Consider the following 57,671-nt stretch of genomic DNA (forward strand, 5'->3'; position numbering starts at 1 on the left):
TCGGTCATCCGCTCGACATCGGCCTGGGAGGCGAGGCCGCGCTGCACCGCCTTCTGCCGGATCGCCGCGAGGTTCAGGCCCTTGCCGTCGTCGGCGATCTCGATCGTGATCGTGCCGCCCTCGTGGTAGGCGGCGAGCCGGATCGTGCCGCGGGCGGGCTTGCCCGCCGCCACGCGCTCGGCGGTCGATTCGAGGCCGTGATCGGCCGAGTTGCGGACCATGTGGGTCAGCGGGTCCTTGATGACCTCAAGGACCTGCCGGTCGAGCTCGGTCTCGTTGCCGACCATCACGAGGTCGATCTGCTTGCCGAGTTCCGCCGAGAGGTCGCGCACCACGCGCGGCAGCTTCTGCCACGCGTTGCCGATCGGCTGCATGCGCGTCTTCATGACGCCTTCCTGCAGCTCGGCCGTGACGTGCGACAGGCGCTGCAGCGGGACCTTGTAGCTCGAATCCTCGTGGCGGCGGGCGATCTCCAGGAGCTGGTTGCGGGTCAGCACCAGCTCCGAGACCATGGTCATCAGGTGCTCGAGCGTGTCGACGTTCACCCGGATCGTCTGGTTCTTGGCGGCGGCGGTCGTCTCACCCTCGGCGCCCTCGGCCTTCTCGGCGCGGGCCGGCTCGGGCTTCTCGGCCTCGACCAGCTCGACCCTGGTCTCGGCCTTCGGCGGCGCGCTCGCCGCGGGGGCCGCGGGCGTCGGGGCCGGCGCGGCGGCAAGGGGGGCCGGCGGCGGGAGGAAATCCGATTCGTCGGGACCCGGGGCCGACAGGAAGGCGGCTTCCAGCTCGTCCAGGGTGACCTCGCCGGGCTTCAGCTCGCGGACCACCGGATCGGGCAGCACCGGCTCGGGCGGCGGCGGAGCGACGGCCTGCGGCTCGGGCGCGCCCTCGGCCATGCGCTCCAGGGCGGAGATGAGGTCGTCATCCGAGCCTGAGGGCTCGGTGCCGGTGGCTTCCAGATCGGCCAGGATCGCCTTGAGCCGGTCCAGCGTCAGCAGGATCAGGGTGACGGAATCCGACGTGGCGGGCAGCCCGTCGCGGAAGCGGCCCATCAGGGTTTCCGCAGCATGCGCCAGGGCTTCGAGCCGCGGAAGGCCGAGGAATCCGCAGGTTCCCTTAATCGTGTGCACGAGACGGAAGATGTTTCGCAGAATAGTCTCGTTGTTCGGATCCTGCTCGAATCGAACAAGTTCTGCATCAACCGTGTCGAGATGCTCCCCGCTCTCGGTCAAAAACTCGCGAAGCAGGTCGTCCATAGGCGCTACTCGTTACGCGGAGAAGGTCTCGCGCAACCTACTTACTCGCGCGGGGTTAGGGAAGCGTTTCCATCCCGGCCCCGCGTCTCGGTTTTTCAGAATTTCACGCCAGGGCCGTGTCCGAAGCCTCGCCGTCGGGGTCTTCGGGCGCTCCGATCACTGCGGGGCTCGCGGCGGGCGTGGCGGTGATAGTCACTTCATCACCCTCGATGGCGAATCGCACATCCATGGCGGCGGCCCGCGCCACGAGGCCCGCGTAGAACGGCAGGATGCCGTGCGCGTCGACGGTGCCGCTCTCGGGGCGGCCGGCCATCAGCTCCTCCACGTGGGGCGGGATGCGGGCATGCGAGCCCTTGGCCTTGAGCACCAGCGTGGGCGCCTCGGCATCGCCGGAGACGACGACGTCGATCACGCCGCCCCGGGGAATCGCCGAGGTGGCGACCATCACGAGGTTGAGGAGGAGCTTGACCTTGTTCTTCGGGAAGAGGGCCTGGGGGGCGCTCCAGGTCAGCTTGGTCTTCTCGTCGGAGAACATGCCCTTGGCCACGCCCTCGGCGTCGGCGAGGTCGATCGAGGCGCCGGCCGAGCCCGCGGCCCCGAAGGCGATGCGGGCGAATTTCAGCCGCGCCGAGGCCTGCCGGGCGCTCTTGCCGATCAGCTCCAGGGCGAAGGTCCGCATCGATTCGTCCTGGTCGTCCTCCAGGACCTCGAGCCCGTTCACGATCGCGCCGACGGGGCTGATCACGTCGTGGCAGACGCGGGAGCAGAGCAGGGCGGCGAGGTCGAGGCCGTCGAGATGCAGGGTGGGCGAGGTCGGGGAGGACATGGTGCGCTCCGGGCGGGCGGATCTGAGGTGCGGACGTCTGCGGGTCGGGGCCCCGATCGAGGCTGCCGGGTTCCGGCCGCCCGGCTCCCGGGCGCCCAGTCCTCGGCCGCCCCTGTGGCGATCGAGTCGCCCGAGGGGGTCCCGCACGGCCTGCAGGTCGGACCGGGGGCGACGACCGGTCCGCACGGATAGACGCCACGGTCAGCTTTGAAAAGCGTTACCGGATCGGACGGAGGGCGGGGCGGCCCCCGATTCCGGATCCGCATAGCCCAGGATCCGCCCAGCCCAGGATCCGCGCGTCCCTGCGCGCGGGGCCGGACACGGGCGGCCCGGTCGGTTACGATGCCCGCCCCGTCGCGCCAGGGAGGATGCGGCATGAGAGACGAGACCGGTCTCCGGAACGGATCGGCCACGACGCTGCGCGCGAGCCTGAGCCCCCGGCTCGGCCTCGCCGATCCGGACGCCGCGCAGGCCCGGCTCGCCGAGATCGCGCCGGCCCTTCCGGCCGGTTTCCTGACGCCGCCGTGCCGGGACCTGCTCCTCGGCCTCGCGGACCACTCGCCCTTCCTCTGGCGGGCGGCCACCCGGTCGCCGGACCGGCTCGTCGCCCTGCTGGAACAGGCGCCGGACGCGGCCAGCCGGGACATCATCGCCCGGCAGCGCGCGGTCGGCGCGTCCTGCGGGGCGAACCCCGACCTCGCCGAGGTCGGCCGGCGGCTGCGCGCCAACCGGGAGGAACATGCCCTCCTGGTCGCGCTGGCCGATCTCGGCGGCTGCTGGGATCTCGACGCGGTGACCCAGGCCCTGTCGGCCTTCGCGGACGCCTCGGTGAGCGGGGCGGTCGAGGCGCTGCTCCGGCAGGGGATGGCGGCCGGGCGGTTCCGGCCCGCGGATCCGGAGGCGCCGCAGGACGGGTCCGGCCTGATCGTCCTCGGCCTGGGCAAGCTCGGCGGCTGCGAGCTGAACTATTCGAGCGACATCGACCTCGTCGTCTTCTACGAGGCCGGCTCCGCCGCCGCGGCCACCGGCGGCGATCCGAAGCCCTTCTTCGTCAAGCTGGCGCAGGGGCTGGTGAAGCTCCTGGCCGACCGGACCGCGGACGGCTACGTCCACCGCATCGACTACCGGCTGCGGCCGGACCCGGGCTCCACCGCGGTGGCGCTCTCCACCGGCTTCGCCTTCGACTACTACCAGACGCTCGGCCAGAACTGGGAGCGCGCGGCCTTCATCAAGGCCCGACCGATCGCCGGCGACATCCCGGCCGGCGAAGCGTTCCTCGCGGAACTGGCGCCGTTCATCTGGCGCCGGCACTTCGACTTCCCGGCCATCGCCGAGATCCACGCCCTGAAGCGCCAGATCCACATGGTCCGCGGCCACGAGACCATCGCGGTCGGCGGCCACGACATCAAGATCGGCCGCGGCGGCATCCGGGAGATCGAGTTCTTCGTCCAGACCCAGCAGCTCGTCTTCGGCGGCCGCAAGCCCGCCCTGCGGGGGCGTCGTACGGTCGCGATGCTGGCCGAACTCGTCGCGCAGGGCTGGATCGACGGGCAGGCCCGGGACGAGCTGCGTGCGGCCTACACGTTCCTGCGCACCCTGGAGCACCGGATCCAGATGATCCGGGACGAGCAGACCCAGCGCCTGCCCACCGGGACCGAGGCGCTGACCGCGCTGGCGCTGTTCGCGGGCTTTTCCGACCTGGCGGCCTTCGAGGCGGCGCTGCTCCACCACGCCGGCCGGGTCCAGGCGCATTACGCCCTGCTGTTCGAGGCCGGGCCGGAGGCGGGCGGGGACGGGCCCCCCCTGGTCTTCGGCGCGAGCGAGCCGGAGCCCGCGACCCTGGCGCGGCTCGGCGCCTTCGGGTTCCGGGATCCGCCCCTGGCCTGGGAGACCGTGCAGGGCTGGCATCTCGGGCGCCGCCCGGCCCTGCGGACCGGCCGGGCCCGGGAGATCCTCGCCGAGGTGCTCCCGGCGCTGCTGCGGGCGCTCGGCGGAACCGCCGATCCGGACGCGGCGCTCCTCGCCCTCGACCGGGCCTTCGCGCGGATGCCCGCGGTGGCGGAACTCCTCGCCATCCTGCGCTCGCACGAGCGCCTGCGCCTCCTGTTCGCCGACATCCTGGGGACGGCACCCCGCCTCGCCGACACGGTGGGCCTGAGCCCGCACGTCCTCGACACCGTGCTCGACGCAGATTTCGTGACGCCGACCACCGATACCGATCAGGTCCGCGCGCAGTACCGGGCGCTCCTGGGACAGCCGGCGAGCCACGAGGAGAGCCTCGACCGCTGCCGGGACGCCACGCGGCAGATGACCTTCGTCACCGGCGCCCGCCTCCTGTCGGGCATCCTCACGCCGCGCCAGGCCGGGGAGGCCTACGCGGCGATCGCCGACGCGACGGTGGCGCTGAGCCTGGAGGCGGAGGAGCGCCGGTTCGCCCTGGACCACGGCACGCTGCCCAAGGGACGCTGCTGCATCCTGGCGCTGGGCCGCCTCGGATCCCGGCAGCTCAGCGCGGAATCCGACCTCGACCTCGTCTTCCTCTACGATTTCGACCCGGAGAATCGCACCAGCGACGGCCGGCGCCCCCTCGACGCCGTGGTGGCCTACAACCGGCTGGCGCAACGCGTGTTCGCGGCGCTCACCACGGCCACGCGGCGGGGGCGGCTCTACGCGGTCGACCTGCGGCTGCGGCCCTACGGCAGCCACAGCCCGCCCGCCGTGCAGCTCAGCGGCTTCGCGGCCTATCACGGCGGCGAGGCGGAACTCTGGGAGCACATGGCGCTCGCCCGCGCCCGGGTCGTGGCCGGCGACGCCACCCTGGCGGCCGACGTCACGGCCGCGATCGCCCGGGTGCTCCGGCAACCGCGCGAAACCGCCGCCGTCTGCGCCGAGGCGGGCGCGATGCGGGCCCTGGTCGCCCGGGAGCGGGGCCATGCCGGCCCCTTCGACCTGAAGCTCGCACCGGGCGCGCTGTTCGACCTCGACTTCCTGGCCCAGGCCCTCGTGCTGAGCCGGGCCCGCGACTGGCCCGGCTGCATCGGCCTCGGCGCGGAGGCGCTGTTCCGGGAGGCGGCGGCGCGCGGCCTCCTGCCCGCGGCAACGGGCGAGGCCCTCGCCGAGACCTACGGGTTCCTCGACGCCGTCTATCAGTGGCAGCGGCTCGTGATGACCGATCCCGCCGCGGAGCCCTCCGAGACCGCGGCCCGGCAGATCGCCAAAGCCGTGGGCCTTCCGGACGCCCGCAGCCTCGCGGCGGAGCTGCGCCGCCACCGGCGCCGGAGCCAGGCCCTGCTGGCGCGGATCCGGCGGACTTTGCGGATGCCGGGCGCCGCGGATGTCCCGCCGGAGCACGGCTGACGGGGCCGTCCCGGCCCGACAGGCCGGCCGCACACCCGGGAGACACGGTCGACATTGCCGGCGGGCTCGGGCATTCAGGGTCGCCTCCGGAGGGACCATGACGAGCGCGACGACGATCTCGGAACCGGAGCGTGAGCGGATCGCCGCGGCACTCGCCGAGATCGCCTGCGCGGCGGGCGAGATCCTGCGCCGCTACCATCGGGCCCCCTGCCCCCACGCCCTGAAGCCGGACGGCTCACCGTCGAGCGCCGCCGACACCGAGGCCGAGGACCTGATCGTCGAGGCCCTCGCCGGACGCTTCCCGGGGATCGCGGTCGTGGCCGAGGAGCGCGCCCAGACCGACGCGACGCGGCCGGCCGACCTCTTCTTCCTCGTCGATCCCCTGGACGGCACCCGCGACTTCCTCGCCGGGACGCCGGACTACTCGGTCAACATCGCGCTGGTGTCCGGCGCCCGCCCGGTGGCCGCCGCCCTGGCGGCCCCGGGGCTTGGCCGGGTCTGGTGGGCGGGCGCAGCAACCGTCGAGGGCGCGGTGGTCGCCGGCCGGCCAGGGGCCGGGCGGCCGGTCCACACGCGACCGGCGCCGGAGGCCGGCCTCGTCGCCCTGGGCAGCCGGCGGCACGGCGATCCCGAAACCGCCGCCTGCCTCGCGGCGCTGCCCGTCCTGGAGACGCGCCAGGTCGGATCCGCCTTGAAGTTCGGGCTGATCGCCGCCGGCGAGGCGGACATCTACGTGCGCTGCGGCCCGACCATGGAATGGGATACGGCCGCGGGCGATCACATCGTCGCGGCGGCGGGGGGCTGCGTGGTGGTGCCCGGCGGTGGCCCGATCCGCTACGGGCAGCACGGGCCCGATCATCGCAACGGGCCCTTCGCGGCCCTGGGCGATCCCGCCCTGGCCCCGCGCCTCGCCCTGCCGACCAGCAGGCCGACGGGGCCGCTCAGCGCGGCGCATCCATAGGCGGGACGTCCTGCAGGGCACGCAGGGCCGGCCACGCCGCCTCCGCCTGCCGGACCAGGTCGGGCTCGGCCAGGAACCGGGCGCGGCGCTCGGCATTCCGGAACAGGTAGAGGCGCTCGCCGATCACCGCGAAGACCAGGGGATCGGCATCCACCAGCCGGCCCTCGAGGATTCCGGCAGCGTCGTAGCCCCCGAGGCGCGGGGCGTAGACCGGCGGATCGTCCCGGAAGGCCTCGCGGTTGGCGCCGCTGGCGAAGCGCCAGACCCGGCCGTCCCAGGACAGTTCGAACCGGGCCGCCCCGGCCTGCGGCCCGCCCTTTAGGAAGTAGCTGACGGGGTCGAAGCCGTTGAGCGTCAGCAGCGCGATCCGCGTCTGGGACGGCAGGCCCTCTTCGGCCGCGGCGCGGCGGGGGCCGACCCCCGGCAGAGGGGCCAGCGTGGCCGTCAGCGCGAGGGCCAGCGTGATTGTCAGCGCCGCCCCCGGGATGATCGCCGCGGCCGCGGGGTCAGGACGCGTTAACCACATCTTGCGAATTCCCTCAGAAGCTGGTCCGACTCATCCGCCCGGGTTCGCGGGACGCACGGCCCGGATGGATGGCGGCGCCCCGGCCGATCCGGGGCGCAGGCGCGGCCGCTGCCGGCCCGGCGGGACGAGAGCGGCCCAGGTCCATCGCACGAACCGTTAATCGAACCGGGCGAGGAGACAACGATGATGGCACGAGACGATCGCGGCACCGACCGCCGCACCCTGCTGCGGGCGGGCCTCGGCCTGGCTCTCGGCGCGCCCTTCGGCGCCTCTCTCGCCGGCCTCGCCGCCGCGGAGCCGGCCCGGGCGGCCGGCGAGGACCTCGACACGCCCGAGACCTTCCGCCCCGGCGAGATCGTGGAATCCGGCCACCGGTTCTTCGGCACCGTGTCGCGCGGGCTCGCGCTCACCGTCGAGGAGGCGGGCCGGCGCTGGGGCGAGCCCAACGGCTATATCCTCGGACAGGAGGGCGGCGGCGCCCTGGTGGCGGGCGTCCGCTACGGCGAGGGCACCCTCTACACCCGCAATGCCGGGCAGCGGCGCATCTACTGGCAGGGCCCGTCCCTCGGCTTCGACGTCGGCGGCGACGGCGCGCGCACCATGATGCTGGTCTACAACCTGCCGAACGTGCGCAACCTGTATCGCCGCTTCGCCGGCGTCGACGGCTCGGCCTACCTCGTGGGCGGCTTCGGGATGACCGCGGTGGTCAACGACCGGACCATCGTCGTGCCGATCCGCAGCGGCGTGGGCGCGCGCCTCGGGATCAATGTCGGTTATTTGAAGTTCACCCGTGAGCCGACCTGGAACCCGTTCTGATCAGGAATCCGTTCTGATTGACCGGTGCCGCAGGATTTCACCCCCGCGGCCAACCTGGGCTAGAGTGGACTTGGGTCGGGTCTTCCGGCCGGATGCGCGGACTGCACCCTCGTGATCGAAACGGTGATGATCTTCGCGCTGGGCTTCCTGGCGGCGAGCCTGTGCGGCCTGCTGCTGCTGCCGGCCCTCAATGCGCGTGCCGCACGCCTGGAGCGACGCCGGGCCGAGGCGCGCCTGCCCCTGTCGCCGGCCGAGATCGCGGCGGAGCGCGACTTCCTGCGCGCGCAGTTCGCCGTCCAGCAGCGCCGCCTGGAGCGCCGGGTCGAGACGGTCGAGGCGCGGCGGCAGGCCGACATGGCGGCGATCGGAGCCGGGACGATGCGGGTCGCCGCCCTGGCACGCGATGTCGCGGCCCGCGATGCCGAAATCGCCCAGGTCCAGGCCAAGACCCGGGAGCTCGAGGCCGAACTGGCGATCGCCCGCGAGGACGGCACCGCGAGCCTCGCGACGCTCCAGGCCCTCGAGGACGCCCATGCCGACCTGCTCGACAGCCTCCTGACGCTCCGGCAGGGCACGGCCCCGGCACCGGACGCCGCCGCGCTGGCGGCCGAGCGCGACGATCTGCGCGCCAGCCTGAAGGCGGCCGAGGAGGCTCTGGCCCTGACCCTGGCCGACCGGCAGAACGACCGCTCCGGCGACCGGCAACCGGACCGGCAAGCCGGGATCGAGCGGGAGAACGCCGATCTGCGCCGGCGAATCGTCGAGGTCGCCGACGCCCTCACGGGCCCGGGCCGGATGCCCCGCGCCGCCGCGCCGATGCCGCAGCACGAACGGGTTTGAGCGGATCCGCCTCCGAAACGGGGCCTCTACCACCAGAACCGGACCGAAAACCTGCGACGACTGCCTTGTTTCGACCACGCAAAGGCATCATCGCAACGTCGACGCGTCACGCATTCACAACTTCGACAGATGGTACGGATACCCATGCGCCTGAAGCCGATCGCCCTCGCCGTCGCGGCGTCCGTTGTCCTGACGCTGCCGGCGGCGGCGCAGCAGACGAAGCGCGGCAACGAGACCCTGAAGAAGTACTGCACCGGCGATTACCTGACCTACTGCGGCAATCTGGCCCCCGACGATCCGGCCACCGACGCCTGCTTCCAGAAGAACTGGAAGAAGCTGAGCGAGAACTGCCGCCGGGCGATCGACGCCTACGAGGCCGAGCAGCAGCAGAACGCCCCCGCCAAGAACCGGCAGGGCTCGCAGGGCGGCAAGGAGCGGCGGGGCTGACGCCTCTCCGCTGACAATCCTCGGCCGAAAGTCCCCCGAGCGGGCCATCGGCCGAGGACCGAGCCCGGCCTGTGGCGGGGGCGCGCTCGCGCCGGGGCTCGGCAACGGCTAAGGTAGCGCTCCCGCCGGCCCTCGCGTGCCGGTGCCGAGCCCGCCGGACCCTCGCGCGATGTTGTCGAAACCCGCCCTGAAACTCCTCGCCGTGTCCGGCCTCGTGGCCCTGGCGGTCTCCGCCTGCGGGCGGCGTGGTGCCCTGGAACCGCCGCAGACGGCGGCCCCGGCCGCCGCGCCGGCGAGCGGGGGCGCGGCGACCGGGCGGCGGACGCTGCCGGTCTCCGTCGGCCTCGGCGGGGGCGCCCCGGAGCCGGATGCGGCCTCGGTGCGCGCCGGCGACGAACTCTCCGTGGCGGCAGTGCCGCCGGGCGGCACCGATGCGCCGGTGGAGACCAGCCGCGGCGCGCGGCGGGGCTACCGCGTGCCGAAGGAGCCTTTCATTCTGGATCCGCTGCTGTAGAGGGCTGAGGCCGGCACGGCGCCACGCCGCCGGCAGGCCGTCGTGGTGCTCCGCGCCCGGTGACCCGGTCGGATCCGGTCGTCGGCGTGCGCCCGCGTCGGCCTGCGGCGGGGTGTTTCACGGGAAACAGGCCGCGCTCCGGCGCGCAGACGAGACACGGCCGAGATGCACCATTTCCACTATCGCGACGGCCGCCTGCACGCCGAGGCGGTCGACCTGACCGGCCTCGCCGCGGAGGTCGGGACGCCGTTCTACTGCTACAGCACCGCCACCCTCGAGCGGCATTACCGCGTCTTCGCGGAGGCCTTCGCGGCCGACGACGCGCTGGTCTGCTTCGCCATGAAGGCGAATTCGAACCAGGCCGTCCTGCGCACCCTCGCTTCCCAGGGCGCCGGGATGGACATCGTCTCGGGGGGCGAGCTGCAGCGGGCGCTGGCGGCCGGGGTGGATCCCGGCAAGATCGTGTTCTCCGGCGTCGGCAAGACCCGCGCCGAGATGGAGGCCGCGCTCAAGGCCGGCATCTTCTGCTTCAATGTCGAGAGCGAGCCGGAACTCGCGGTCCTGTCCGACGTGGCCGTGGGCCTCGGCCTCAAGGCCCCGGTCTCGATCCGGGTGAACCCCGACGTGGATGCCGGCACGCACGCCAAGATCTCCACCGGCAAGTACGAGAACAAGTTCGGCATCCCGATCACCCGGGCGCCGGCGGTCTACGCCACTGCCGCCGCCCTCCCGGGGATCGCGGTGCACGGCGTCGACATGCATATCGGCAGCCAGATCACCGATCTGGCGCCCTTCGCCGACGCGGCCCGGCTGCTGGCGGACCTCGCCCGGACGCTCATGGCGGCCGGCCATCCCCTGCGCCACATCGATTTCGGCGGCGGTCTCGGGATCCCCTATCGCGACGACAACGCGCCGCCGCCGGATCCGGCCGCCCTGGCGGCGACCCTGCGGCCGCATTTCGCCCCGCTCGGCCTGCGGCCGGTCTTCGAGATCGGCCGGATGATCGTCGGCAATGCCGGGATCCTGGTGACGCGGGTGCTCTACGTGAAGCACAGCGAGGGGCGCACCTTCGTGATCGTCGACGCGGCGATGAACGACCTGATCCGCCCGACCCTGTACGAGGCCTATCACGCCCTGCGGCCGGTCCTCGAGCCAAGTTCCGGGACGCCGCGCCTCGTCGCCGACGTGGTGGGTCCGGTCTGCGAGAGCGGCGACTATCTCGCTCTCAACCGCGACATGCCGGCGGTGGCGGCGGGCGACCTGATCGCCGTGATGAGCGCCGGCGCCTACGGGGCGGTGCAGTCCTGCACCTACAACACGCGGCCCCTGGTGCCGGAGGTTCTGGTGCGGGGGGACCGGGCGGCCGTGGTGCGACCGCGCCTCGACGTCGACGCGCTGATCGCCCTGGACCGGGTGCCGGACTGGCTGGCGTGAGCGGCGCGCCCGCATCCCCGTCGGCCGCCGCGGCCGACCGGCGGCTGCCGCTGTCGGTCTTCATCATCGCCCACAACGAGGTGGACCGGATCGGCGCGACGATCCGGGCGGTGCGGGGCCTGACCGACGACCTCGTGGTGGTCGATTCGGGCTCCACCGACGGCACGCAGGCGCTGGCGGCCGCGCTCGGCGCGCGGGTGATCCACAATCCCTGGCCGGGCTACGGCCCGCAGAAGCGGTTCGCCGAGGAGCAGTGCCGGCATGTCTGGCTCCTGAACCTCGACGCCGACGAGGTGGTGCCGGAGGATCTCGTCCGGGAGATCCGGGCCCTCTGGGCCGCGGGCGAGCCGCGCCGGCCGGCGTGGCGGATCGGCATCGCGGAGACCTTTCCCGGCGAGGGCCGCCCGCACCCGCTCGCCTACACCCTGACGCCGGTCCGGCTCTACAGGAAGGACCGGGGCCGTTACGCCGCCTCGCCGGTGCACGACCGGGTGGCGCTGGAACCCGGCGTCACGCCGGGGCGGCTCAGGGGCGTGATCCATCATTTCTCGGTGCGCTCGCTCGGCGACCAGCTCGACAAGCTGAATCGCTACTCCGACCAGCAGGCGGAGGACTTGGAGACGCGGGGCGTGGTGATCCCGACCTGGCGGGTGTTCGTGGAACTGCCGGGCAACTTCCTGAAGGCCTATCTCGGGCGCCGCCACTTCGTGCGCGGCACCTACGGCTTCCTGACGGCGATGAACTACGCGATCTCGCGGCATCTGCGCGTCGCGAAGCATGTCGAGCGCCGCCGCGTGGCCGCCGCCCGCCAGGATCGGGTTGACCCGCCGGATCCGACCTTCTAGAGCCAGAGCGCCGGAGACGTGGCCGAGCGGCTGAAGGCACTCGTTTGCTAAATGAGCATACCCAGAAATGGGTATCGAGGGTTCGAATCCCTCCGTCTCCGCCATTTAGCCCTAAGATGTTGTAAAAGCAGCGCTTTTATCGCTTCGTCCGGCCAGCTTTGGTGACACAGCGTCATCGTAGCCGTACGGGATGAGGCCAAAGGTGCGGCGCGCCGACCACCTGCAATGCCGTCGTGGGCGCTGGTCCGTGCGACTCAGGGTGCCAGCCCATCTCGTCTCCACGGTCGGACAGACCCATCTCGTCCGGGCTCTCGACACGAGCACCGAGGCTGTTGCGCGGCAGCGACGGTGGATCGCGCTGGCGCTGCTCTGGGACTGGATCGGTGCGCAGACCGTTTCGGAGGGTTGGCAGCCCGCCCGGGCGGCGGCCCTGACCGGTTCAGGACGGTCCCGCGACGATACCGGGCGCGAGTGCCCGGACCCAACGCCTCATTCTCTCCCCAAAAGACAACCCGAAAGGATGGCCGCGATCATGCTCATCCAGGGGGCTCATCGCGCCAGACCACAATGCTCACGACGCTGGAGCGCTGGTTGAAGGAGATCGATGGGTCCAGACCAAGCAATCTCGGATGCAGCACGCCCTTGCCGTCCGGGAGTTCGCACAAACTCAGCCGTCAAACTATGCCGTCCGCGGCGTGGATCGACGCACCGCGGGTGAGTTCGTCAGCGACGTGCTCCTGCGGAGTCGGGCGTCTCAGGCCATGGTCCATCGACAGATCGCGGCGCTCTCTTCGATGTGGCAGCGGCTCATCAAGCGTGGCTTTGTCGCCGACAATCCGTGGCAGGGCCAGGGTAGCTTCGCGAACGGATCGAGGCAGGAGCCATCGAAGCGCGCCGACACCGCTGATGAGCTTGTCACGCTCCTCACGGCTGATCCTGTGGCGATCATGGGCCAGCGGTAGGGGACGGTGCTGTTCGACCTCATGCGGGTCGGCTTACTGACCGGCTGCCGCATCAGCGAGCTTTGCCAGCTTCGCACCGCCGACATGCGCACAGAGGGGCGAGCGTTCCGCATCTCCCACGGAAAACGGAGAATGCCCGGCGCGTCGTACCAGTTCACGGATCAGCTAGGCCGATCTTGCAGCAGCGCGTTGCACGCTCGTCAGACGGCTGGGTATGCTCGGGTCTCACGCCCGCGGGGCCGGACGGGAAGCGAAGCTGGATCGTGGTGAAGCGATTTGCCACCTTTTGCCAGAAGGTGCTTGGGCCCAGCAAACAGGTCGATGTCCATAGCTTCAGACGATGCTTCGCAACTTATCTCCAACGGGCCTCTACGCACACCACAACAGTAAACAGCAGCGTTATCGCCGAGCTTATGGGTCACGCCAAGCCGCGCTCGGCCTTGCCGTATACGTGTCAGGACTCGGACCGGAGCAACTCCGAGCCGCCATCGAGGTTTAGATCGGGCGATCGAACCACAGGTGATCAAGCCTCTTATAGCCAAACCGTGTCGCTTCGCGTCCGGTCAAGTTCGGCAATGGGTGTGACGCGGTAATTGGCTCGATGCGCGGAAGCGACCGTTCGATAACGGCGAGGTTACGGACCCCGTCTGTCACAGCGAGGCCACACGCGGTCGCCGATCTTCCTCATGGCTTGACGTGGCCTGACAAGGCGACCGATGGTGACAGCGACGGTTCCCTTCGGGGATCAAAAGGGAACGCGGTGAAGGGCTTGCCCTGAAGCCGCGGCTGCCCCCGCAACTGTAAGCGGCGAGCCCAGCACCACCGCGTCACTGGATGTGCCTCATCCGGGAAGACGGTGCGAGGGCGGTGACCCGCGAGCCAGGAGACCTGCCGTCAGTCGTGGTCACACGCGAAACGCGTCGGGCGGGGTGTCCTGACGGGTGTCGAAGCGCCGGGCTGACGCTGGGCGTGGAGACCTCATTCGCGGTGACGTGCCACTCCCGTCGCCCGAGGCTCCCGTGTCCCGTCGTCCCACCATCCGAATGCTCTCGACCTGGTCGGGCGTCGGCCTCGCCGCCCTGGCGTCGGCGGCCGCAGCTCAGGACCGCTCCACGCCGAGTGCGGCGACCACCGAGACGACGCTGGAGGAGATCTCGGTCACCGCCGACACAGCCGTAGCCGCATCGCCGCGCGTCGGTCCGGCCGCGAGCGCGGGCTACGTCGGGGGCACGACCGGGATCGGTGGGATCAGCACCCCCGTGGCTTCCGCCAGTTCGGGTGTCATCACGGGCGCACAGCTTAACAGCCGTCCGGTGACGCGCCCCGGCGAGGTGTTGGAGTCGGTGCCGGGCCTGATCGTCACGCAGCACTCCGGCGAGGGCAAGGCCAATCAGTTCTTCTTGCGCGGGTTCAACCTCGACCACGGCACCGACATAGCCCTGTTCCTCGACGGCATGCCGCTCAACCTGCGAACCCATGCCCACGGACAAGGCTACGCCGACATCAACTTCCTGATCCCGGAACTCGTCGGCGCGGTGGAATTCCACAAGGGTCCGTATTTCGTCCGCGACGGTGACTTCGCCTCTGCGGGCTCCGTGCGGATCGACTATCTCGACACGACCGCGGAAAACGTCGCCCTGACCTCCATCGGCAGCTTCGGCTACAAGCGCGCGCTCTCGATCGCTACCGTACCACTCGGTGAGGGCAACCTCCTCCTCGCGGGGGAAGCCCAGGTCTACGACGGCCCGTGGGTGGTCCCGGACGCCCTGCGCAAGATCAACGGCGTGGCCCGCTACAGCCAGGGTACGCCGCTCGACGGCTTCTCGGTCACCGGCATGGCCTATGCGGCGCGCTGGACCGCCACCAACCAGATCCCAGAGCGCGCTGTGACGGAGGGGCTGATCAGCCGCTACGGCACGATCAACCCGACCGATGGCGGCGACACCTCGCGCTTCTCGCTCTCGGGCAAGTTCAGCGCAACGGACGACACGGGCGTGACGCGGGCCTCGGCCTACGTCATCCGATCCCAATTGAACCTGTTCAACGACTTCACTTACTTCCTCAACGATCCGGTGAACGGCGATCAGTTCCACCAGCTCGATCAGCGCATCATCGGCGGCGGCGAGGCCCTGCACATCTTCCAGGGCGACCTGTTCGGGAGGCCGATGGAAAACGAGATCGGCGTGCAGACCCGCACCGACTCGATCCGCGTCGGCCTGTTCAACACAACGAACCGGCAGTATCGCTCGGGCGTGCTCGACGACCGGGTGCTGGAGACAAGTGGAGCCTTCTACTTCGACAACCGCGTGCGCTGGACCGACTGGCTGCGCACCAGCGTCGGTTTCCGCGCGGACGGATACTACGCCAGCGTCGCCTCGGACACGCCGGCCAATTCGGGCAAGGCGCGCGATGGCATCGTCAACCCAAAGCTCGGCCTGACGCTCGGGCCGTGGTTCGACACCGAACTCTTCGTGAACTACGGCGGCGGCTTCCACTCGAACGATGTGCGCGGCGTGACCGCCACGGTGGATCCGACCTCCTCGCTGTTCAACACGACCCGCTCGCCCTTCCTCGTGCCCTCCACGGGCTACGAGATCGGCCTGCGCAACCGGTCCATTGCCGGACTGGAGACGAGCCTCGCCCTGTTCCGGCTCGATTTCGCCTCAGAGAACCTGTTCCAGGGCGATACCGGCACTACGGAGCCGAGCCGCCCGACCCGCCGCTTCGGCGTGGAATGGACCAACCGGTATGCGGTGACGCCCTGGCTCGCGCTGGAGGGCGACCTGACGATCACGAACGCTCGCTTCTCGGACTACGACCCGGTGGGCAACCGGGTTCCTGAAGCGCCGACGACCATCGCGTCGGCGGGCGTGACCTTCGGCGAGCCGCTAGGCTGGTTCGGATCACTCCGCTTCCGCTACTTCGGCCCCCGGCCGCTGATTGAGGACAACGCGATCCGCTCGCGGGCGACCGCGCTGTTCAACGGCCGGGTGGGCTACAATTTCGACAACGGCATCAGCGTCTCGCTGGACGTACTGAACTTGACGAACAGCAAGTCTGACCAGATCACCTACGCGTATGTTTCACGGTTGCCCGGCGAGCCCGCCGAGGGGCTGATCGACCGCGTGTTTCACCCGGTCGAGCCTACGGCGGTACGTCTAACCATCGCTGGAAAATTCTGAAGGACCGGTCCGGTCCACACGGGCTCGTATAAGCCCACCGAGTGCCCCGGAAGCGGTGATGAGGCTTTTGAGCGCTTTCGGGGGCGGGTGCGCCAAGCCGGAAGCCCTGGCAGCTCCGGCGGACCTGCCGTCGCGGGCCTCGATGCAGTGAGGCCGCCGGGAGGCTGCAATGGGCCCTATCTGAACAGCGGCAACTCTGCGCCGAGCACGCAAAGGCCGACCAGAAACAGGGAGCCACCCGCAGCTTCAAGAATGACGCGCAGACGGTCGCTGATGAGAGACGCCGCGGCAGAGGCCGTTCCAGCCACGAAGCAAGCCAGACTGATCAACGTCACCGCAGCGCCTCCACATCGGCATGGGACGCCTACGCTACGGCGTGAGGGAGCAGGAAGTTTCGGCGAGGGTTCGCCGAGCCGGCGACGACGCGGTCGAGCTTAGGGGCAGCGTTTCGCGCCCCCCTTGGCATCCACGCCCGCCCTTGTCGCTGAGGGGCGAACGGTAGGCGGACGTGGACGGCCAGCCTGAAGCCGGCGGCGGCGGCCTAATGTCTGATTGGAGACATTTCAATCCAAACTTGCTCTTCCCAGTGAACGCCGCTCGCACATCCCGTGCAGGCGGTGGGAGGGATCTCGGAGGCCTCAGGAAATCCAGCCGAGCACCGCCACCAGATGGTCGGCCTGGGCTCGGGTCAGGCCAGAGGCGACGGCGGATCCATTCCGGCAGACCGCAAAGGTCCCGTCAGCGGACGCACGAATTTTGATGGAGGCCATGGAGCTAAACCCGCGATCATGTCGCGGCCGATGTCGACGGCTCCGTACGAGCCGCGTGAGATGTGACCCCGGTTCCCCCATGGGAAAATGCGGCGGACCGCCTCAGGTCTGTGGCTGGAACCCAAGCATGTCCCGCTCGCGCATCCGATGCGAGCTGATCAATCCGTCGTCGTCCGCCGCACTACCCGGAGATCCGCGTTGATCACGTGGACTGGGATGGGTGGCAAACGCAGCCATCGAGGTAAGCGTCGGATGAAAAACACGAAATTCGAGATCATGGGCGGGCCGCGTCTCCGCGATCGCCCACCAACCCGAAACCGGTGTTTCCTCACAACGGGTTGGCGCGCCAAAAGTCGGTTCGCCCCCGCAGCCGCGGCCTGTGGATTGCACTCCCTGAGTGTCCTCCCATCCCGTCGCCGCGACGTCGCACTGGACGCCGCCGAGCTGCGATCAAAAACGGTGCGAACGGCGCCCCCTGACGCAAACCGACCTGCGCCTGGTGAGAGTGCCCGGCTCAAAACGCGTTTGGACTCATCGGCGATGGCTTGCCGGGATCTTGAGCGGGCGGGGTCTTCTGCCCGCGGAATGACGTCAGGCCGGCGTTCTGGCAACGGAGGCGAGCAACCGATGGCCCGGGACGGCCCGCTCAGGGGCGGCGCGGGTGCTTGGAGCCGAGCTGGCGCTAGGCTTGGCCACAGACCCGTGCCGGTCTCGAGGTCGAGCGTCATGGCCCCAACGCGATAGCGGCCTGAAGCGAAGCCCGCATCGGCCAACGCGAGCAGCCGGTCGAAGCCAAGGATCACCCCGCCCTGGGGGTGTCCCGCCGCGCGGCACGAGATGCGCTCATCGCCGAGGGCTGAACGGCATCAATCCCCCCCCCGAACGCGGGGCTACGCTTCCAACTCCACGTCGCCTTCAGGCTCGGCCTGGCAGGCGAGGATGTAGCCATCCTCCCTGTCGCCGTCGCCGAGTGCATCCTGCACAGGCATCCGAACCGTCCCGCTCCGCAGCTTCACCATGCAGGTTCCGCACGTCCCGGAGCGACAGGCGCTGTCGATGCGGACCTTTGCCTCGTCAGCCACGTCGAGCAGCGTCGCTCCCTCGCGAGCCGTAGACGTCTTACCGGTGTCCAGGAATTTGACCTGACCGACGACCGTGCCGGACTGTCCGGTCCTTCCGGTCGGATCGCGACGGTCCGTTCCGAAGGCCTCTGTCCGTATCTGACCGGCCGGCACGCCCAGATCGAGCAGGATCGCCTTGACCGCGTCCATCATGGGCGTCGGTCCGCAGATGTGGGCGCGGTGGAGCGCGATATCCGGCACGGCGGCCGCGACGAAGCGGGCATCGATGCGACCGGTATGACCCTTCCAGGCCTCCCTACCCGGTGCGGACATCGCGACCGAAACGTGTAGCCTGGGATTCCGCTTCCTCAGCGTCTCGATCTCGTCCTTGAAGATGTAGTCCTGCGGGCTTTTGAAGCTGAGGAGGAGGTAGATCGTGCCGGGCCAGTCCGTCTCGGTCAGGTAACGCACGCTGCTCATCATGGGCGTGATCCCGACGCCGCCGCCGATCAGCACGACGGTTGGCCATTCCCTGCCGGAGAACACGAAGCCACCGCTCGGCGCCTCGACCTGGACGCGGTCGCCCGGTCGCATCTCGTCGTGCAGCCAACGGGAGACCGCGCCGTTCTCCTCGCGCTTGACGGTGATCTCGATACGGTCCCGCCACGTCGGCGACGAGGCGATGGTGTACGAGCGGCGGGTCGGAATGCCCTGCCGCGTGATCTCCAGCGTCAGGTACTGCCCGGCCACATGCCGGAAGGGGATCTCGCCGCCCTTCGGATCGACGAGGCGGAACGTCCTGACCGTGCGGGTGACCTGCGCGACGTCGCGCAGTTCCAGCTCGCCGAACCACCGCACCGTCCCGGTCGCCTCGTCGTTCCGCGCGTAGGGCGTTATCGCGGGACGCAGCAGCGAGGTCTCGGGCACGATCTCGACGGGCTTGCGCCGGATTTCGGGCGACGGGAAGCATTTGCCGAAGGCCAGCAGGAGCCGGGGGTCCCCGAAGATCCGGATCTTCCGCCTCGCCAGAGCCCAGACCAAGCTCTTTTCCCTGGCGAGGAACCCGAGCCACGTCTTGGCGTCGGCAATCACACGCAGGTTGGGCTTGTCGACCAAGCCGTCGCGAACGGCGATCTTTCCATCGCGGACGGTGACGGTTGCTTGGCGGCTCTCGGCGCCGGTGAAGGTGAAATGGAAGACCGCGTCGAGATCGCGCGCCTGCGCCCGCTGGAACACGATGGGCATGAAGGTCAGGAGGCCACCGATGGTCCGGGGGGTCATGCCATTGCCGACGGGCTTCACCGTCTTGTGCTTCCACTTGCGTCTGGCGATCTCCTCGGCGTCGGTGCCGGCCACGACGTAGACCGGTTCCGGGCGATCCTGGAGCGGCTTCAGAATTTCGCGCCGGTGCGCGCCTTTATCCTTCAGGTACGAGCCGATGACGTCCTCGCCCGCCGGGCACACGGCGATGCAGTAGGCCGACTTGTAGTTCGCCCCATAGGTCAGGCTCTGCCACATCGAGGCGGTCTCGGGCTCGTTGACCCGCCGGCGATAGTCGAGCGCGTCGCGGGAGTCCGCAATCTGCTCCACCCAGTCGGTGAAGCCGCCCATGAATTCGCGGTAATTGTGGGTGAAGCAGGCCTGGAAATCGAAGGCGCCTTCGAGCTTGATCGCACCGACCGGGCAGGCCGCGACGCAGAGCTTGCATTCCAGACACGGGTTGTAGTCGATGGGCGCGTCGGGGACGTCGATGTCCTGGTCGAGCAGGACCGTGCCCAGCAGGATGAAGTTCCCGAATTTCGGGTGGATGACGTTGCGGTGGATGCCCATCCGGCCGAGACCTGCCGCGACCGCCACGGGCTTGTGAGCCACGATCCAGATGGCGTGCCCGGGGTTCTGGTTCATCTCCATCGGGAAGCCCATGGAGGGGTTGACGGCTCGGATGCCATGATCCTGAAGGCGCGCGACGATGGCGGCGCAGATGGCGTTGGTGTCGTGACCGGCACGGTGGAATTCGAGGTTGGCAACGGACCGCGGCGTCCCGCGAACCGGTGCCTGCGCCATCTTGACGACGATGCTGACGAGGGACCGCGTCCAGGGATAGTGCCGCAGGATCTCGTCCCGCTGCGGCTCAAGCTCGAACCGGCCGATCTCGACGAACCCGACGTCGTCCGCACCGCATTCGAGGGCCAGCTGCCGCAGTTCGCCCGCCCCGAATGGCCTCCTCGCAGCGGCCGGCCCGCTCGATAGCTCGGCGGCACGGAGACGCTTCACCGTGGGATGATCTTCGAGGTTCATCAGGCAGGGATCTCCGCCCCAGGCTGGCTTCGCGATCCGGGATGCTCCGGACGACAGGCGCCGAGCCCCCGGCGCCTTCGATGCCGCAAAATAGATGTTATATGTAATCTATAAGTGTCTGCGCTCCGATCCGCAAGCCGGCCTGGGCGCCCTGTGACTTCGCCGGTCGAGATTGCCGCCTTCCGACGTGACCGCGCACCGCCACGACAGGACGCATCAGGACGGATGGTTCGTCGTCTCGAGGCTGGGCCTCCGCCTTGGAGCCTTCGAGGCGCTCCTCCGTGTCGGGGAGGGCGCGGTCTTGCTCGGCGCTGCCAGAGGAGCCACGCCTTCCGCGTGGCAGGCCGCGGCCTTGAGCTTCAACGCAGCGCGACGATCCGGAGCGATCTCCCGGACCCGACCCCGGCCGTGTGCGTCCCCTGCCCCCAAGGTCGCCGGTCGCCATGGAGCCCATCGCGTGGCCCCGGCCTCCCGTGATCGTGTCCCCCGGAATGGGCGGCAGCACGGGCCATTGACGATGGAACCGAGCCAGAATAGATGACGACTATCATATCAAAACCCCTCAAAAGGTTACGGGGAATCGCCAATGGACGCGCGATGGATGGTCGGACTGACCGGATTGGCCCTGGCGGCCTGCTCGCCCGCCGAGACAGCGGTCAGCCCCGAGCCGCCCCTGGTGCAGATCGCCGAAGTCGTCCCGAGCCCCGGCGCGGTCTCCCGTTATACGGGCGTGATCCGGGCGCGCACCGAGAGCAACCTCGGCTTCCGGGTGGGAGGCAAGATCTTCGAGCGCCTCGTCGATCCTGGTGACCGCGTGCGCCTCGGCCAGCCGCTGATGCGCCTCGACCGAACCGACTTCACCCTCGCGCTCAACGCGGCGCGCGCTTCCGTCGATGCCGCCCGCGCCCAGATGATCAAGGCCAAGGCCGACGAGGAGCGCAGCCGTAAGCTCGTCTCGGACGGCTGGACCTCCAAGCAGACCTACGACCAGAACAAGGGCGCGGCCGACGCGGCCATCGCCCAGTTCGCCAATGCCGAAGCCCAAGCCAGCCAGATCGAGAACCAAGCGGGGTATGCTGAGCTCAAGGCCGATGCCGACGGCGTCGTCATGGAAGTGCCCTCCTATCCTGGGGAGGTGGTCGCCGCCGGCCAGACCGTGGTCAAGCTCGCTCGCGACGGGGCGCGCGAGGCGGAAGTGTTCATACCCGAGGGCAGCCGGCGCGCCGCTCAGGGCGAGGCTTCCGCCACGCTCTATTCCGAGGACGCGGCGACCTATCCGGCCCGACTGCGCGAATTGTCCGCCACCGCCGACCCGGCCACGCGCACCTACCGGGCGCGCTACATCCTTTCGGGGGACGGCGAGGCGGCGCCGCTCGGCGCCACCGTCACCCTGCAGCTCAAGGCCCATGCGGCGGTCCGCACAGCGAGCGTGGAGGTTCCCCTCGCGGCGCTGTTCGACCAGGGCCGCGGCACCGCGGTCTGGCGCTACGACGTCGCGACCGAGACCGTGCGGCCGCAGATGGTGCAGGTCGCCCGAATGGGCGAGGAGCGGGTCGAGATCGTGGCCGGCCTGAACCCCGGCGACCGGATCGTAGCCCTCGGCGCCCATCTCCTCAAAGCCGACCAGAAGGTGCGGCAAGCGCCGGTCAGCATGACCGGGGTGGCCCGATGAGCCGCTTCAACCTCTCGGCCGTGGCCGTCCGCGAGCGGGCCGTCACCCTGTTCCTGCTGATTGCCCTGACGGGTGCCGGCTTCTTCGCCTTCCAAAAGCTCGGGCGTGGCGAGGACCCGAGTTTCGCGGTGAAGACAATGGCCGTCTCGGCCGCATGGCCTGGGGCGACGACCGCCGAGATGCAGCGGCAGGTCGCCGACCCGCTCGAGAAGCGGCTGCAGGAACTCGCTTACTACGACCGTGTCGAGACGACGACCCGGCCCGGACTGTTGCTGATGAAGGTCTTCTTCAAGGACAACATGCCTCCGGCGAAACTTCAGTCGGAGTTCTACCAGACGCGCAAGAAGCTCTCCGACCAGGCTTCCAGCCTGCCGCGCGGCGTGCTCGGGCCGCTGTTCAACGACGAGTTCTCGGACGTCTACTTCTCTCTCTATGCGCTCCAGGCCAGGGGTTTGCCGCACCGTCAACTGGTGCTTCGCGCCGAGGACCTGCGGCAGCGCCTGCTGCGGGTGCCGGGCGTCGAGAAGATCAACATCCTCGGCGAGCAGGCGCAGAAGATCTTCGTCGAGATCTCCTACCAGCGTCTCGCCACGCTCGGCATCAACGGCCAGCAACTGCTGGCGGCGCTCGCCAACCAGAACGACGTGACGCCGGCTGGCTTCGTCGAGGCCGACGGCCCGCGGGTGTACCTGCGCCTGGACGGCGCCATCGACGGGCTCGACGCGATCCGCAACCTCCCGGTGGCCGTCGGCGACCGCAGCCTCAAGCTCGGCGACATCGCCGCGGTGAAGCGCGGCTACGAGGACCCGAAGACCTTCGAGATCCGTAACGACGGCGCGCCGGCCCTGATGCTCGGCCTCGTGATGAAGCCCGGCTACAACGGCCTCAAGCTCGGCGCGGCGCTGAACGCCGAGGAAGTGGCGATCCACCACGAGACGCCGGTCGGCATCACCTTCACGAAAATCACCGACCAGGCGAAGGTCATCGACGACGCCATCAACGAGTTCATGGTGAAGTTCTTCACCGCGCTCGGTGTGGTCATCCTTGTGTCGCTGGTGGCTCTGGGCTTCCGCGTCGGCATCGTGGTGGCGCTGGCCGTGCCGCTGACGCTCTCGGCGGTGTTCGTGGTGATGATGGTCACGGGCCGTGACTTCGACCGCATCACCCTCGGCGCCCTCATCATCTCGCTGGGCCTCCTCGTCGACGACGCCATCATCGCCATCGAGATGATGGTGGTGCGCATGGAGGAAGGCGCCGACCGGATCGAGGCCGCGACCTACGCCTGGAGCGCCACGGCCGCGCCGATGCTCACCGGCACGCTGGTCACCATCGCGGGCTTCCTGCCCGTGGGCTTCGCCGCGTCGACGGCGGGCGAGTACGCCGGAAACATCTTCTGGGTGGTGGCCTTCTCGCTGATCGTCTCATGGATCGTGGCCGTGACCTTCACGCCCTATCTCGGCGTCAAGCTCTTGCCCAACATCGAGAAGGTCGAGGGCGGGCACGACGCCATCTACGCCACGAAGAACTACGAACGCCTGCGCCGGGTCGTGCGCCTGTCCGTCGACCATAAGTGGATCGCCGCCGGCATCACGGTGGGGTTGTTCGCACTCGCCGTCGTGGCCATGGGCAAGGTCGAGCAGCAATTCTTCCCGAATTCGGAGCGCCCCGAACTCATCGTCGAGGTCACCCTGCCGGCGGGCTCGGCCTTCGCCACCACCGAGGCCAGCGTCAAGCGGATTGAGGCGGCGGTTCGCGAGTTGCCCGAGGCGCGTGAGATCACGAGCTATATCGGCCAGGGCATGCCGCGCTTCGTGCTCTCTTTCGACCCGGAACTGCCCGATCCCGCCTTCGCGCAGATCGTGGTGCAGACCGCCGATTCCCATGCCCGCGACGCCCTCCGGGGCAAGGTGCGCAAGCTCGTCGAGGACGGCCGCTTTCCTGAAGCCCGTGTGCGGGTCCTCCAGATCGTGTTCGGACCACCGGTCCGCTTCCCCGTCGCCTTCCGCGTCGTGGGACCCGACCTCGACATCATTCGCGGCATCGCCGGTGAGGTCGCCCAAGCGATGGCCACGAACCCCAACATGCGCATGGTCCATCTCGACTGGGGCGACAAGACCCCGAGCCTCCACCTTGCCCTCGACCAAGAGCGCCTGCGCTTGATCGGCTTGACGCCCAAGGAGGCCGGCCAGCAGCTGCAGAGCTACCTCAACGGCACGCCCGCCACCCAGGTCCGGGAGAACCTGCGTTCCGTCGACGTCCTCCTGCGCAGCCCCGGCCCCGAGCGGCGCTCGCTGGGGGAGATCGGCGACCTGACGCTGGCGACGAAGGACGGGCGCCAGGTGCCGGTCTCGCAGGTGGCGCGCTTGGAGAGCCGCACCGAGGATGCGGTCCTGAAGCGCTACAACCGTGAGACCTACATCCGCGTGCAGGGCGACGTGCTCGACGGCAAGCAGCCGCCCGACATCCACGCCCAGGTCGTTCCGCTGCTGGCGCCGATCAAAGCCAAGCTGCCGCCGGGCTACCGCATCGACACGGCAGGCTCCGTGGAGGAGAGCGAGAAGGCGATGCTGTCGCTGGTGGCGGTGTTCCCCATCATGCTCATCGTGACGCTGACGGTGATCATGATCCAGGTGCGCTCGTTCGCCACCATGTTCATGGTCGTTGCCACCGCACCGCTGGGCCTCGTCGGCGCCGCGCCGACCCTGTTGGTCTTCCACCAACCCTTCGGCTTCAACGCGATCCTCGGGCTGATCGCGCTGTCGGGCATCCTCATGCGGAACACGCTGATCTTGGTGGACCAGATCCACCACGACCAAGCGGCGGGCCTCGGGGATTATGAGGCCATCGTGGAATCGACCGTGCGCCGGGCGCGGCCCGTCATCCTGACGGCGGCGGCTGCGATGCTGGCCTTCATCCCGTTGACCCACTCGGTGTTCTGGGGTGCGCTAGCCTACGTTCTCATCGGCGGCGTCGGTGTCGGTACGGTCCTGACGCTCCTGTTCCTGCCCGCCCTGTACGCCCTGTGGTTCCGGGTGCAGCGGCCGGAAAAGGCCGTCGCAGGGCCGGCCGTGGTGACAGTCGACGGAGCGGCCGTAACGCCCCGCTCAACGTAAGGACGCCGTCTCCAGAGACGTCCAGAAGATCGCACGCGCTTCCAAATTCGCGTGTGATGGCCCGGCGGGCCCGTATCTGCCCCCCCACGGGCCCGCCGGGATCATTGATCGTACCCGCACGCCGTCGCCCCTGTGGACCGCCGCTCGTGTGCATCGGGACCCTGCAAAAGGCGGACGGGATCCTGAAGATCCGACGCCAGCATGACGCGATCAAGAGTGCTTTCTCGCGCGCCGATCATCCACCGCCGCAACGCGGATCCATGGAGCCGAACGGGCGGATCCCGGAACCGTCCCCGCCGCCGCAGCTTCCGGCCCTGGAGCTTGGCGGCAGCGCCCCCGCGCCCAAGGTCAGGGGGAGGCCCTGACACGGGGTCATGCCGGGCAGCCTTTCGGTTCGCCGATCTCGCCCCCTCGAGAAGGCTCCCCGGCGCGGCGAGGCGCGGCGAGGTCCGTCATCACGGCAGCCGGGCGTCGGATCTGTCGCCGGAGAACGTCCACGCGATCGGGCGCAGGCCTCAGCCGCGACGCGGTCTCAGGGGCGGGTCAGGAGGACGGGCCCGCTGTCGATCCGGATGCGCAGCACCGCGTAGGGCTTCCGGCGAAGGTCGCGGCCCTCGTGGAAGCCCGCTTGCCGGTGCAACTGGTTGGCGGTGAAGTACAGGTAACCGTCGCGCCCGATCGACAGCGTATCGGGCCAGCTGATGGCCGGATCGGTGACCACGGTGGACCACTTGCCCTGGTCGAGCACGCGGATGGCGTTGTGCTCGTAATCGCCGGCGAAGACCCGGCCGCGATCGTCTTCGGCGATCCCGTCCGAGGCGCCCTTGGCGCCCATGTCGCGGATCTGGCCGGCGAGATCAGCCTCGCTCACCCGGGGATCGCGCAAGGCGGCGGTCGGCACGGCATAGAGCGTCCGGCCGGAGAGCGGGCCGTAATAGAGCAGCGACCCGTCCGCCGAGAGCGCGATGGCATCGCTGGCGACGCGGACCGGCTTCGCCGGCCCGTTGGCGGGGCGGTTCATCAGCGGCTCGCCATCGACGACGGGGGTGAAGTCGGGCTCCGGCGCGGTGCTCGCATGGCCGGAGAGGCGGCGGAATGCCTTTCCGGTGGCGAGGTCCACCACGATGATCCCGCCGATGCCGGCGTTGGAACTGTCGGTGATGTAGGCGACGCCGGCCTCGCCCTGGCGCAGGTCGAAGCGGACGTCGTTGAGATAGGTCGTCGGCAAAACGACGCTGTCGGGCAGGACGATGGTGCGGACGATCGTGTTCGTGGCGAGGTCGATCGCCACCAGCTTGGCACCGCCCGGCTGCGGCGGGCGGAAGCCGGGCGCGGCCGTATCCAGCACCCAGAGCCGGTTCGCGCCGTCGGCGACGACGCTCTGCACGGAGATGAAATGCGCGGCCGGGGCGGCCGGATCGGGCTGGTTCGTCGCGAGATCGGGATAGGGCACCGTCGTCCCGTTCACCACCTCCCCCACGGTGAAGGGCGCGTTGTCGCCCCATTGCGGGAAATTCACGAACATCCGCCCGTTGGGCGCGACAGTGATGCCCGTCGGCATGGCGCCGTCGAATTGTGCGACCTGCTCGATGGCAGGCGCCGGCGCGGCGGAGGGCTCGGCCGCGCGCGTCGCGTCGTTCGCAAGCGCGATGGACAATGCCGCCGCCAGGGTGGCGGTGAGACTCTTCATGATGTCCTCTCCCCCCGACGCCGCGTCGAGGCCTGTCGTTAGGCGCAGCAGGTAAGACTTCGGCACCGGTCGGCAATGGCGGGACTGAACGGCTCCAGCACCGGCGCGAGCCGCCCTGCAACGAGATCCGCGGAGACGTAGGACCGGCCGAACCGTGCGAGGCCGGCGCCGCCGAGCGCCATCAGGCGCACCACGTCGCCGGACAGGCCCTTGTGCTCGGCGAGATCGACGCGCATCCGCGGATGTGCCGCGAGAGATCGCGGCCGGACCGGCAGGATGACCTGGGTGCCGAACGGGACCGAGGCGTTCACCCGGAGCCGGGCGCTCGGCTCGGCTGTCCCTCGGCCCCTGACGACTTGCAGGCGTCCGCGCGCTGGTCGCGCAGGCTGCGCAGGCCGGCGAGGCTGATCTCCTCCGTGATGGCCTCGTGCCATCTGTCGAGCAGGCGGATGCTGAATCGTCGGCCGTTCAGGATGCTCTTGAGCACATCGCCATTCAGCGAAATCACCCCGATTTCCTGCATCTGCGCCGTGGGAAACATTGCGTTCGACACCGGCCCGTCGTCGATCCGATACTGATAGTTGAAGATGAAATTCTTCGGCAGACCCGTCACCTCGAGCCGGTCGCCGACGATCTGGATGCGCGATCGGGTCTTCGGCGCCAGGATGCAGTCAGCGTCCCCGCTCGACGGGTGACCGGGCTTCCTGAGCACCCAGTCGCCCTCGCTGGCGACCGTCTGTCCCGCATCCTCGGCGGCGCCGAGGGGGGAGGCCAGGCAGGCCGCGACGGCGAAGAGTGCAACCCTCATGAACGACATCCTCGTCTCACACGTCGGTTCGGTCCTGGACCCAACATCGTTCTCCAAGCCGGGCTGTCGATCTGAGACACATTCGCCCGGTCACCCCGGCAGGCGATGGCTGGCAGATCCGCCCCAAGACCGGTCGGCAACGTGGTCCGCGACCGCCCACGCCCCGTTGCAGCAGCAGCCCCGGGAGACCTGTGGTCAGGCGCGCGAGGACGCGCCGGTCGTGCCTGTTCGCTCCACCCCCGGCTCGGGAGCAGGCCGGCCGCAATCCACCCGACCAAGGCTCTCAGACGATCACCGGCGCCCGCCGGTTCCGGCCGACGATGGTCAGGCTGCCTCGACGTGAGTGAAGCGGAGAAGCTGACGCCGGTCGGCGCGTCGGCTTCCGCCCCGCTTGGGCGGCCCTGCGGCCCGCTTGCGGGCGTCCAGACGGCGCGCCGTCAGAACACGGCGTGGTCGCCGCGCTCGGCAACGGCCTCGCCTCGGATCACGCGCGCATAATAGTCGAAGAGAGTTTCAGAGCCGGTCGACGGTGTGGCGCGCGCATCATATTGCCCCGTCAACGGATCCAGAACGAGCATAGATTCCGTCGCGTAGTAGCGCCCGATGCGCGCGAGTTCGGCCTTGGCTGCCAACGTCGGAACCAGCCGTCCGAGCATGGCCAGAGTGACTATGATGACGTCCAGAAGGGCCACGGGCACATGCGTGAATCGCGCTTCGCGCCCGAGCAAGGCGAAGAGCTGCTCGCCCTGCGCCTTCGGGGTCACAGCTTCGCCCGGGCCGCCGATCGGCAGCACGCGATTGCGCCGGTCCGGGTCGTCGAGGCACTCGGCAATGTAGGTGCCCAAGTCGTCGTCGCTGATCGGCTTGCAGGCCGTCAGCGTACCGTCGCCGAAAATCAGGAACGACTTCCCGCGTTTCAAACGATCGATTTGCCCCGAGAGCGATTTGAAGAAGGCCGTTGGTCGTACGATCGTGTAATCGAGGCCCGACGCGGCCAGAACGCCCTCGAACGCGCGCTTGGCGTGCTGGAACGCCAGGACCGGCTTCTGGACGCAGATCGCCGAGAGAAGGATGACGTGGGTCACGCCGGCCGCCTTCCCGGCGTGCAAAGCACTCACATGCGCGCGATAATCGATCGCCCAGGCGTCGTCGGGCAAGCCCGTGCGCGAGGCGAGACACGAGACCAGGACGTCGAACGGCTCGCCGCGGAAACCCGCCTCGGCGAGGGACGATGGATCGGTCACATCCACCACCCTTGCGGTCGCGCCCGGAGGCAGTCGGGAGCACGCGGGCGGCCCTGACGGGTCGTCGATGTCGGCGCGACGCCTGACGAAGCAGACCACGTCATGGCCCCGTGACACCAGCGCGCGCACCGTCGCGCGCCCGATCGTCCCGGTGCCACCGAGCACGGCGACGCGTCGCGGGCGCAACGCGTCCGATTGGTCTCCGGTCACGCTCACCTTATCCAGCCACTCAGGGTTCCGGCATGTCCGGTCGTTGTGACGAGACCGTATCGATCCACCCGAACAGGAGGCCGCCTTCGCAGCCTGGATTGCCACGGGTGTGGGCGAAGGGTCAGCGCGTCATGCCGGCGTCATAGCACGGAGCGCGCCGCCGGCGCCCGCTCTCGCGGCAGCGGGACAGTCAGGGCCGCAGCCTACCTGCGAGGACGTCGGTGGCTGCGTGGACCAGCCGGTGTCGGTGTATTGGTCCGGTTCTCATCGAACAGCTTGCGCCAACGGATCAGCCGCTCAGGTGCGAGGCTGCCGTCCGCGACGGCAGCCTGCACGGCGCACCCGGGTTCGCTTGTGTGGGTGCAGTCGCGGTATCGGCACAGGGGCGCGCGTTCGATGATCTCGGCGAACAGCGTTTCGATCCCTTCCGCGGCGCCGCTGACGTGCAGCGTGCGCATCCCCGGCGTGTCGATGACCCAGCCGCCGTCGGCGATGGCATGCAGCGAACGCGACGTGGTCGTATGGCGTCCCTTGGCATCGTGCTCGCGAATGCCGCCGGTCAGCTGGGCCTGGGCCTGACCGGGACCGACCAGCGTGTTCACCAGCGTCGATTTGCCGACGCCGGAGGAGCCGACCAGCGCCACGGTCTGCCCCAGCCCACACCACGGAGCGAGGGCGTCTGCAGCCGCGGAGAGACGGGGGTTGAGGGTTACGACGTCGAGCCCGCGCTGCAACTCGGACGCTTGGCGCTGGTAGGTTCCCAGATCGGCTGTCGTGTCGGCCTTGGTGAGCAGGATCACCGGAATTGTGCCGCCTTGATTGGCCAGAGCCAGATAGCGCTCCAGTCGCGCCGGATTGAAATCCGCGTTGCAGGAGGTGACGATGAACAGCGTGTCGACATTGGCCGCAGCGGCCTGAAGGGTCCGGCTGCCTTCGGTGCGGCGCTCCATGACCGTCCTGCGGCTGAGACGGCGATGCACGGTCTGGGTTCGCGGATCGACGAGAACCCAATCGCCCACGGTGAAGTCGCTCGTGCTGGCGTGGATCGCGAGCGTCAGTTCAACGGATCCGGCCTCCGACAGGGCGGTCAAGCGAGACCGGTGAAGCGTCGCGATCCGCATCGGGGCGAGATCGGCCTCGTGGGGTTCACGCTGGACTTCGAAGAAGTCGGACCAGCCCAAGCTTGCAAGCGACAGGGGCTGGAAGGAAGGGGGATGATCGATCACCGCCCTGCCCATGACATGGCATCCTGCGCCTGGCCAGCCCTCCGCCGCCAGGCGCACGTCGATGCCCGGCCGAGTGCAAGGACCGTCGCCTTGCGCCGTCTCCCTGCGCCGTCTCCCTTGGCCATACCCACGGGAGGCGGACGGTCGTGTCGCCGCGCGGGTCAATCGGGAGCGGCCGCGAAGGCGCGCGCCCCAATGCCCGGATGAGCCGGTCCCCGGCCCATTCATAAGATTAGCACTTCCACTCGGTGAGTGCTAACAATGCGTCGATCGGGCGGCGATGACAGTCTCGCCGTAGCCTTTCCCGCGACAGCGCCAATCATGTCGGTTGGATCTCGCTTGGGAACGATCAGGATACCACGATGAAATTCCGTCCGCTGCACGACCGCGTGGTCCTCCGTCGCATCGAAGGCGAGGAGAAGACCAAGGGCGGCATCATCATTCCCGATACGGTCAAGGAGAAGCCGCAGGAGGGCGAGGTCGTCGCCGCTGGACCGGGCGTGCGCGACGAGGCGGGCAAGATCAACCCGCTCGAGGTGAAGGCCGGCGACCGCGTCCTGTTCGGCAAGTGGTCCGGCACCGAGGTCAAGATCGACGGTCAGGACCTCCTGATCATGAAGGAATCCGACATCCTGGGCATCGTCGCCTAGCGCGGATCAGGCCGCTCAGAGCCTCACGACGATCTGCCCTTCGAGGCGCCCGCTGTGGCGCGCCTCAGGGCCAAACGACAGATGACGAGTGCTCCACCATGTCCGCCAAAGACGTTCGCTTTTCGGTCGATGCCCGCGAGAAGATGCTGCGCGGTGTCGAACTGCTCGCCAGTGCGGTGAAGGTGACGCTGGGCCCGAAGGGCCGCAACGTCGTGATCGAGAAGAGCTTCGGCGCCCCGCGCATCACCAAGGACGGCGTCACCGTCGCCAAGGAGATCGAGCTCGTCGACAAGTTCGAGAACATGGGCGCCCAGATGGTGCGCGAAGTGGCCTCGAAGTCGAGCGACACCGCCGGTGACGGCACGACGACCGCGACCGTTCTCGCGGCCTCCATCGTCCGGGAGGGCGTGAAGTACGTCGCCGCCGGCATGAACCCGATGGACCTGAAGCGCGGCATCGATCTGGCCGTGGCCGCGGTCGTGAAGGATATCGGCGCGCGCTCCCGCAAGGTCGCCTCGTCCGAGGAGATCGCCCAGGTCGGCACGATCTCCGCCAACGGCGACAAGGAGATCGGCGAGATGATCGCCCACGCCATGCAGAAGGTGGGCAACGAGGGCGTCATCACCGTCGAGGAGGCCAAGACCGCCGAGACCGAGCTCGATGTCGTCGAGGGCATGCAGTTCGACCGCGGCTACCTGTCCCCGTACTTCATCACGAATGCGGAGAAGATGGTCGCCGAGCTCGAGGATCCCTACATCCTCATCCACGAGAAGAAGCTCTCCTCGCTCCAGGCGATGCTGCCGGTGCTCGAGGCCGTGGTCCAGACCGGCAAGCCGCTCCTGATCATCGCCGAGGACATCGAGGGCGAGGCGCTCGCCACCCTGGTGGTGAACAAGCTGCGCGGCGGCCTGAAGGTCGCGGCCGTGAAGGCGCCGGGCTTCGGTGACCGCCGCAAGGCAATGCTCGAGGACATCGCGATCCTGACCAAGGGCCAGATGATCGCCGAGGACCTCGGCATCAAGCTCGAGAACGTGACGCTCCCGATGCTCGGCCGCGCCAAGCGCGTGCGGATCGAGAAGGAGAACACCACGATCATCGACGGCGCCGGCGAGAAGACCGACATCGAGGGCCGGATCAGCCAGATCAAGGCGCAGATCGAGGAGACCACCTCGGACTACGACCGCGAGAAGCTGCAGGAGCGCCTGGCCAAGCTCGCGGGCGGCGTCGCGGTGATCCGCGTCGGCGGTTCGACCGAGGTCGAGGTCAAGGAGAAGAAGGACCGCGTCGACGACGCGCTGCACGCCACCCGCGCGGCGGTCGAGGAAGGCATCGTCCCCGGCGGCGGCACCGCGCTCCTGCGCGCCAAGGCCGCCGTCCAGGGGCTCGCGAACGACAACCCCGACGTCCAGGCCGGCATCAAGATCGTCCTCAAGGCTCTCGAGGCCCCGATCCGTCAGATCGCCCAGAACTCGGGCGTCGAGGGCTCGATCGTGGTCGGTAAGATCCTGGCCAACAGCTCGGAGACCTACGGCTTCAACGCCCAGACCGAAGAGTATGTCGACATGCTCAAGGCCGGCATCGTCGACCCGGCCAAGGTGGTGCGCGCGGCCATTCAGGGCGCGGCCTCGGTCGCCGGCCTGCTGGTGACCACCGAGGCGATGATCTCCGAGGCGCCGCGCAAGGAGGCTCCGGCCATGCCCGCCGGCGGCGGCATGGGCGGCATGGGCGGCATGGATTTCTAACCGGCCGAAACAGGTCCGAAGCGCCCTCCGGCACGCCGACAGGCGGATCGCCGGAGGGCGCTTCGGCGCAACACGAGGGGGTGGATCGACGGGCTGGACCGACCTTCTGTCGCTATCGACCGCTGCCGCCCCCGCCGGGCTGAAACCGGCAAGCTTGTGCCGTTCGCTCCGGGCGCCTCATCCTCGTGACGGATGCGTTGGCTCGCAGGGCGATCGCGCCGACGAGGGCCCTGCGAAATTCGTCCTGTCGGCATGACCCGCGCCGATCTCGCGGTTGCCATCGAGGAGAGAGCACATGCGCATTCTTGTCGGCTGCGAGATGACTTACGAGTTTCCGCAGCCCACGCCCGTCATCGCGACGCTCAACGTCCACGCATCGCGCTTCCCTGACCTCGAACGGCCCGATTACCTGATCACGAGCCCGGCAGTTCCCCTGGAGGGCTATCGCGACAGCTTCGGGAATTGGTGCTCCCGTATGGTCGCTCCGGCGGGGCGCTTCATGCTGAAGACCGACACGGTCGTGCGGGACCACGGCAGCGGGGATCTGCAGGAACTCGACGCTCCGGAGATCCCGGTCGAGAAGCTGCCTTCGGACAGCGTGCTGTTTCTCCTCGGCAGCCGGTACTGCGAGACGGATCGCCTCTCCGCCATCGCGTGGGATCTGTTCGGACATGTCCCGCCCGGCTGGGGACGGGTGCAGGCGATCTGCGACTATGTGCATGATCGGATCGCCTTCGGGTATGAGCACGCGCGTGCAACCCGCACGGCCTTCGATGTCTTCGAGGAGCAGCGGGGCGTCTGCCGCGACTATGCGCATTTGGCGATTGCGTTCTGCCGCTGCCTCAACATCCCGACGCGCTACTGCAACGGCTATGTCAGCGACATCGGCCTGCCGCTGCCGCATGCGCCCGGTGATTTCGCCGCCTGGATGGAAGTGTATCTCGGTGGCCGTTGGCATACCTTCGACCCTCGCAACAACAGCTCCCGGATCGGCCGGATCCTGATCGCCTATGGGCGCGACGCCGCGGACGTGCCGTTGACGCTCACCTTCGGGCCCAACGATCTCACCGGGTTTCGCGTGACGACGGAAGAAGCGCCCGGCCCGGCCTGAACCGGCGCCGTATCGAAGCCGAGCACAGTCGATTCAGCCGATCGACCGCAGGATGGTGGCGCTGCGGCGTCGCGCAGCCGTCGATCTGACAAGGCAGGAACGGGCGGGCGACCCGGCTGCCCGGCCGGCGCGCTCCGTGTCCGTTGCCGGACCTCGGGCGGGCCTCGACGCATGGCGATGATGGGCCTGACGCCGAAGGTCTGCTTCAATGCGGCGCAACGGCCGACGCGGTTGGCGGCCGGCCGGAACGACGTAGAGTGCGCCCGGGTCAAGGCGCTGCGCAGGATCCCTCGTGAGCCCGGACCAGAACCACAACGAGGGCGAGGACGAGGGCGAGGATTGGCGCTCCGTCAGCACGCGCCGGCCTGACACGGGAAGCCTCAGCCGCGCCCGGAGCCGTGCGCGCGAACCCGGTCGCGGGCGAACCGCGGATGATCCGGCCCAGATCCCGGCCCTGGGGTGGAAGGACGTCCTCTGGAGGATCCTGTACTCCTTCCCGCGCGACCGCATCTTCACCACGGCCGGGGGCGTCGCCTTCTTCACCCTTCTGTCGACCTTCCCGGCTTTGGCGACCATCGTGTCGGTCTACAGCCTGTTCTCCGACCCGCACGTCATCAGCGAGCACCTGAGCCTCCTCTCGGGCGTCCTGCCGAGTGGCGTCCTCGCCCTCCTGTCCGACCAGCTCATACGCGTCGCCCAGCAGAGCGCCGGCGCGCTCAGCACGGCCTCGCTGGTGAGCGTGTTGATCGCCTTCTGGAGTGCGAACTCGGGCGTGAGCGCCCTCTTCGATGCGCTCAATGTGATCTACAGGGAGCGGGAGAAGCGTTCGCTGGTGCGCTTCTATGCCACCACCTTCCTGTTCACGTTGAGCGGCATCGTGTTCGCCCTGACGGCCACCGGATTGGTCGTCATCCTGCCGCTCGCGCTCGACCAGCTCGGCCTGGGTGTGCTGACCGACGTCACGCTGCGCCTCGTGCGCTGGCCGGGGCTGCTGATCCTCGTCAGCCTCGGCCTGGCCGTGACGTATCGGTACGGACCCAGCCGGCGCGAGGCCAAGTGGCGGTGGGTGAGTTGGGGCGGCGTCGCCGCGGCCATCACCTGGGTTTGTGCCTCGGTCTCGTTCTCCTGGTACGTGGCCAGCTTCGACAGCTACAACAGGATCTACGGTTCGCTCGGCGCAGGCGTCGGGTTCATGACGTGGATCTGGTTCTCGGTCGTGATCGTGCTTCTGGGGGCCAAGTTGAACGCCGAGATCGAACGCCAGACGGCGCGCGACAGCACGCGGGGGCAGCCGAAGCCGCTCGGCTCGCGCGAGGCCCATGCGGCCGACACCATCGGACCGACCGAGGGCTGAATGGGGTGCCGGCACGGTCAAGAGGACCGGCCTGAATCTCGGGCCTGTCGCAGGCGTCGGGATCTCACGCCCGGCTGAGCGTCACGCGCGAAAAGCCGCGCTCACGGTTCCGGCGACGGCTCGTCCTCAATCAGCGCGATCGAGGTCGCGATCGGACCGTCTAGGGGTCCCACATGGGCTATGAAGCGGGCCCGCGACCAGAGTTCGACGCGGTCTCCGTCGCTCAGGCAGAGGGCACGTTCCGTCGCGTCCGCGTCGCTGGCGGCCTCGATCGGGATGGTCGACCTGACGCTCCCATCCGGCGCGAACCGGTAGGCCCGGTACGGCGAGAGCGCACAGGACGAATGGCGCCTGGCCGGGAAGCTTACGACGTCTGCCATTCGCGCCTGCCCGCTCTCGTTGTGAACACCAGCCCCAAGCTGCTGGCGCTCGAGGCACGCGATCCGTCGACCGGCATCCTGCGCCTCCCTGAGCCGCAATGATAGCCCAGATGATGGGCGGCCGGAGCGAACCCGGAAAACGCCGTCACGGTTCGTGCGGTCGTCGGTTCAACGCCGTCTGATCGGTGCCGCGCATGGAACGGTCGGCTGATCCGGCCGGTTCGAAGCTCACGGCGTGCCGCGTTGGCGCGCCGACGACCAGGGTTAACGCTATGGCTACCGGCACAGTGAAGTGGTTCAACGAGACCAAGGGCTATGGCTTCATCCAGCCCGACGACGGCGGCAAGGACGTGTTCGTCCACATCTCGGCGGTCGAGCGCGCCGGGATGCGCAACCTGATCGAGGGGCAGAAGATCTCCTACGACGTCGAAGCCGACCGGCGCAGTGGCAAGGAGAGCGCCGCCAACCTGAAGGGCGCCTGAGCCGTCCTTCGTGGGGATCACAGCCGGCGCGCGCCGTTCGGCATCGGCTGACCAGATCCGCCTAACATCAGCATCGCGGGCCGAGTCGGGTATCGGCTTGCGGTGCTGAAGCGACGACCTGTGCGGGACCGCTCGCCACCGATGTCACCGCGCCGGGACCGCCCCGCCCTGGCTCACCAGGGTGGCCTCCCGGTCGGAGGCCTTCCACACCGGCAGCGACCCCTCGCGGACGAACATGGCGAAGGCCTCCGCCACCGCTCCTCGGTCGAAGGCTTGCGCCCCGTCCACGGCGCGACCGACGATGCAGGCCGCGTCGGGAGCCTCTGCGACCGGTGGCCGGCTCTCCAACGAGAACAGCACGCCCGACCGATCCGGCCTCAGGTCATCCGGCAGGGCGCCGATCTTGCGCCACAGGCAATCCCAGCGGGCGCAGGCCTCCGGACGCTCGGGGTAGATCCCGCACGCCGTGCCGGTGTTGTGGCGGCACAGGACCCCCGCGGGCTTGTCGAGGGCCTTGATCTCCAGGGCTCGACAGCAGACCGTGCAGGAGCCGCAGGATCGGCCTTGTGCGAGAGCCGCGGTGTTCCGTGGGGCGTCCCCCCGGCGACCGCCTTGCCCTTGGGGCTCCTTGATGATCAGGGTGTCCTCGCTGTCACGTCGTTGCGGCCTGTCGCGCGCGGTATGGGACGTCGCCGATGTCGGACGATGCCACGCTCTGGGATCTCGTAACCGCCGAGCGCATCGCCATCGAGGACGTCGGTGCCGCCATCGACGTCTACCTCGCGGAACCGACGACGCAGAATCATCCGATCGGGCCGGACCACAGTCTCGATCTGGCTGCGGCCGTCGCGGCGCACGCCTTCGCGTCCGCGACGGTGGTCGATCCTGACAGCGACGAGCCGTCCCGTCGCATGGCGGTGCGATCGGCCCTGCTCATGGGCCGCCCGACGGCCCGATCGATCGGCCGCCGAGACCCTGCGAGGGATCAGCGTTCGGCGGATCGGGCGATCCGCTTGAGCGCGGCTACTGATCGTCCTCGTCGTCGTTGACCTCGATCAGGTCGCTGGTGTCCTCGTCGTCCTCGTCGACCACGAGGGTGTCATCCTCGACCGTGTCGCCGTCGTCCTCGATATCGAGCGTGTCATCGCTCTCGGTATCGGTGTCCTTGTCGGCTTCCTCGGCCTCGGCCTCATCCAGTGACACGAGTTCCGGCCCGTCCGTCTCCTCCTCATCGTCGACCGGCGTCTCCTTGCGCGCCACCACGGGTGCGGCCGCTCGGGCGGAGGACGGCGACACGGAGGTGGGGACGACCTCGCCCGAGTAGGGCGAGATCACGGGGGTCTTGTTGAGGTCATAGAACTTCTTGCCCGTCACCGGGCAAATGCGCTTCGTACCAAGGTCCGGACGTGCCACTGCGACTCTCCAAAAGGACGTTCCACGCTGGACGGGCAGCGCACTCTCCGGCTCATCTATCATAGATGGCGGCGGATCACCCTGCCCAACGCGAGTCTGGATCGGATCCGGGCAGCGGCTTGCCCGCCCGCAGACGTCCCGCTGCCGGTGACGGCCTGGCTGACCCCGCGAGGAGGCAGACACGCGCCCGCCCGACCGACCGCTTGAACGTCGGCTCTCGGACGCCGCCATTCCCAGGCCGCCCGGCAACGTCGCCCCGGGGTAGTCAGCGGCCCCTGGCCCTTCGCCAGACGGCACAGGGACCGTCTTCGGGCCGCCCCAGTCGGCCGCCTCGCGCCCGTCCCCTCAGAGCGATTCCGAGGCTCGATCGGCCGGATGCCGGATGGCACGCGGCTGACCTCTCAGAGCCGCAGGAAGGCTGATGAAGCCTTGCTTCTCCTGCGCCGGTGTCAGGCCCCGCACTCGGTCGCAACCGCGTCTGCTCCTGACGTCCCGGCCTCGTCGGCCGCAAGATCGAGCAGTCGTTGCGCGAGTAGCACCGCCGTCGCCGCGTCCACCGCGGATGCGTCCGCTCCGACCCGTTGGACGAGGTCCGGCTGCTGCAGAAACATCGGTCCTCCGACCATCACGCAGATGGCTCGGTTGCACGACGCATCGCGCACGGAGCGGATCGCCGTGGCGAGCTGGTCGACGCGCGTCTCGCTGCTGAGCGTCAGACCGACGACGCCGAACCATTCGGACGCCACCAGAGCGGCGATCTCCTCTGGACTGGAGGAGAGGCCGATCGACACGGCCCAGCCTGCCCGACGCAGGAATTGCTCGACGATCCGCACGCCGAACGTGTGCTGTTCACCTGGAGCGCCCATCAGGAGCAGACGACGCCGATCATCGCGCGAGGCGGCCCCCGGCGCGGCTCGGAAACGCGCGACGAGCCGTTGGAGCCGGGCCACCCCCGTGGTGACCTCGACGAAGTCGCACAGATCCTCGTCCCACATCCGGCCCAAGAGAGCCGCGGAGGGGGCCAGAAGATCGAGGAACAGGCGATCGACAGGGTGGCCGGCCGCCACCAGGGCCGAGAAAGCCTCGATGACGGCCCCATCGTCCGTCGCGAGCGTGAGATCGGTGAAGGCCGCGATCTGTCCCGCGTCTGGTTTGAAGGCGGGTATGGCTCCCTCGGTCCCCAAACCGCGATGGCGCAGAACCAGTTGCGGGATGATCTCGGTCTGGACGACCTGCCCCAGGGCCAGGCAGCGCTCGCGTGCGGCCTCGGCGGCACGCTTGCGCGCATAGAGCCGACGAGCCTCGGTCGCACGTTCGGTATCGTGCGGGAGACCGTCGCCCCCCAGATGGTCGGACGAACCGAAATTCTGCATCGTCCCCCCCGGCGCCACAGCGTCGGCGGCCTTGCTGGCCTATCGATCGCTGCGCAGCATGAGAACTGTTGTCAGCGCGGATGTAAAGGCTAAGTCAAATTTCCTGGGATAAGACAACGCGGCCCGGCTTGGCCGAAAGACAAAGTTTTGCGCGCGGGCGAGACAACGGTCGGGCTCGGGCTTAGACAGGCGATCGCGCGCCCCCTTGCCCGTGAAGGGTCTTTGCGTGGTCGGACTGGCTCGCGGGCCCAACCGCGCAGCCGCAGGGACTGGAATGGAGGTTCGCCACGGCGACGCGGTCGATCCTGGAGAACGGGATGCTCTGCGACGCCCGGTCGAGGTCGAATGGGGGCCATCGAAGTCGTGGCCCACCACGCCGATCGGGCGCCGGACTGGATGTTACGGGCTGGCCCGATCAGCTTCGTCCCAGCGAATCGAGCGGTCCCGAATCGAGTTGCTTGAGAATCCGCTCGAGGGCCGAGATGTTGCTCTTGTCTTCGGCGCTTTCAAGCGCGTCCGTCAGGACCATGCGGATGTCCTCGGCTTCGACCTTCTCCATCTCCCAGTCCGGATAGAGACGCTCTCGCTCTTCCTCGCTCTGGCTCAGCGAAACGACATCGTAGTGGCGCGAATCGCCATGCAGGCGCGCGATCAGCTTGTGTATCTGGGCAGCCGGCCCCTCGATCCACTGGAAGAAGACGCCGCTGCCGAACACCAGGACCCCGGTGATGCCATGCGCGAGATTGTGGAGCTGGGCCGCCTTGACGATGCGGCCGACCTCGGCGTCGTCGACGCCGTCGGCGGCACGGCTGCAATAGACGAAATGATACAGCGCGGGCAGCGGGACTTCGTTCAACTCAGCACCGCGTGGAATGCCGTATTCATCGAACATGAGCGGGCTCTTTCCGTCTATGCCAAGCAGGGCGTTCCCCCCGGCGCGTCAGCGGCAGGATAGCGCAACGAACCGGATTTGGCATTGAGCTTGGTCGCCCCGGCCATCACGCGGACACCGAAGGTGCTGCGGATCGACCGGCCATCAGCGTGCTCACCCGCGATCAGGCCGATGCGGTGACGACGAAGCGGGCCTGTCACGGGCCTGCCATTGGCCTGCTATGGGTCTGCCATGGGTCGTGTGCAGGCGCGGAACCGACGTCGGCTTCCCTGCCTGGCGGTCCGAAAGCGGTCGGACCGCTCTCGCCCTGAGCGGCCCTGCAGGTTTCGACCCATCTCGGTCGTCAGGACCGCGTTCGTCTCGTCCTCAAAGGAGACGTTTGCCTGCGGTAAAGCGACTTCGGCTCGGGGTGAGGAGCCGGCCTTCGGCGGGGCGGTCGCAACGGACTGCGTCACCGTCGCAGGCGGACGTTCGCGGATTGGACGTTATGGAGCGCTGCCTCTCGGGCAGGGATCCGGCCGTGCGGCCTAGAGCGTGGCGCTGGAGCTGCGGGTGACCGGCGGCGGCGCCCAGGAGCCGTTCAGGAGGACGTCCTTCGGCCAGTAGGTGCGGAGCATCAGGATGAAAGGCCCGGCCGGGGCAGGTAGCCAGTTCGCCTCCCGCTGCGCGCCAGGGCTCTCATGCTGGATGAGGAGATCAACCGAGCCGTCCGGGTTGGCCTTGAGGCTGTCGCGCGGGCTCAATGAATAGCGGTTGATCGGGTTGTCGACGAAAAAGTAGTCCGCGTCATACATCGTCAGCGACCAGAAGCCGTTGACGGGCGGCAGCTCGCCGGCCGGGAAACGCATCACGTAGGTCGAGGCGCCGGTCAGCCGACGGCCCGCGGCATCAACCGTGGCCACCGGGTAGACTGCGTCCTGCGGCAAGTTGCAGCCGAGCCCGACCGCCGTCACCAGAGCGCGTTGCAGGTAATCCTTGCCGTAATCGCCGCCGTTGGTCGTGAAGGTCCAGCCGTTTACGTGCTGTCCCGCCGCCTTCATGTGTCCCATGATGCGAGGAATGGCCTCCTTCGGCGCCTGCGCGATTGCCTCGCGGGTGGCAGGCGGCAGGCGTGCGGGATCGAAGGGCTGGCCCGGCACGATGCCGAGTGAGGCCATCTTGGCGACCGGAACCCCATCGGCGAGCGCCGGCGAGTTGTCCTTCATGAGGGTGGCCAGCATGTTGAAGTAGGTCGTCGCATCCATGCGGTTGACCTGCTCGCGCACCGCCGTCTTCGTGTCGACGCTCGGATCGACGCGCCCCGGAGGCGGTGTGTACGGCTTGCCGGCCGCGCTCGCCGGGATGAGCCGGTACTGGTCCTGCAGCGCGTGCACGGCCCTATAATCCTCGGGAGCCCCCGTGCAGTAGGTCCGGCCAAGGATCCAGATCAGGTTAGTCGGCGCCTGGATCAGCTTGGCGCCGGACGGCACGCTGCCGCTCCAGCCGGGTCCGGCGATGAAGTAGGTTTGTGGCCCGGTTCCCGTCGTGCGCTTGCCCGGCACGGCGAACACGTTCGTCCAGGCGCTCAGCATCGGCATGAGATAGTATCGGCCGTCCTCCTCCGGGATGCTGAGAAGGTGGGGCTCTGTCCCGACATCGATGAAGGCGCTGGAGTACAGAGTATCCGCGTTTGGTGCGGTGACGGCCCGGAACTTCGCGTCTGGATATTCGCGCAGATTGGCGAATTGGCCCATCGGGGCGTTCTTGCCCTCGGGCGCCGCCACATTGGTGAGCACGCGCCGGGTCATCTCCATGGTGACGAGCGGGTAGCCGTAGATGTAGGCGTCCGTCGCCAGCTCGATCGGATCGGCCACCGCGTTGTTGCCGATGAGTGGCGCGTCCTGGGCCGTGCTCTGAGCCCGGGCGAGAGGCAGGCCCGAGCCGACGAACGGGATCGTAGCGGCGCCGGCGGCGAAGATCCGTCTGGTGACATCCATGACCGTCTCCTCGGAATTGCCCGCTCAGGCAGGCGGCTTCAGGAAAAATCTCGATCCCCTAGACGCGCCGAATGCAGTGCCCTCTCGCCGGACCGGCTTTGCCGACCGTCAGAACAGAGAAACCGTCGAGAGCCACATCGGATCGCGGCGCGCGGCAGCATACCGAAGCTGAGCACGGCAGCTTGACCGAATGGGACAGCGGCTTGGCTCGACCCGGAAGCGCACTGTGTGTCTGACAGTCCAGTAAGGCTTGTCCTAGCGGAACGCTCCAGTTCGAAGCGGCCACAAACGGCGGCCTGCTGAAGGCGCCCCATAGCGAACCGGCGGAGTTGGTCTTCATCCGCATGCCCAATCTTCACCGGTGGGATCGGCTGCTTGGGGTCGTGAGCAAGCGGGAGGGCAAGGCCCGCTCCAACGTCTCTGCGCCCTGGAGCAGCCCGGCAGAAATCCACCCCGCGCGGTCCGTCCGCTGCCGACCCATGTCGGCCCTTCGGCCCGCTGTTGGACGCCCCGAAAGCAGGGGCGTCCACAGACGCCATTCGTCGGCCGTCCGGCAAGTTCGGCTCTGGGCGGAAGGCGGCCGGACCAGGGCGCGCCCTCGGGTGACGCGCTGCCACAACCAAGGTCATCGCGCCCGGCGGACAATTGGCGCATAAGGGGGAATCACTGGCTTCGGACCCGGCCGTCAGTGCCTGAGAGCAGCGAGCGCTCCCGCCCTGATCACGCGGAGCATGTCTGTGTCTGACAGCAGGCCTTTAGCCATCCTCATCGCCGAGGCCGATGAACTTGTCCGTATGGTCACGGCCGACATGCTGGAGGATGTTGGCTTTCAGGCCATAGAGGTCCGCACAGCCGCCGAGGCGCTGGCGGTGCTCGAAGGACCGACCCCGGTGAGCATGCTGGTGACGGGGCGCGGCATCGTGGGTGATGGTGTTGCCCTTGCCCACCTCGTTCATCACCGTTGGCCCGCTGTCGGCATCATTGTCACCTCGGGAGCCGGATCGGATCTTCAGCGGGCGCTGCCGCCGGGCACACGCCTGCTCAGCAAGCCCTACGACTTTGCAGACCTCATCCACGAGGTGGACGCCGGCCTCGCACAGGTGCAGGAGGCGCCCGCAACCGCCCCCGTATTGCCGAGCGGAGTACCGCCTCACAGGGGAGTGGACCTGGGCAACGGCCTGGGAACCGTTGCCGGCCCCTCGACCGAGCCGGACAAGACGTAACCCCTGCTTCCATCACGGCCAGGTCTGAAGCCCGTCAGTTTGGCCGAGGCGATGTTCGGTTTGATGCGTCGTCGCTCGCAGGCAGACGAGCGCAAACCCGCCCGTCTCGCCGATCCGGCGTCCTTCGTTGGCGTCTCCGAAGCGGACAGGGCCCGCTGCCGGTCCGCGACCTTTCGAACGCCTCGATCACCACGGAGCTCCGGAAGCAGGCCAAGCGCGAGGCCACCCGGGCCGACTTGGCGACCCGCGCGCGGAACACGGCTGCGATCGAGAGGGCGCTCGATACCGCCGGCGGGACCGCCGACGACCGGACGCCCGTGCTCGACCGCATGGCCAAGTTCGTCACGATCACCGCGTGCGACGGCGAGCGCGTGCCGAGCGTCGGAGAGGAGGCCGGCGGGATCCGGAGCGGGTCACGATCGCTCCGGCAAGGGTCGACGTCCTGGCGGCCGAGCTTCGCGAGACGGACCCGCGGAACGTCAGCCGGCAGGCGCCGAAGGCCCGCTCGACGCCTGCGCCGAAGTCCGCGGCGGCTCCGCTGACGGGCGATCTCGGGCGGTTCTCCCGACCGGGGCCGGACTACAGCTTGACCATGACCGGCGGCGTCGACCGCGTGGATCGTGCCGCTGACGACCGCTTCGCGGCAGCCCGGGCCTCCTGAGCGCCTCGCAAGCCGTTGGCGACCACGGGACGGCCTGCGCCCAATACGCCGTCGCGGTCTCACGCGACCCACCCTGACCGCAGTGCATCCTGCCGAAACTTTTATTGTGCAGCGCAATCAGCGACTTATCATTTAAGTATCTCCGTTCCGGAAAATCACGGATCATTATTTGGATCAAATCTTCATTTCAGACATTGTTTATATGATCCGGCGCACGATTTAAATGAGGCACAATAAGAGGGATAAATAACTATCCCCGCATCCCGATTGGCATCTGAATTTCGCAGAGCAGACATCGCCAATCGATTATAGGACAGGAATTTACAATGACATCCAATCAAAACACTGACCAGAACAGGCACAACAGGCAGTTCGACAAGGCCGCCGAGACCCTGAAGGCCAACGCCGACAAGTCCGCCGAGCAGACCACACAATTCGCCGACGCCGCTCGCGACGGTGTGAACAAGTTCGTCGATCTCAACGAGCGCGCCGCGGAGAACACCCAGCACATCGTGCAGAAAGGCGTCGAGACGGCCTCGCACCAAGCGCGCCAAGCCGCGGATCGCTTCAGCCGCACCCTCGGCTACACGGGCGAGGGCAGCGAGCGCTTGGCTCGGCAGTCCAAGCAGAACATGGAAGCAGTCGTTCGCTGCGGGACCGTGATCACCCAGGCCTTCTAGGACACGTCACGGATCTGGCTTTCGCTGAGCCAGAAGCAGTGGCAGCGCAACCTCGACGGCCTGAACAAGCTGGCTCGCGCCAAATCGGTGCAGGAGTACTCCGCGATCCAGAGCGAGCTCGTCCGTGAGGGGCTGCAATCCATGGTTCAGGACGGCAAAGCCCTCTCCGAGACCTCGGCGCGCGCCATCGAGGAGGCCGGCAAGACCTTCTCCGGCATCGCGCAGCAGGGCTGAACGCGCGTGCGCTGAGACGCCGGACCGAAGGTCGAGTGATCCTCCTCGATCCGGCAATCAACCCGAGGGCGGTCGCTTCGGCCGCCCTTTTCGTTTGTCGCAGTCGCGTCGGTTCTCGCGCGGCGTGGCTCGGAGTGCGCGATGTACAACCCCTATGCCGTGACCCTGCTCGCTCTCGAGGCGCAAAGGGTCGTCGAACTTCGGCTTGTGAAACTCGCCTTGGGCGGTGCCGACGGTCAGCTTGAGGCGCACCGAATGGTCAGCGAGAAGATCAGCGCTTTCATCGAGGCCTCGGGCACCTTGATGACTGGAGGTTCTGTCGACGTGGTTGTCGCCCGCTACCGTGAGCACGTGGCTGCGAACGAGAAGCGTCTCACGGCGACCTGATCGGGATTGGCCGGCAATCGCCTTCGGGCAATCCGTGGGGTTCACCGCAGCGCGCGCAGACGTGGGAGCCGGGCGTGTCGCCGCCGCAGCCGCGTCTGCGTCTTCCAAACCCTTGTCCAGAAGCAGGCCGTCGCAAAACCACCCGACTGAGACACTCGGTGACCTGTCGGAGCAGGGTCGGAAACGGCTTACCCGAGTCGGCGTGCCTGACCAGGTGAAACGCACACGCAGCCCATGGCCCGACTGAGGCGGTCGAGAGACCGTGACCCTGCAGAGGGCCGCGGCACACAAGGAAGGCGCCGGTGATCGTGATGCGGAAGCGCTCACCGCCGGGGCATCGACGCGGCGGCGACAGCAGGTCCGGCTCCCTTCAGCCACGGCTCGGATTCAGTCCGGACACCTGTAGATGTCGGCCTCGAAATCCCCATCCCCCTGGGTCATGTGCCAGACGCCGCCCCGCTGGCGCGTAAAGACGATGTCCGATCCCATCGTGATGCCGCTGCGAAACCGGCACGCGACGCCGAAGATGAGCCTGCTCCCTTCGCCGCGCCTGGTCTTTATCGCGCATGTTCCGCCCGCGTACGTGATCTGCTGCGGTGTGATCGTCACCCTCAGGCTCGGGGGATCGGTCCTGTCGCCGCGGCATGGCCGGTTCTGCAGGTATCGCCCCTCGAAAGCGTCTTCTGCGCAAGCGCGGGCGCCGACCAGGACCATCGCTGCCGCCACCCCGGCGACACACCACGCGCGGCCCATATCGCCCTCCAGATCAAGATCAAGTTGAATGTGAATACAGAGTCATGGCACCGCAATTGATCCATATCAATCTCATTACTGGCAATTTATGCTGATTTTTACATGACAATGGCACATATCGAGCACGCGAATGCCGCTTGTCATGACGCTGGCGCTCCGGAATCTGCTTCAGGATCGGCTTCGGTTCGTGGCCGCCGTCACCGGGATCGTGCTCTCGGTCGTCCTCATCCTGGTGCAGATGGGCTTGTTCTACGGCTTCGGGCGGATGGTGACGCTGATCGTCGATCACACCGCAGCCGATCTCTGGATCGTCTCGAAAGGAACGCAGTACTTCGAGGACATCTCGATTCTCGACGCGGAGATGCGCCAGGAGCTGAGCGCCGTCGACGGGGTGTCGGAGGCCGTCCCGGTGGTGGCGGGCTTCTCGGCTTGGCTGCCGCCGGACGGCGGATTGATCGGGATCTTCATCATCGCGTCCGACCCGGTCGGTGGCCTGGCGCCGTGGAACATCGTGGAGGGTGGCCTCGACGATCTCGCGACCGCCGGCACCGTGTCGCTCGAACGGTCCTACGCAGACCAGCTGGGCGTGTCTGCGCGCGGCGAGACGGCACAGGTTCGCGGGCACCCGGTAACGGTCGGGGCGGTCACCTCCGGCCTGCGCTCCTTCACGACGCGGCCCTACGTCTTCACCGATTTCCGCAGCGCCCGATCCTATGTCGGATTACCGGCCAATCTGGTCACGTACTTCCTCATCCGGGCGAAGCCGGGGGCCGACATCGCGCGCATCCGGCAGGAGGCGCAGGCGCGTGTCTCCGGCATGGAGGCGCTCACGCCGGAACAGTTTCGCGCGCGGTCCCTGAATTTCTGGCTCTACCGGACGGGGGCCGGCGCGGCTCTCGTCGCGGGCGCCCTGCTCTCCATCATCGTCGGGACCGTCATCATCGCGCAGACGCTCTACTCCAGCACGAAGGAGCACCTCTACGAATTCGCGATGGTCCGGGCGATCGGTGCCTCCAACCGATACATCTACAGGGTCATCGCCTTCCAGGCGCTCGTGAACGCGCTGATCGGTCTCTCGGTGGCGACCGTAATCAGTATCGGGGTCGAGCGTCTGACCGCGACGAGCGTCGCCCCGGTCGTGATTACGCCCGCCTTGGTGGCGGTCGCCTTCGCCCTCACGCTCCTCATGTGCGTCGCCTCCGGCATCGCCTCCATCGTCCGGATCATCCGGGTCGATCCCGCGAGCGTGCTCACCCGATGAGTGCCGCGATCGAAGCCGCGCGGGTGTGCAAGACCTACGGGCAGGGGCCGACGCGCGTCGAGGCGGTGCGGGCACTCGACCTTGTCGTCCGCGCCCACGAGTTGACGGTCCTGGTCGGGCCCTCGGGCAGCGGCAAGACGACCCTGCTGTCCATCCTGGGCTGCATGTTGACGCCCACGAGCGGGACCGTGCGGGTCTGCGGCGTCCCGACCGGCGACGCCCGGCCGGAGGCGCTGGCGGCCATCCGGCGGCGGCACATCGGCTTTGTCTTCCAATCCTACCATCTGTTCTCCACGCTCACCGCGGGGGAGAACGTCCAGCTCGCCCTCGATATCCGCAGCGAGCGCGGCCCCGGGGCGACCGCGAAGAGCGCCGCGGTCCTCGCCGATGTCGGCCTCTCCGCCAAGCTGAACGCGTTCCCGCGCGAGCTGAGCGGCGGCGAGCAGCAGCGCGTCGCGATCGCGCGGGCGCTGGTCGCGGATCCGTCCGTCATCCTCGCGGATGAGCCGACGGCCGCTCTCGACTCGGAAAACGGTCGGGCGATCATGGCCATCCTGTCATCGGCGGCGAAGCAGCGCGGGCGGGCCGTCCTCGTCGTGACGCACGACGCGCGTCTCTTCCGCTTCGCCGATCGGATCGTGCACATCGAGGACGGGGCGATCACGCGCGAGGAACGGCCGGACACGGACGACTGCGAGACGCATGCCCGGACCGTGGGTTCGCAGAGGGCCGGCCGCCCATGATCGACAGGCGGCAGAATCATCGCGGCCGGGCGGGTGCGGCGCGCGGCAGGCGGTCTTCTGGACGTCCGCGAGCCCGGGCCGCGGTGGCTTCGCGACCGGCCATGCGTGCCCCCGCCGCGACAGCCATGTCCGTCTGCTCGTCCCGGCGAGGCGCCCGTTTCCGGACCATAACGGGCCTCCGCCATCGGCGCGTCCTGGCGCGGACGGACGCTCTGCCCTGAAGGCATCGACACGGGCATCGACGGCCTCGGCGCGACGGGCATGCCGCCGAGTGTCCTGGAGGCGACGAGCACCGCATGCGCGTTCTCCTGACCGAGGGCAGCAGTACGTCTGCGCGCCAAGCCATCACGGCCCTGGCGCTCGCCGGGCACGAGGTCGCCTACTGCGATCCGGCCCGGATCTGCCTCGGGCGGTTCTCGCGCTTGGTCGTCCGCCGCTATCGCTGCCCGCCCCTCGGCACGGATCCGGAGGGGTTTCGACACTTCCTCCACGAGACGCTCTCGCGGGAGAGATTCGATGTCCTCTTGCCCATCCACGAGCAGGGATACCTCGTCGCCCGCTTGGCCGACGAACTGCGCCCGCGGGTTGCGTTCGCGGTTCCGGCCTTCGAAAGCTACGAGCGCGTCCTGACGAAGCTCGGTTTTCGCGGCCTGCTGACCGAGCTCGGCCTGCAACAGCCCCCAACACATTTGCTCGACGATCCGCGCAGCCTCGCCCAGCACGCGGCCTACCCGTTCGTCGTGAAGGCCGCCCTGGGCACGGCGAGCCGCAGCACCTGGTTGATCCGTTGCGAGGCGGACCGGGACCGTGCCGCGGCCGAACTCGCGCATGTGGCGAGCCCGGGCGAGCCGATCCTCGTGCAGGCATGGGTGTCCGCGCCCCTCGAGCAGGCGCAGGCCGTCTTCCAGGAGGGGCGGCTCGTCGGGTTCCACGCCACGCGCAGGCTCGTCGAGGGAGCAGGCGGCGGCGCGGCGCTCAAAGAAAGCGTTCATCGCCCCAACGTCGCCAGCGATCTTGCAAAGATCGGCTCCCATCTGTCCTGGCACGGCGCATTGTCCGTCGATTACTTCACGGACGACCGCGGCGAGCGCCCGCTCTACATCGACGGCAATCCGCGCCTCGTCGAGCCGATGGCCGCCAGCCTCGCGGGCCTCAACCTTGCGGACCTGCTGGTCCGCGTATCTGCCGGTCACAGCATCGCGCACGGCCGCATGGGCCGGCCGGGGGTGCGCACGCGGCTCGCCCTGCAAGTCCTCCTCGGCGCGGCGCTTCGGGGCGCCCGCCGGCGGAACCTCGTCGCGTCGATCCTGCAGCTTGTCGGCCGCCCAGGACCCTTCGCGCAGGCGCGCGAAGAATTGACGCCGGTGCGTCTCGATCCCTTGAGCGTCCTGCCGGTGGTGGGTGCGGCGCTCATGCTCCTCGCGCGGCCGGCCTGCGCCGGAGCGATGGTGCGGCAGGGATGGGGCGCTCACCTCCTGACACCCGAAGCGATGCGGCACATTCGAGATCTGGCCTAAGCCTCCAGCTCGCCCGACCCGGGCCGCCCAATCGCCGCATTGTATTGGCCGCCAATTCCGCACCGATACACCGGCGGAATTGATCGAGATCAACGCAATAAATGAGCAGAACATCAGCATCGCATCGAATTCCAGAGAAATCCGATGACCGCCGTCGATCTCGTTACGGGTGGATGCGGCTTTATTGGCCGCCATCTCGTCCAGTCGATCATTGCCACAGGGCGCAGCGTGCGCGTGCTCGACTGTGGCGACCCGCGTGGCCTTTCGGCTGACGCCGAGTATCGCCGCGGCTCGATTCTCGATGCCGCCGCCCTGTCGTCCGCGATGGTCGGGATCGCGCGCGTCTATCATCTGGCCGGCGACGCGCACCTATGGGCCCCCGAGCGGGGTGCCTTGGCCCGCGCGAACGCCGAGGGCACGGAACGCCTGCTGGCCGCAGCGCCGCCTGCCGCACGGGTCGTGCATTGCTCGACCGAGGCGGTGCTGCTCACGGGATTTCGGGATGCTGCGCGGGTGCGCGACGGCGATCTCCCATCCCTGGACCGGATGGCCGGTCCCTATACACGATCGAAATGCCTGGCCGAGCAGGCGGCGTTCGCCGCCGCGCAGGCGGGCCGCGATGTCGTGATCGCGAGCCCCACGGTCCCGATCGGACCGGACGACTGGAACATGACGCCGCCCGCGGCGATGCTCGCCCTCTTCCTGACCGGGCAGACGCCGTTCTTCCTCGATTGCACGCTCAACCTCGTCGATGTCCGGGACGTGGCCGAGGGGCTGCGTCTGGTGGGGGAGAAGGGACAAGCCGGGCAGCGCTACGTGCTGGGCGGCGAGAACGTGCCGCTGCGGCAGCTCCTCTCCAGGCTGGAGCGGATGACGGGCCGACGCATGCCGTCCATGGCGTTGCCGGGCAGCCTCGCGATGGCGGTGGCCATCGTTGCCGAGTGGTTCGCCGATCATATCTCCCACCGAAGTCCGGTGGCCGTGCGCGAGGGCGTGCGCCTTGCGCTGCGTTCCACGGCGTTCGACCACAGCAAGGCGCGCCGGGAACTCGGCTACGAACCCAGACCGATCGACGAAGCACTGGCGCTGGCGGTCGCATGGCTCACCGAGCGGTCCGTCCCGCGCGCGGATGTGGCCGCACCGGCCCGCAGCACCGGCTTTGCGTCCTGATCGGCCCGATGCCGTCGAGCGGGGTGTCGCCGGCAGGCGGGCTGCCGGACGCGCATCGGTCGCCGGAGAGGCTCGAGGCCGGCCCAGCCCGCAAGTCACTGGCGCTCCTGACATTCGGCGGCCGGATGCTCTCCCGCGCCGACGCCAGGTCGGTTCTGGTCTTCGGCGCGACCGGGAGATGGCTGATCCGCAGGACGCGCCATTCGGCCGGGGGAGCGACGGGATGAGGCCTCCACCGATCACGCGCCGCCCGAGCGCCCCCGCCTTCATCTTCGACGTCGACGGCGTCCTGCTGGCGTCCCCGCATGAACGTGCCTGGCGCGAGGCGCTCGCCGGCGTCGCGGATCCCCGGCCCTTCACCACCGCCCTGTATCAGGCGCAGGTCGCCGGAAAGGCCCGGATCGACGGGGCCCGCGCGGCCCTCGCCGCGCTGGGTCTACCGGATACCGAGCGCCTCGTGTCGGCCTACGCCGATGCGAAACAGCGCTGTCTCGAGCGGATCGTTGCGGCCGAGGGCGTGACGGCCTTTCCGGACGCCCTCCGCTTCGTCCGGGCCCTCGCCGGCCGGGGCTGGCCCCTGGCGGCGGCCTCGTCCTCGAAGAACGCGGAGGCCATGATGCGCGCGGTGCCGCTGAGCGAGGACCGGACGCTGCTCGACGCGTTCGCGGCCCGCATCTGCGGCCGCGCCCTGCGCCACGGCAAGCCGGACCCCGAGATCTTTCTGCTGGCCGCCGCCGAATTGCGGGTCGTCCCGGCCCGCTGTTTCGTGGCCGAGGACGCCCCCGTGGGCATCCGGGCCGCCAAGGCCGGCGGCATGACGGCCATCGGCATCGCCCGCCTCGGCGACGCCGACGGATTGCGGGCAGCGGGGGCCGACCGGGTGGTCACGAGTTTCGACGAGATCTGCATCGAGCATATCGCGCCGCCGTCTTCGGGAGATGCCGCATGAGCGTGGCCGACACCTTGGCCGAAGACATGATCGCTGGAGGCGATCCGTCCTGGCTGCTGCGCGAGACCGGATACGAATTGCTGCGGGAGAGCACCTTCGAAACCCGCTTCGCCCTCAGCAACGGCTTTCTCGGCGTGCGGGGCGGGCTGGCTTCCCATCTCGGCGCCTGCCGGGCTGTTCCGCCGCGGATCTACGTCGCCGGATTGTTCGACACGCCGACGCCCGACAGCGTGGTTCCGGAACTGGTGCCGGCCCCCGACTGGACGCAGGTCCGCATCCTCCTGCCGGACGGCCCGCTCATGCGCTGCCCGGACCGGTCCTCGCGGGCTCTGACCCTGGACATGCGACGGGGGGCCCTGTTCATGGAGGCCCGTCAGACCTGCAACGCCCCGCTCGATGTCTGCCTGCGCTCCCTGCGGCTGGTGTCGCTGCACGCGCGTGCGATCGGCATGCAGGTGATCGAGCTTCGGATCGAGAGCGGGGTCAGCGACCTCACCTTCGAGGCCGCGTTCGGGCCCACGGATTTCGAACTCGCGCCGGAACGGGCGGAACTCGACCTGAAGGCGTGGCGCACCTGGCGATCCGGCCGGAGCCTCGCCATCGCGGCGGCGGCCTCCCTGGAGGTCGACGGGATCGAGCGTCAGCCCGTGATGCGGGGCGACCTGACCTGGAACTGGAGCTGGACCGCCCAGCCGGGCCAGATCGTGACCTTCCGGCGCATCATCGCGGTGACCCGCCACCACGCCACCGACGTCCATGCGGGCGCCCGGGCCCGCAAGGAACTGGCCGCCGCGCGCACGCTCGGCTGGCGCGGCATCCTCGCCCGCCACGAGGCGGCCTGGGCCGAGCGCTGGCGCTGCAGCGACATCCGGGTGACGGGTGACGCCGCCGCCCAGGCCGCACTGCGCTTCGCCATCTACCACCTGAACGGGGCGGCGAATCCGGAAGACCCGCACGTCTCCGTCGCAGCCCGCGCCCTCACGGGGGACGATTACCGCGGCCACGTCTTCTGGGACACCGAGATCTTTCTCGTGCCCTTCTACGCGCTGACTTGGCCGGAGGCCGCGCGCACCCTCCTGATGTACCGCTTCCGCACCCTGGACGCGGCCCGCGCCAAGGCCGCGCAGATGGGTTGTCGGGGCGCCCTCTACGCCTGGGAATCGGCCGATAGCGGGTCGGAGGTCACGCCCGCCCAGACGGTCGGCCCGGACCGCAAGATCCTGGACGTCCTCTGCGGCAGCCAGGAGCAGCATATCAGCGCCGACGTGGCCTATGCGGTGTGGCAATACTGGCAGGCGACCGAGGACGAAGCCTTCCTGCAGGAGGCTGGGGCAGAGATCATCCTGGAGACGGCCCGGTTCTGGACCTGGCGTGCGGCGCCGGAGGCGGACGGCCGGCGTCACATCCGCACGGTCATCGGGCCGGACGAGTATCACGAGGGCGTGGACGACAACGCCTTCACCAATGGGATGGCCCGGTGGACCATCGCGCGCGGCCTCGACGTCGCCGCCCTCGTGCAGGCCCGCTGGCCGGAGACGTGGGCGCGCCTCGCGCGGAGTCTGGACCTCGGCGAGCCGGAACTGGCGCACTGGCGTGAGGCGGCGGAGGCCATCGCCACCGGCTTCGATCCGGCCACGGGGCTGTTCGAGCAGTTCGCGGGCTTCTCGGCCTTGGAGACGGTCGATTTGAACGCCTATGCCGGGCGCTCGGTGCCGATGGATGTCGTGCTGGGGCGCGAGCGGACGCAGCGGGCGCAGGTCATCAAGCAGGCCGACGTCGTCGCGCTCCTGGCCCTCCTGCCCGAGGCCTTTCCGGGCGCGAGCGGCGGGACCAACTTCGACCATTACGAGCCCCGATGCGGGCACGGGAGCTCCCTGAGCCGGGCCATGCACGGCCTCGCGGCCGCGCGGCTGGGGCGTGCCGAGGCAGCGCTGAGCTACTTCCGCCGAAGCGCGGCAATCGATCTCGCCGACACCCATGTGGCGATCGGCGGCGGCATCCACGTCGCGGCCCTCGGCGGGGTTTGGATGATAGCGATCCTCGGCTTCGCCGGGTTGTCGCTGCGGGCTGACGGGCTCGCTTTCGATCCGTGCCTGCCGGCCGACTGGCAGAGCCTCGACTTCAGGGTCCGGTGGCGCGGGCGGGACCTGGCCGTGGCCATAGACGGGACGACCCGTGTGCTGCGTGTCGCCCTCGACCGGGGGGCTCCCATGACGGTCTTCGCCGGAGGCGCCGCCTTCGTCATCGCGATGGACCGGCCCCTGACGGTCGAGGGCGTCGGCGGATGAGACCGTCGTCCTGGAGCGGGCGGCGGATCTCGGTTGCGGGACCGGGACCGCCCGCCCTCTCCCCTCCGTAAGCGATCCCCGCCGCGACGCACGCCGAGGGGCCATCCCCGGGATGTTGATCGGCGATGGGTTCGGCGCCGATCCGGCCATCAAAGCACGGTCGCCCGTCACGGGCGGCAGCCGCCCCCCATGCCGGTCCGCGTGGAGCGACCGGAGGTTCGCTGCGGCGTCATGCGGAGCCGCGTTCGACCGCGGCTCCGAACAGGCTGCGCGTTCAGCCCGCTCGACCGACGGATGTCGCCACCCCGCGCCGCGGTTGCAGACGGGCCGAGACATTTGAGCTGGCGCAAAGCGACGAGCGGCCGAACGGCGCACTTCCCGAGTCGACGTGGGAGGCGCTCATGGACCCGAGTCAGCGCAAGTTGAGCTGGGCGCTCTGGTCCGTGGCGGCGGCCTCCTTCGGCGTCCTGCTCGTCCACGATCTCTGGGTCGGCTTCAGCCAGACGGACGCGATCCCCTACAGTCAGTTCGAGCAATTGGTCGCTCAGGGAAAGATTGCCGAGGCGACCGTCGGCACCGACCGGATTGCGGCCACGCTGAAGGAGCCGGCGGACAACGGCCACCGGTACGTGGTGGCGACGCGCGTCGATCCAGCCCTCGCCGACAGGCTTTCGGCCAAGGGCGTGGTGGTCAAGGGAGCCCCATCCACGGGCTTCATGACGGGCCTCCTCTCCTGGATCCTGCCTGCCTTCGCCGTCTATTTTCTGTGGCGCGCCCTCTTCAGCCGCGTGTCCGGGCGGAGCGGCCTCGGCGGCCTCATGGCCATCGGCAAATCGAAGGCCAAGGTCTATGTCGAGACCGACACGAAGGTGACGTTCAAGGACGTCGCCGGCGTCGACGAGGCCAAGGCCGAATTGCAGGAGACGGTCGCCTTCCTCAAGGATCCCAAGTCCTTCGGGCGGCTCGGGGCGCGGTCACCGAAGGGCATCCTGCTCGTCGGGCCGCCGGGCACCGGCAAGACGCTGCTCGCGCGCGCCGTCGCCGGCGAGGCCGGCGTGCCGTTCTTCTCGATCTCGGGGGCCGAATTCATCGAGATGTTCGTCGGCGTCGGCGCCGCCCGGGTGCGAGACCTGTTCGAGCAGGCCCGCGAGGCCGCGCCCGCCATCATCTTCATCGACGAACTGGACTCCCTCGGCCGCAGCCGCAGCGGCACGCAGATCCTGGGGGGCCACGACGAGCGCGAGCAGACCGTCAACCAGCTCCTCGCGGAACTCGACGGGTTCGACCCGACCACCGGCGTGATCCTTCTCGCTGCGACGAACCGGCCGGAGGTCCTGGATCCGGCGCTCCTCCGGCCCGGCCGTTTCGACCGGCAGGTGCTCGTCGACCGCCCCGACCGGAAGGGCCGTGTCGAGATCCTGAAGGTGCATGTCGGCAAGGTCAGGCTCGCCGGGGAGCTCGACCTGGACGAGGTGGCGGGCATCACGCCCGGATTCACCGGCGCCGACCTCGCCAATCTCGTCAACGAGGCCGCCATCGTGGCGACCCGGCGCGGCGGCGCGGACGTCACCTATGCCGACTTCACGGCCGCCATGGAGCGGATCGTGGCCGGGCTTGAGAAGCGCAGCCGCGTGCTTGGGCCGGAGGAGCGCAGGCGCGTGGCGTTCCACGAGATGGGACACGCCCTCGTTGCCGCGAGCCTGCCGGGTGTCGATCCGGTCCTGAAGGTCTCGATCATCCCGCGCGGCGTCGGGGCGCTCGGCTACACGATCCAGCGTCCCACCGAGGACAGGTTCCTGATCACCGCGAGCGCGCTGCGGAACCGGATCGCGGTCCTGCTCGGCGGCCGTGCGGCCGAGGCGCTGGTCTTCGACGGGGATGTCTCGACCGGTGCCGCGGACGACCTGCAGCGCGCGACCCAGATCGCGCTGGAGATGGTGACCCGGCACGGGATGACGCCGGAGGTCGGCCAGCGCACCTATCTGCCACCCGCGAACCCGTTCCTGTCCGAGATCGGCAGCGACCGGCCGAACGCGTCCGACCTGACGGCTCGCGAGATCGACGTTGCCGGCCGGGACATCGTGGCGGGGGCATTCGAGACGGCGACAGAGATCCTGAGACGGCGGCGGCAGGATCTGGAGGGCGGGGCCGCGCTCCTCCTCGACGTGGAAACGGTGACGGCGGCGGAGTTTCCCGCGCTCAGGCCGGGCCCGGAACGAGGCCCGTCTCCCGAGCCCGAGCGGCGGCGCGCGCCGGTCGTCCGGCTGCCGGTCGATGCGAAGCAGGGCACCGACCGATGAAGCCGGCGGCCATCCGGGCCGACGGCGCGGCCGGCAGGACCGGAAGGCCGTCTGGGGCGGATCCTGGCCTTGGCGACCTGATCGTCCGTGAGGCGAACCCGCCTGGCCCGTTCCGGCTCTGGAACAGCCGCCGGCGTCACCCCCGAGCCCGCGATCCTGGGCGGATGCCGCGCACCGGTCAGCAGAGCCCGCAACGCGTCGGGGGCGGCGGGCCACCCCGTCGCGACGAGGAAGCCGCCGACGACGGCCACCGGCACGATGAGGAGATGCTTGAGCATATCTGTGTCATGGGCGGCGGCCCACGCGCGCGTGGTCCCGCGCGTGGGCCCGGAGGCGCTGTTCGAGGCGGGGTCACCGGGACGGCGGATCGACCCGCCGGCCGGCCGGCGCGGCGAAGGCCGGGTGCCGGTCACACGGGTGGCATCGGGCTCGCCGAACGGCGTGGCCATGGCGGCGGCGCCCCATCTGTGGTCGGCCTCCGATCCGCACCTCATCGCGCGCCCGCACCCCGACCCTTCGCCCGTGGAAGGCGCCGGGTGCGCCGGCACGCTCATGCCTCATGTGATCGCCGACCCGCCTCATCGCCGGCCCAAGGCCGGGCTGGGCGGAGGACGACGTGGCGGCTGCGCGGGCTGGTCCCGCTCGGTCTCTGCGGCTTGCTGTGAGCTTCGACTACCGATCCGAGAAGAATTTCCGAAGCTCCTCGGGGGTTACCTTTCCATCCTTGTTGGCGTCGACCGCGTTGAAGAGACGCTTATGGATAGCCGTCACTTCGTCGAACGAGAGAGAACCGTCCCCGTCCGTATCCGCAATCGCGAACATCATCCGCATTCGGAGGCCGCCGTCCATCATGTGGTCCATCATGCCACACATGCCGCCATGGCCCAGCCCTCCCATGCCGCTCATCATGCCCCGCCCCATCATGCTGGGTCGATTGGGCGGGGAGGCTGGGTCCGGCGTGTTCTCCGGGCCCGTTGATGTCTGAGCACCTGCGCTGGACAGCGAGCCGGCCGCGAGGAGTGTGGTGAGGGCCGTCACCTGCACCAGTGTCGCCAGCGTCATGAAACCCTCCCCAGCGAGAGATGTCCCTCGTCACGCGCAATGTCGCCAGCGATGCGGTCGGCCGTGGGCGCAACCGAATTCAGGTTACCTGCCCCGAGGGGTCACACATTGATGTTGATCAACCGCTCAGGACCTCAGGATCGGCGTTCGATCTGAGGCATGCCATTCCGTCGGCATCTCCGAGTCCTGAGCGCCGGATGCGCCCCGGCCATCGAAGTCCCTCGCGGGGCCCGCTGGGGGTGTCACCGATACCCGGTTGGGGTGTGATGGCGAGACCGGCGGTGCAGGCGCGCATGACGGCACGCGTCGTGGCGGATGCGCCCGTCCTGGCGATCCGGCGCAGGGGCAGACCCGCTCCGCTGATGCCGCTCCGCCCCCCGCGCTTCGACAAAGCGGCCGGGCGGCACGCGACGCTCGGCTCCCGCAGGCCCGGTGGAGTTCGAGAACCGGCCCGAACCCGCTGAGTGTGGTGTTCACCGTGCCGGCAGCAATCCGCGCCTTCGCAACGGACTCGGGAACAGCGGCTTGGCGTTGATCTGGCTCAACGACGCGAGGCTGACCTTATATGCGAGTTCGACTTCGATCGGCCGGTCGCTGGAGCGCGAACAGGTAGGCTCATCATGACTGCGACCACCGCGGCACCCGCACGGCCTGAACCCGACCCCGCCAGAGTCACCTCTGCCCAGCGCGAAGCCTCGGCGCGCGCCGTCGCGGTCGTCTCCGGTGCAAGACCGACGCGGCGGCAGTTGCCCGGATGCCATGTGCCGCGACGTCATCGTCGCGTCGGACGTCGCTATTTGCCAGTATCCGTCTCAACAAACCGAAATGGATCAAGGCCCTGGCCATCGCCGCTTCCCTTGCCGACACGAGGGCTTGCGCACGTTCAAGCGGTCCGCTCCGGGGGCAAGTCTCGGCTCGGCCGTCCAAGAGGGAGGGGTCCATGCAGAGCGGCAAGGAGTTTATCGACACCCTGAAACGTGAGCACGCCCGCCTCGGCCGGCTGGTCGACGTCATC

49 protein-coding genes, 1 tRNA gene and 1 riboswitch (2 of these 51 cut by a window edge) are annotated in these 57,671 nt (G+C 69.0%); of the genes, 33 read left to right on the top strand and 17 right to left on the bottom strand.

The annotated features are described in order from the left end of the window. Positions 1–1,253: the 5' end (the start) of a hybrid sensor histidine kinase/response regulator gene (locus tag MCBMB27_RS17260; protein WP_075380920.1), read on the bottom strand. 1,477 nt of this gene lie to the left of the window's left edge; the window shows 1,253 of its 2,730 coding nt (coding positions 1–1,253); its start codon is at positions 1,251–1,253; its stop codon lies beyond the left edge, outside the window. 103 nt (positions 1,254–1,356) lie between these two features. Continuing rightward, positions 1,357–2,079: a histidine phosphotransferase ChpT gene (gene chpT, locus MCBMB27_RS17265; RefSeq protein WP_043352403.1), complete on the bottom strand. Its 723-nt coding sequence runs from the start codon at positions 2,077–2,079 to the stop codon at positions 1,357–1,359. 375 nt (positions 2,080–2,454) lie between these two features. On the opposite strand from chpT, the gene MCBMB27_RS17270 reads away from it, so the two are divergent. After that, positions 2,455–5,436 carry a bifunctional [glutamine synthetase] adenylyltransferase/[glutamine synthetase]-adenylyl-L-tyrosine phosphorylase gene (locus MCBMB27_RS17270; protein ID WP_075380921.1) on the top strand — a complete coding sequence of 994 codons (2,982 nt, stop codon included), beginning with the start codon at positions 2,455–2,457 and terminating at the stop codon, positions 5,434–5,436. 97 nt (positions 5,437–5,533) lie between these two features. Next, the gene (locus tag MCBMB27_RS17275; RefSeq protein ID WP_043386923.1) at positions 5,534–6,397 is read left to right on the top strand and encodes a 3'(2'),5'-bisphosphate nucleotidase CysQ family protein; all 864 of its coding nucleotides are present in this window, start codon (positions 5,534–5,536) and stop codon (positions 6,395–6,397) included. On the opposite strand, the gene MCBMB27_RS17280 is transcribed toward MCBMB27_RS17275, so the two are convergent. After that, entirely contained in the window at positions 6,378–6,923 is a 546-nt protein-coding gene (locus tag MCBMB27_RS17280) for a YHS domain-containing (seleno)protein (RefSeq protein ID WP_043352398.1), read from the bottom strand. The two genes, MCBMB27_RS17275 and MCBMB27_RS17280, sit on opposite strands and share 20 nt — an antisense overlap. 183 nt (positions 6,924–7,106) lie before the next feature. Here MCBMB27_RS17280 and MCBMB27_RS17285 point away from each other — a divergent pair, with 183 nt between their 5' ends. The 10 genes from MCBMB27_RS17285 (at position 7,107) to MCBMB27_RS17330 (ending at position 15,963) form a co-directional block, all read left to right on the top strand. Then, the gene (locus tag MCBMB27_RS17285; RefSeq protein WP_043386928.1) at positions 7,107–7,739 is read left to right on the top strand and encodes a DUF1134 domain-containing protein; all 633 of its coding nucleotides are present in this window, start codon (positions 7,107–7,109) and stop codon (positions 7,737–7,739) included. A 111-nt stretch (positions 7,740–7,850) separates the two neighbouring features. Next, positions 7,851–8,579 (top strand): hypothetical protein, encoded by a 729-nt coding sequence (locus MCBMB27_RS17290; protein WP_075380922.1) that lies wholly within the window; start codon positions 7,851–7,853, stop codon positions 8,577–8,579. Between the two features lie 144 nt (positions 8,580–8,723). Then, entirely contained in the window at positions 8,724–9,026 is a 303-nt protein-coding gene (locus tag MCBMB27_RS17295; protein WP_043352393.1) for a hypothetical protein, read from the top strand. 169 nt (positions 9,027–9,195) lie between these two features. Continuing rightward, positions 9,196–9,540 (top strand): LPS translocon maturation chaperone LptM, encoded by a 345-nt coding sequence (gene lptM, locus MCBMB27_RS17300; RefSeq protein ID WP_043352391.1) that lies wholly within the window; start codon positions 9,196–9,198, stop codon positions 9,538–9,540. Positions 9,541–9,705: 165 nt separating this feature from the next. Continuing rightward, positions 9,706–10,974 (top strand): diaminopimelate decarboxylase, encoded by a 1,269-nt coding sequence (lysA, locus tag MCBMB27_RS17305; RefSeq protein ID WP_043386933.1) that lies wholly within the window; start codon positions 9,706–9,708, stop codon positions 10,972–10,974. Continuing rightward, positions 10,971–11,819 (top strand): glycosyltransferase family 2 protein, encoded by an 849-nt coding sequence (locus MCBMB27_RS17310; RefSeq protein ID WP_170861878.1) that lies wholly within the window; start codon positions 10,971–10,973, stop codon positions 11,817–11,819. The genes lysA and MCBMB27_RS17310 overlap by 4 nt, the downstream gene beginning before the upstream one ends. A 12-nt stretch (positions 11,820–11,831) precedes the next feature. Beyond that, positions 11,832–11,923: transfer RNA gene (locus MCBMB27_RS17315), tRNA-Ser, on the top strand. Positions 11,924–12,009: 86 nt separating this feature from the next. After that, positions 12,010–12,414: a DUF6538 domain-containing protein gene (locus tag MCBMB27_RS30995; protein WP_403091461.1), complete on the top strand. Its 405-nt coding sequence runs from the start codon at positions 12,010–12,012 to the stop codon at positions 12,412–12,414. Between the two features lie 34 nt (positions 12,415–12,448). Beyond that, positions 12,449–12,781: a hypothetical protein gene (locus MCBMB27_RS17320; protein ID WP_075380923.1), complete on the top strand. Its 333-nt coding sequence runs from the start codon at positions 12,449–12,451 to the stop codon at positions 12,779–12,781. Positions 12,782–13,493: 712 nt separating this feature from the next. Next, positions 13,494–13,691: riboswitch (cobalamin riboswitch) on the top strand. Between the two features lie 133 nt (positions 13,692–13,824). Further along, entirely contained in the window at positions 13,825–15,963 is a 2,139-nt protein-coding gene (locus MCBMB27_RS17330) for a TonB-dependent receptor (RefSeq protein WP_170861879.1), read from the top strand. A 1,660-nt stretch (positions 15,964–17,623) separates the two neighbouring features. Here MCBMB27_RS17330 and MCBMB27_RS17335 read toward each other — a convergent pair. Next, on the bottom strand, positions 17,624–20,092 hold the full coding sequence (locus MCBMB27_RS17335) for a 2Fe-2S iron-sulfur cluster-binding protein (RefSeq protein WP_075380925.1): 2,469 nt from the start codon (positions 20,090–20,092) through the stop codon (positions 17,624–17,626). A gap of 586 nt (positions 20,093–20,678) precedes the next feature. On the opposite strand from MCBMB27_RS17335, the gene MCBMB27_RS17340 reads away from it, so the two are divergent. Both MCBMB27_RS17340 and MCBMB27_RS17345 read left to right on the top strand, forming a co-directional pair. After that, positions 20,679–21,764: an efflux RND transporter periplasmic adaptor subunit gene (locus tag MCBMB27_RS17340; RefSeq protein ID WP_043759408.1), complete on the top strand. Its 1,086-nt coding sequence runs from the start codon at positions 20,679–20,681 to the stop codon at positions 21,762–21,764. Next, a complete protein-coding gene (locus MCBMB27_RS17345; protein ID WP_075380926.1) occupies positions 21,761–24,877 on the top strand; it encodes an efflux RND transporter permease subunit in 3,117 nt (1,038 codons plus the stop codon). Before MCBMB27_RS17340 ends, MCBMB27_RS17345 begins: the two co-directional genes overlap by 4 nt. Before the next feature lie 532 nt (positions 24,878–25,409). Here the strand turns inward: MCBMB27_RS17345 and MCBMB27_RS17350 are convergent. From MCBMB27_RS17350 to rsgA, 5 genes are all read right to left on the bottom strand, one after another. Beyond that, complete coding sequence (locus tag MCBMB27_RS17350; RefSeq protein ID WP_043388145.1) at positions 25,410–26,567, bottom strand: L-dopachrome tautomerase-related protein; 1,158 nt, start codon at positions 26,565–26,567, stop codon at positions 25,410–25,412. A gap of 38 nt (positions 26,568–26,605) precedes the next feature. Continuing rightward, on the bottom strand, positions 26,606–26,878 hold the full coding sequence (locus tag MCBMB27_RS17355) for a type 2 periplasmic-binding domain-containing protein (protein ID WP_075380927.1): 273 nt from the start codon (positions 26,876–26,878) through the stop codon (positions 26,606–26,608). After that, on the bottom strand, positions 26,875–27,432 hold the full coding sequence (locus tag MCBMB27_RS30065; protein WP_139231649.1) for a hypothetical protein: 558 nt from the start codon (positions 27,430–27,432) through the stop codon (positions 26,875–26,877). The genes MCBMB27_RS17355 and MCBMB27_RS30065 overlap by 4 nt, the downstream gene beginning before the upstream one ends. Positions 27,433–27,812: 380 nt before the next feature. Then, positions 27,813–28,784 carry an NAD(P)H-binding protein gene (locus tag MCBMB27_RS17365; RefSeq protein WP_075382008.1) on the bottom strand — a complete coding sequence of 324 codons (972 nt, stop codon included), beginning with the start codon at positions 28,782–28,784 and terminating at the stop codon, positions 27,813–27,815. Between the two features lie 248 nt (positions 28,785–29,032). Beyond that, a complete protein-coding gene (rsgA, locus tag MCBMB27_RS17370) occupies positions 29,033–30,067 on the bottom strand; it encodes a ribosome small subunit-dependent GTPase A (RefSeq protein ID WP_043356834.1) in 1,035 nt (344 codons plus the stop codon). Between the two features lie 350 nt (positions 30,068–30,417). On the opposite strand from rsgA, the gene MCBMB27_RS17375 reads away from it, so the two are divergent. The 4 genes from MCBMB27_RS17375 to MCBMB27_RS17390 all read left to right on the top strand — a co-directional run bounded on the left by MCBMB27_RS17375 (position 30,418) and on the right by MCBMB27_RS17390 (position 34,912). Then, positions 30,418–30,705 (top strand): co-chaperone GroES, encoded by a 288-nt coding sequence (locus tag MCBMB27_RS17375; protein ID WP_043356833.1) that lies wholly within the window; start codon positions 30,418–30,420, stop codon positions 30,703–30,705. A 98-nt stretch (positions 30,706–30,803) separates the two neighbouring features. Next, entirely contained in the window at positions 30,804–32,447 is a 1,644-nt protein-coding gene (gene groL, locus MCBMB27_RS17380; protein ID WP_075380929.1) for a chaperonin GroEL, read from the top strand. 295 nt (positions 32,448–32,742) lie between these two features. After that, on the top strand, positions 32,743–33,558 hold the full coding sequence (locus MCBMB27_RS17385) for a transglutaminase-like domain-containing protein (protein WP_043356830.1): 816 nt from the start codon (positions 32,743–32,745) through the stop codon (positions 33,556–33,558). 292 nt (positions 33,559–33,850) lie between these two features. Further along, positions 33,851–34,912: a YihY/virulence factor BrkB family protein gene (locus tag MCBMB27_RS17390; RefSeq protein WP_075380930.1), complete on the top strand. Its 1,062-nt coding sequence runs from the start codon at positions 33,851–33,853 to the stop codon at positions 34,910–34,912. A gap of 101 nt (positions 34,913–35,013) precedes the next feature. Here the strand turns inward: MCBMB27_RS17390 and MCBMB27_RS17395 are convergent, their stop codons facing one another. Next, positions 35,014–35,292, bottom strand: coding sequence for a hypothetical protein (locus MCBMB27_RS17395; RefSeq protein WP_075380931.1), 279 nt, complete (start codon positions 35,290–35,292; stop codon positions 35,014–35,016). A 272-nt stretch (positions 35,293–35,564) separates the two neighbouring features. Between MCBMB27_RS17395 and MCBMB27_RS17400 the strand changes: the two genes are divergently transcribed. Next, the gene (locus MCBMB27_RS17400; protein ID WP_043356824.1) at positions 35,565–35,774 is read left to right on the top strand and encodes a cold-shock protein; all 210 of its coding nucleotides are present in this window, start codon (positions 35,565–35,567) and stop codon (positions 35,772–35,774) included. A 144-nt stretch (positions 35,775–35,918) separates the two neighbouring features. Here the strand turns inward: MCBMB27_RS17400 and MCBMB27_RS30580 are convergent, their stop codons facing one another. After that, positions 35,919–36,134 (bottom strand): hypothetical protein, encoded by a 216-nt coding sequence (locus MCBMB27_RS30580; RefSeq protein WP_236952732.1) that lies wholly within the window; start codon positions 36,132–36,134, stop codon positions 35,919–35,921. 335 nt (positions 36,135–36,469) lie between these two features. Between MCBMB27_RS30580 and MCBMB27_RS17410 the strand changes: the two genes are divergently transcribed. After that, complete coding sequence (locus MCBMB27_RS17410) at positions 36,470–36,823, top strand: hypothetical protein (protein ID WP_043383977.1); 354 nt, start codon at positions 36,470–36,472, stop codon at positions 36,821–36,823. On the opposite strand, the gene MCBMB27_RS17415 is transcribed toward MCBMB27_RS17410, so the two are convergent. From MCBMB27_RS17415 to MCBMB27_RS17430, 4 genes are all read right to left on the bottom strand, one after another. Beyond that, positions 36,798–37,187 (bottom strand): TIGR02300 family protein, encoded by a 390-nt coding sequence (locus MCBMB27_RS17415; protein WP_043356817.1) that lies wholly within the window; start codon positions 37,185–37,187, stop codon positions 36,798–36,800. The genes MCBMB27_RS17410 and MCBMB27_RS17415 overlap by 26 nt on opposite strands. 449 nt (positions 37,188–37,636) lie before the next feature. Then, entirely contained in the window at positions 37,637–38,560 is a 924-nt protein-coding gene (locus MCBMB27_RS17420; protein ID WP_083683593.1) for a cobalamin B12-binding domain-containing protein, read from the bottom strand. 415 nt (positions 38,561–38,975) lie between these two features. Beyond that, positions 38,976–39,452: a BLUF domain-containing protein gene (locus MCBMB27_RS17425; protein WP_075380932.1), complete on the bottom strand. Its 477-nt coding sequence runs from the start codon at positions 39,450–39,452 to the stop codon at positions 38,976–38,978. Between the two features lie 527 nt (positions 39,453–39,979). Next, positions 39,980–41,428, bottom strand: a complete 1,449-nt coding sequence (locus MCBMB27_RS17430; protein WP_053611186.1) for a DUF1254 domain-containing protein — start codon at positions 41,426–41,428, stop codon at positions 39,980–39,982. A 731-nt stretch (positions 41,429–42,159) separates the two neighbouring features. On the opposite strand from MCBMB27_RS17430, the gene MCBMB27_RS17435 reads away from it, so the two are divergent. The 5 genes from MCBMB27_RS17435 (at position 42,160) to MCBMB27_RS17450 (ending at position 44,613) form a co-directional block, all read left to right on the top strand. Beyond that, positions 42,160–42,651: a response regulator gene (locus MCBMB27_RS17435; protein WP_075380933.1), complete on the top strand. Its 492-nt coding sequence runs from the start codon at positions 42,160–42,162 to the stop codon at positions 42,649–42,651. 355 nt (positions 42,652–43,006) lie between these two features. Further along, on the top strand, positions 43,007–43,312 hold the full coding sequence (locus MCBMB27_RS17440) for a hypothetical protein (protein ID WP_075380934.1): 306 nt from the start codon (positions 43,007–43,009) through the stop codon (positions 43,310–43,312). Positions 43,313–43,638: 326 nt separating this feature from the next. Next, positions 43,639–43,992, top strand: a complete 354-nt coding sequence (locus tag MCBMB27_RS30585; protein WP_236952733.1) for a hypothetical protein — start codon at positions 43,639–43,641, stop codon at positions 43,990–43,992. Between the two features lie 24 nt (positions 43,993–44,016). Next, positions 44,017–44,226 carry a phasin family protein gene (locus MCBMB27_RS30590; RefSeq protein ID WP_257787428.1) on the top strand — a complete coding sequence of 70 codons (210 nt, stop codon included), beginning with the start codon at positions 44,017–44,019 and terminating at the stop codon, positions 44,224–44,226. Between the two features lie 141 nt (positions 44,227–44,367). Then, positions 44,368–44,613: a hypothetical protein gene (locus MCBMB27_RS17450; protein ID WP_043356801.1), complete on the top strand. Its 246-nt coding sequence runs from the start codon at positions 44,368–44,370 to the stop codon at positions 44,611–44,613. A 387-nt stretch (positions 44,614–45,000) separates the two neighbouring features. On the opposite strand, the gene MCBMB27_RS17455 is transcribed toward MCBMB27_RS17450, so the two are convergent. Then, on the bottom strand, positions 45,001–45,366 hold the full coding sequence (locus MCBMB27_RS17455) for a hypothetical protein (protein ID WP_236952734.1): 366 nt from the start codon (positions 45,364–45,366) through the stop codon (positions 45,001–45,003). Positions 45,367–45,496: 130 nt separating this feature from the next. Between MCBMB27_RS17455 and MCBMB27_RS17460 the strand changes: the two genes are divergently transcribed. The 7 genes from MCBMB27_RS17460 (at position 45,497) to ftsH (ending at position 55,594) form a co-directional block, all read left to right on the top strand. Next, positions 45,497–46,627 carry an ABC transporter permease gene (locus MCBMB27_RS17460; RefSeq protein ID WP_075380935.1) on the top strand — a complete coding sequence of 377 codons (1,131 nt, stop codon included), beginning with the start codon at positions 45,497–45,499 and terminating at the stop codon, positions 46,625–46,627. Continuing rightward, positions 46,624–47,370: an ABC transporter ATP-binding protein gene (locus MCBMB27_RS17465; protein ID WP_075380936.1), complete on the top strand. Its 747-nt coding sequence runs from the start codon at positions 46,624–46,626 to the stop codon at positions 47,368–47,370. Before MCBMB27_RS17460 ends, MCBMB27_RS17465 begins: the two co-directional genes overlap by 4 nt. A gap of 296 nt (positions 47,371–47,666) precedes the next feature. Further along, complete coding sequence (locus MCBMB27_RS17470; RefSeq protein ID WP_075380937.1) at positions 47,667–48,887, top strand: ATP-grasp domain-containing protein; 1,221 nt, start codon at positions 47,667–47,669, stop codon at positions 48,885–48,887. A gap of 144 nt (positions 48,888–49,031) precedes the next feature. After that, positions 49,032–50,057 carry an NAD-dependent epimerase/dehydratase family protein gene (locus MCBMB27_RS17475; protein WP_075380938.1) on the top strand — a complete coding sequence of 342 codons (1,026 nt, stop codon included), beginning with the start codon at positions 49,032–49,034 and terminating at the stop codon, positions 50,055–50,057. A 223-nt stretch (positions 50,058–50,280) separates the two neighbouring features. Then, complete coding sequence (locus MCBMB27_RS17485) at positions 50,281–51,006, top strand: HAD family hydrolase (protein ID WP_053609596.1); 726 nt, start codon at positions 50,281–50,283, stop codon at positions 51,004–51,006. After that, a complete protein-coding gene (locus MCBMB27_RS17490) occupies positions 51,003–53,294 on the top strand; it encodes a glycosyl hydrolase family 65 domain-containing protein (RefSeq protein WP_075380940.1) in 2,292 nt (763 codons plus the stop codon). The genes MCBMB27_RS17485 and MCBMB27_RS17490 overlap by 4 nt, the downstream gene beginning before the upstream one ends. A 401-nt stretch (positions 53,295–53,695) precedes the next feature. Further along, positions 53,696–55,594, top strand: a complete 1,899-nt coding sequence (gene ftsH / locus MCBMB27_RS17495; protein ID WP_075380941.1) for an ATP-dependent zinc metalloprotease FtsH — start codon at positions 53,696–53,698, stop codon at positions 55,592–55,594. 672 nt (positions 55,595–56,266) lie between these two features. Here the strand turns inward: ftsH and MCBMB27_RS17500 are convergent. Further along, positions 56,267–56,656, bottom strand: coding sequence for an EF-hand domain-containing protein (locus tag MCBMB27_RS17500; RefSeq protein ID WP_043353662.1), 390 nt, complete (start codon positions 56,654–56,656; stop codon positions 56,267–56,269). Positions 56,657–57,596: 940 nt separating this feature from the next. On the opposite strand from MCBMB27_RS17500, the gene MCBMB27_RS17505 reads away from it, so the two are divergent. Continuing rightward, positions 57,597–57,671 carry the start of a hypothetical protein gene (locus MCBMB27_RS17505; RefSeq protein ID WP_075380942.1) on the top strand. 132 nt of this gene lie beyond the right edge of the window, so the window shows 75 of its 207 coding nt (coding positions 1–75); its start codon is at positions 57,597–57,599; its stop codon lies beyond the right edge, outside the window.

This window comes from Methylobacterium phyllosphaerae (genome assembly GCF_001936175.1).
Lineage (GTDB): Bacteria > Pseudomonadota > Alphaproteobacteria > Rhizobiales > Beijerinckiaceae > Methylobacterium > Methylobacterium fujisawaense.

Coding starts and splice junctions, on each gene's coding strand:
- MCBMB27_RS17420 (WP_083683593.1), bottom strand. CDS start 38,560: ATGCAGAATTTCGGTTCGTCCGACCATCTGGGGGGCGACGGTCTCCCG.
- MCBMB27_RS17295 (WP_043352393.1), top strand. CDS start 8,724: ATGCGCCTGAAGCCGATCGCCCTCGCCGTCGCGGCGTCCGTTGTCCTG.
- groL (WP_075380929.1), top strand. CDS start 30,804: ATGTCCGCCAAAGACGTTCGCTTTTCGGTCGATGCCCGCGAGAAGATG.
- MCBMB27_RS17475 (WP_075380938.1), top strand. CDS start 49,032: ATGACCGCCGTCGATCTCGTTACGGGTGGATGCGGCTTTATTGGCCGC.
- MCBMB27_RS17395 (WP_075380931.1), bottom strand. CDS start 35,292: ATGGCAGACGTCGTAAGCTTCCCGGCCAGGCGCCATTCGTCCTGTGCG.
- MCBMB27_RS17275 (WP_043386923.1), top strand. CDS start 5,534: ATGACGAGCGCGACGACGATCTCGGAACCGGAGCGTGAGCGGATCGCC.
- MCBMB27_RS17450 (WP_043356801.1), top strand. CDS start 44,368: ATGTACAACCCCTATGCCGTGACCCTGCTCGCTCTCGAGGCGCAAAGG.
- MCBMB27_RS17500 (WP_043353662.1), bottom strand. CDS start 56,656: ATGACGCTGGCGACACTGGTGCAGGTGACGGCCCTCACCACACTCCTC.
- MCBMB27_RS17470 (WP_075380937.1), top strand. CDS start 47,667: ATGCGCGTTCTCCTGACCGAGGGCAGCAGTACGTCTGCGCGCCAAGCC.
- MCBMB27_RS17345 (WP_075380926.1), top strand. CDS start 21,761: ATGAGCCGCTTCAACCTCTCGGCCGTGGCCGTCCGCGAGCGGGCCGTC.
- MCBMB27_RS17435 (WP_075380933.1), top strand. CDS start 42,160: ATGTCTGTGTCTGACAGCAGGCCTTTAGCCATCCTCATCGCCGAGGCC.
- MCBMB27_RS30585 (WP_236952733.1), top strand. CDS start 43,639: ATGACATCCAATCAAAACACTGACCAGAACAGGCACAACAGGCAGTTC.
- MCBMB27_RS30995 (WP_403091461.1), top strand. CDS start 12,010: ATGAGGCCAAAGGTGCGGCGCGCCGACCACCTGCAATGCCGTCGTGGG.
- MCBMB27_RS17320 (WP_075380923.1), top strand. CDS start 12,449: ATGCAGCACGCCCTTGCCGTCCGGGAGTTCGCACAAACTCAGCCGTCA.
- MCBMB27_RS17280 (WP_043352398.1), bottom strand. CDS start 6,923: ATGTGGTTAACGCGTCCTGACCCCGCGGCCGCGGCGATCATCCCGGGG.
- MCBMB27_RS17425 (WP_075380932.1), bottom strand. CDS start 39,452: ATGTTCGATGAATACGGCATTCCACGCGGTGCTGAGTTGAACGAAGTC.
- chpT (WP_043352403.1), bottom strand. CDS start 2,079: ATGTCCTCCCCGACCTCGCCCACCCTGCATCTCGACGGCCTCGACCTC.
- MCBMB27_RS17285 (WP_043386928.1), top strand. CDS start 7,107: ATGATGGCACGAGACGATCGCGGCACCGACCGCCGCACCCTGCTGCGG.
- rsgA (WP_043356834.1), bottom strand. CDS start 30,067: ATGGGCAGGGCGGTGATCGATCATCCCCCTTCCTTCCAGCCCCTGTCG.
- MCBMB27_RS17350 (WP_043388145.1), bottom strand. CDS start 26,567: ATGAAGAGTCTCACCGCCACCCTGGCGGCGGCATTGTCCATCGCGCTT.
- MCBMB27_RS17335 (WP_075380925.1), bottom strand. CDS start 20,092: ATGAACCTCGAAGATCATCCCACGGTGAAGCGTCTCCGTGCCGCCGAG.
- MCBMB27_RS17375 (WP_043356833.1), top strand. CDS start 30,418: ATGAAATTCCGTCCGCTGCACGACCGCGTGGTCCTCCGTCGCATCGAA.
- lysA (WP_043386933.1), top strand. CDS start 9,706: ATGCACCATTTCCACTATCGCGACGGCCGCCTGCACGCCGAGGCGGTC.
- MCBMB27_RS17485 (WP_053609596.1), top strand. CDS start 50,281: ATGAGGCCTCCACCGATCACGCGCCGCCCGAGCGCCCCCGCCTTCATC.
- lptM (WP_043352391.1), top strand. CDS start 9,196: ATGTTGTCGAAACCCGCCCTGAAACTCCTCGCCGTGTCCGGCCTCGTG.
- MCBMB27_RS17330 (WP_170861879.1), top strand. CDS start 13,825: ATGCTCTCGACCTGGTCGGGCGTCGGCCTCGCCGCCCTGGCGTCGGCG.
- MCBMB27_RS17400 (WP_043356824.1), top strand. CDS start 35,565: ATGGCTACCGGCACAGTGAAGTGGTTCAACGAGACCAAGGGCTATGGC.
- MCBMB27_RS17340 (WP_043759408.1), top strand. CDS start 20,679: ATGGACGCGCGATGGATGGTCGGACTGACCGGATTGGCCCTGGCGGCC.
- MCBMB27_RS17460 (WP_075380935.1), top strand. CDS start 45,497: ATGCCGCTTGTCATGACGCTGGCGCTCCGGAATCTGCTTCAGGATCGG.
- MCBMB27_RS17430 (WP_053611186.1), bottom strand. CDS start 41,428: ATGGATGTCACCAGACGGATCTTCGCCGCCGGCGCCGCTACGATCCCG.
- MCBMB27_RS17490 (WP_075380940.1), top strand. CDS start 51,003: ATGAGCGTGGCCGACACCTTGGCCGAAGACATGATCGCTGGAGGCGAT.
- ftsH (WP_075380941.1), top strand. CDS start 53,696: ATGGACCCGAGTCAGCGCAAGTTGAGCTGGGCGCTCTGGTCCGTGGCG.
- MCBMB27_RS17465 (WP_075380936.1), top strand. CDS start 46,624: ATGAGTGCCGCGATCGAAGCCGCGCGGGTGTGCAAGACCTACGGGCAG.
- MCBMB27_RS17410 (WP_043383977.1), top strand. CDS start 36,470: ATGTCGGACGATGCCACGCTCTGGGATCTCGTAACCGCCGAGCGCATC.
- MCBMB27_RS17455 (WP_236952734.1), bottom strand. CDS start 45,366: ATGGGCCGCGCGTGGTGTGTCGCCGGGGTGGCGGCAGCGATGGTCCTG.
- MCBMB27_RS17270 (WP_075380921.1), top strand. CDS start 2,455: ATGAGAGACGAGACCGGTCTCCGGAACGGATCGGCCACGACGCTGCGC.
- MCBMB27_RS17385 (WP_043356830.1), top strand. CDS start 32,743: ATGCGCATTCTTGTCGGCTGCGAGATGACTTACGAGTTTCCGCAGCCC.